This is a genomic window from Cellulomonas sp. APG4, from assembly GCF_009996735.1.
Classification (GTDB): domain Bacteria; phylum Actinomycetota; class Actinomycetes; order Actinomycetales; family Cellulomonadaceae; genus Actinotalea.
Genome location: NZ_JAACYI010000003.1, coordinates 1 through 56,075, shown reverse-complemented (window position 1 = coordinate 56,075; position 56,075 = coordinate 1). Strand labels below are relative to the sequence as shown.

Annotated in this window: 51 protein-coding genes (1 of these 51 running past the window's edge); 34 read left to right on the top strand and 17 right to left on the bottom strand. The window is 73.5% G+C overall.

Features of this window, described 5'->3' with window-relative positions; translation table 11 throughout:
* Positions 1 to 1,378 carry the 5' portion of a DEDD exonuclease domain-containing protein gene (locus GXB85_RS03530; RefSeq protein WP_161916270.1) on the bottom strand. The gene continues 500 nt to the left of window position 1, outside the view, so the window shows 1,378 of its 1,878 coding nt (coding positions 1–1,378); it begins with the start codon at positions 1,376 to 1,378; its stop codon lies beyond the left edge, outside the window.
* 143 nt (positions 1,379 to 1,521) lie between these two features.
* Between GXB85_RS03530 and GXB85_RS03525 the strand changes: the two genes are divergently transcribed.
* Complete coding sequence (locus GXB85_RS03525; protein WP_161916269.1) at positions 1,522 to 1,764, top strand: hypothetical protein; 243 nt, start codon at positions 1,522 to 1,524, stop codon at positions 1,762 to 1,764.
* Positions 1,765 to 1,878: 114 nt separating this feature from the next.
* Here GXB85_RS03525 and GXB85_RS03520 read toward each other — a convergent pair whose 3' ends face one another.
* Entirely contained in the window at positions 1,879 to 3,693 is a 1,815-nt protein-coding gene (locus tag GXB85_RS03520) for a long-chain fatty acid--CoA ligase (RefSeq protein WP_161916268.1), read from the bottom strand.
* A 136-nt stretch (positions 3,694 to 3,829) separates the two neighbouring features.
* Here GXB85_RS03520 and GXB85_RS03515 point away from each other — a divergent pair, with 136 nt between their 5' ends.
* Complete coding sequence (locus tag GXB85_RS03515) at positions 3,830 to 4,777, top strand: ROK family glucokinase (RefSeq protein WP_161916267.1); 948 nt, start codon at positions 3,830 to 3,832, stop codon at positions 4,775 to 4,777.
* A gap of 36 nt (positions 4,778 to 4,813) precedes the next feature.
* On the opposite strand, the gene GXB85_RS03510 is transcribed toward GXB85_RS03515, so the two are convergent.
* A complete protein-coding gene (locus GXB85_RS03510; protein WP_161916266.1) occupies positions 4,814 to 5,482 on the bottom strand; it encodes a hypothetical protein in 669 nt (222 codons plus the stop codon).
* Between the two features lie 68 nt (positions 5,483 to 5,550).
* On the opposite strand from GXB85_RS03510, the gene GXB85_RS03505 reads away from it, so the two are divergent.
* Genes GXB85_RS03505 through GXB85_RS03495 form a run of 3 tightly spaced genes read left to right on the top strand, consistent with a single transcriptional unit; the run spans position 5,551 to position 8,969 of the window.
* On the top strand, positions 5,551 to 6,351 hold the full coding sequence (locus GXB85_RS03505) for a 1-acyl-sn-glycerol-3-phosphate acyltransferase (protein WP_237727953.1): 801 nt from the start codon (positions 5,551 to 5,553) through the stop codon (positions 6,349 to 6,351).
* A 48-nt stretch (positions 6,352 to 6,399) separates the two neighbouring features.
* On the top strand, positions 6,400 to 7,620 hold the full coding sequence (locus GXB85_RS03500; protein ID WP_161916265.1) for a pyrophosphate--fructose-6-phosphate 1-phosphotransferase: 1,221 nt from the start codon (positions 6,400 to 6,402) through the stop codon (positions 7,618 to 7,620).
* On the top strand, positions 7,617 to 8,969 hold the full coding sequence (locus GXB85_RS03495) for a class II 3-deoxy-7-phosphoheptulonate synthase (RefSeq protein ID WP_161916264.1): 1,353 nt from the start codon (positions 7,617 to 7,619) through the stop codon (positions 8,967 to 8,969). Before GXB85_RS03500 ends, GXB85_RS03495 begins: the two co-directional genes overlap by 4 nt.
* A gap of 127 nt (positions 8,970 to 9,096) precedes the next feature.
* Here GXB85_RS03495 and pknB read toward each other — a convergent pair whose 3' ends face one another.
* Together pknB and GXB85_RS03485 are read right to left on the bottom strand one after the other, a co-directional pair.
* On the bottom strand, positions 9,097 to 11,232 hold the full coding sequence (pknB, locus tag GXB85_RS03490) for a Stk1 family PASTA domain-containing Ser/Thr kinase (RefSeq protein WP_161916263.1): 2,136 nt from the start codon (positions 11,230 to 11,232) through the stop codon (positions 9,097 to 9,099).
* 36 nt (positions 11,233 to 11,268) lie between these two features.
* Entirely contained in the window at positions 11,269 to 12,450 is a 1,182-nt protein-coding gene (locus GXB85_RS03485) for a lytic transglycosylase domain-containing protein (RefSeq protein ID WP_161916262.1), read from the bottom strand.
* 205 nt (positions 12,451 to 12,655) lie between these two features.
* Here GXB85_RS03485 and GXB85_RS03480 point away from each other — a divergent pair, with 205 nt between their 5' ends.
* Complete coding sequence (locus GXB85_RS03480; RefSeq protein WP_161916261.1) at positions 12,656 to 13,045, top strand: Rv2175c family DNA-binding protein; 390 nt, start codon at positions 12,656 to 12,658, stop codon at positions 13,043 to 13,045.
* A 45-nt stretch (positions 13,046 to 13,090) separates the two neighbouring features.
* Here the strand turns inward: GXB85_RS03480 and GXB85_RS03475 are convergent, their stop codons facing one another.
* Positions 13,091 to 14,212 carry a polyprenyl synthetase family protein gene (locus tag GXB85_RS03475; protein WP_161916260.1) on the bottom strand — a complete coding sequence of 374 codons (1,122 nt, stop codon included), beginning with the start codon at positions 14,210 to 14,212 and terminating at the stop codon, positions 13,091 to 13,093.
* 41 nt (positions 14,213 to 14,253) lie between these two features.
* Entirely contained in the window at positions 14,254 to 14,886 is a 633-nt protein-coding gene (locus GXB85_RS03470; protein WP_161916259.1) for a hypothetical protein, read from the bottom strand.
* A gap of 175 nt (positions 14,887 to 15,061) precedes the next feature.
* Between GXB85_RS03470 and GXB85_RS03465 the strand changes: the two genes are divergently transcribed.
* The 3 genes from GXB85_RS03465 (at position 15,062) to GXB85_RS03455 (ending at position 18,381) form a co-directional block, all read left to right on the top strand.
* Complete coding sequence (locus GXB85_RS03465) at positions 15,062 to 16,231, top strand: DUF4192 family protein (protein ID WP_161916258.1); 1,170 nt, start codon at positions 15,062 to 15,064, stop codon at positions 16,229 to 16,231.
* A gap of 82 nt (positions 16,232 to 16,313) precedes the next feature.
* Positions 16,314 to 16,715, top strand: a complete 402-nt coding sequence (locus GXB85_RS03460) for a universal stress protein (protein ID WP_161916257.1) — start codon at positions 16,314 to 16,316, stop codon at positions 16,713 to 16,715.
* Between the two features lie 133 nt (positions 16,716 to 16,848).
* The gene (locus tag GXB85_RS03455) at positions 16,849 to 18,381 is read left to right on the top strand and encodes an RNA polymerase sigma factor (RefSeq protein ID WP_161916256.1); all 1,533 of its coding nucleotides are present in this window, start codon (positions 16,849 to 16,851) and stop codon (positions 18,379 to 18,381) included.
* 110 nt (positions 18,382 to 18,491) lie between these two features.
* On the opposite strand, the gene GXB85_RS03450 is transcribed toward GXB85_RS03455, so the two are convergent.
* Positions 18,492 to 18,983, bottom strand: a complete 492-nt coding sequence (locus GXB85_RS03450) for a DUF456 domain-containing protein (protein ID WP_161916255.1) — start codon at positions 18,981 to 18,983, stop codon at positions 18,492 to 18,494.
* A 144-nt stretch (positions 18,984 to 19,127) separates the two neighbouring features.
* The gene (locus GXB85_RS03445) at positions 19,128 to 19,346 is read right to left on the bottom strand and encodes a hypothetical protein (protein ID WP_161916254.1); all 219 of its coding nucleotides are present in this window, start codon (positions 19,344 to 19,346) and stop codon (positions 19,128 to 19,130) included.
* 131 nt (positions 19,347 to 19,477) lie between these two features.
* On the opposite strand from GXB85_RS03445, the gene GXB85_RS03440 reads away from it, so the two are divergent.
* The gene (locus tag GXB85_RS03440) at positions 19,478 to 21,607 is read left to right on the top strand and encodes a DNA topoisomerase IV subunit B (RefSeq protein WP_161916253.1); all 2,130 of its coding nucleotides are present in this window, start codon (positions 19,478 to 19,480) and stop codon (positions 21,605 to 21,607) included.
* A gap of 56 nt (positions 21,608 to 21,663) precedes the next feature.
* On the top strand, positions 21,664 to 22,677 hold the full coding sequence (locus tag GXB85_RS03435) for a GNAT family N-acetyltransferase (RefSeq protein WP_161916443.1): 1,014 nt from the start codon (positions 21,664 to 21,666) through the stop codon (positions 22,675 to 22,677).
* Between the two features lie 48 nt (positions 22,678 to 22,725).
* Here GXB85_RS03435 and GXB85_RS03430 read toward each other — a convergent pair whose 3' ends face one another.
* Complete coding sequence (locus tag GXB85_RS03430; RefSeq protein ID WP_161916252.1) at positions 22,726 to 25,209, bottom strand: DNA topoisomerase (ATP-hydrolyzing) subunit A; 2,484 nt, start codon at positions 25,207 to 25,209, stop codon at positions 22,726 to 22,728.
* Between the two features lie 153 nt (positions 25,210 to 25,362).
* Between GXB85_RS03430 and GXB85_RS03425 the strand changes: the two genes are divergently transcribed.
* The 4 genes from GXB85_RS03425 to GXB85_RS03410 all read left to right on the top strand — a co-directional run bounded on the left by GXB85_RS03425 (position 25,363) and on the right by GXB85_RS03410 (position 30,559).
* Positions 25,363 to 28,071 carry a GNAT family N-acetyltransferase gene (locus GXB85_RS03425; RefSeq protein ID WP_161916251.1) on the top strand — a complete coding sequence of 903 codons (2,709 nt, stop codon included), beginning with the start codon at positions 25,363 to 25,365 and terminating at the stop codon, positions 28,069 to 28,071.
* 85 nt (positions 28,072 to 28,156) lie between these two features.
* Positions 28,157 to 28,729, top strand: a complete 573-nt coding sequence (locus GXB85_RS03420; RefSeq protein WP_161916250.1) for a DUF5998 family protein — start codon at positions 28,157 to 28,159, stop codon at positions 28,727 to 28,729.
* A complete protein-coding gene (locus GXB85_RS03415) occupies positions 28,726 to 29,886 on the top strand; it encodes an alkaline phosphatase family protein (RefSeq protein WP_161916249.1) in 1,161 nt (386 codons plus the stop codon). The genes GXB85_RS03420 and GXB85_RS03415 overlap by 4 nt, the downstream gene beginning before the upstream one ends.
* Positions 29,887 to 29,899: 13 nt before the next feature.
* Positions 29,900 to 30,559, top strand: a complete 660-nt coding sequence (locus GXB85_RS03410) for a thymidine kinase (RefSeq protein WP_161916248.1) — start codon at positions 29,900 to 29,902, stop codon at positions 30,557 to 30,559.
* A 6-nt stretch (positions 30,560 to 30,565) separates the two neighbouring features.
* Here GXB85_RS03410 and sepH read toward each other — a convergent pair whose 3' ends face one another.
* Positions 30,566 to 31,705 carry a septation protein SepH gene (sepH, locus tag GXB85_RS03405; protein WP_161916247.1) on the bottom strand — a complete coding sequence of 380 codons (1,140 nt, stop codon included), beginning with the start codon at positions 31,703 to 31,705 and terminating at the stop codon, positions 30,566 to 30,568.
* A gap of 113 nt (positions 31,706 to 31,818) precedes the next feature.
* Between sepH and GXB85_RS03400 the strand changes: the two genes are divergently transcribed.
* On the top strand, positions 31,819 to 32,667 hold the full coding sequence (locus GXB85_RS03400) for an inositol monophosphatase family protein (RefSeq protein ID WP_161916246.1): 849 nt from the start codon (positions 31,819 to 31,821) through the stop codon (positions 32,665 to 32,667).
* Between the two features lie 188 nt (positions 32,668 to 32,855).
* A complete protein-coding gene (locus tag GXB85_RS03395) occupies positions 32,856 to 33,152 on the top strand; it encodes a DUF4193 domain-containing protein (protein WP_161916245.1) in 297 nt (98 codons plus the stop codon).
* A gap of 151 nt (positions 33,153 to 33,303) precedes the next feature.
* On the opposite strand, the gene GXB85_RS03390 is transcribed toward GXB85_RS03395, so the two are convergent.
* Entirely contained in the window at positions 33,304 to 33,777 is a 474-nt protein-coding gene (locus tag GXB85_RS03390; RefSeq protein ID WP_370523981.1) for a DUF3093 domain-containing protein, read from the bottom strand.
* A 105-nt stretch (positions 33,778 to 33,882) separates the two neighbouring features.
* On the opposite strand from GXB85_RS03390, the gene dut reads away from it, so the two are divergent.
* Genes dut through GXB85_RS03370 form a run of 4 tightly spaced genes read left to right on the top strand, consistent with a single transcriptional unit; the run spans position 33,883 to position 36,210 of the window.
* A complete protein-coding gene (gene dut, locus GXB85_RS03385; protein ID WP_161916243.1) occupies positions 33,883 to 34,359 on the top strand; it encodes a dUTP diphosphatase in 477 nt (158 codons plus the stop codon).
* 54 nt (positions 34,360 to 34,413) lie between these two features.
* Positions 34,414 to 35,115, top strand: coding sequence for a DUF3710 domain-containing protein (locus GXB85_RS03380; RefSeq protein WP_161916242.1), 702 nt, complete (start codon positions 34,414 to 34,416; stop codon positions 35,113 to 35,115).
* The gene (locus GXB85_RS03375) at positions 35,115 to 35,504 is read left to right on the top strand and encodes an OB-fold nucleic acid binding domain-containing protein (protein ID WP_161916241.1); all 390 of its coding nucleotides are present in this window, start codon (positions 35,115 to 35,117) and stop codon (positions 35,502 to 35,504) included. Before GXB85_RS03380 ends, GXB85_RS03375 begins: the two co-directional genes overlap by 1 nt.
* Complete coding sequence (locus GXB85_RS03370) at positions 35,497 to 36,210, top strand: DUF3159 domain-containing protein (protein ID WP_161916240.1); 714 nt, start codon at positions 35,497 to 35,499, stop codon at positions 36,208 to 36,210. The genes GXB85_RS03375 and GXB85_RS03370 overlap by 8 nt, the downstream gene beginning before the upstream one ends.
* Here GXB85_RS03370 and GXB85_RS03365 read toward each other — a convergent pair.
* Both GXB85_RS03365 and GXB85_RS03360 read right to left on the bottom strand, forming a co-directional pair.
* Positions 36,137 to 36,811 carry a TrkA family potassium uptake protein gene (locus GXB85_RS03365; protein ID WP_161916239.1) on the bottom strand — a complete coding sequence of 225 codons (675 nt, stop codon included), beginning with the start codon at positions 36,809 to 36,811 and terminating at the stop codon, positions 36,137 to 36,139. The genes GXB85_RS03370 and GXB85_RS03365 overlap by 74 nt on opposite strands.
* The gene (locus GXB85_RS03360; RefSeq protein WP_161916442.1) at positions 36,808 to 37,461 is read right to left on the bottom strand and encodes a TrkA family potassium uptake protein; all 654 of its coding nucleotides are present in this window, start codon (positions 37,459 to 37,461) and stop codon (positions 36,808 to 36,810) included. Before GXB85_RS03360 ends, GXB85_RS03365 begins: the two co-directional genes overlap by 4 nt.
* Positions 37,462 to 37,530: 69 nt before the next feature.
* On the opposite strand from GXB85_RS03360, the gene GXB85_RS03355 reads away from it, so the two are divergent.
* The 6 genes from GXB85_RS03355 (at position 37,531) to GXB85_RS03330 (ending at position 45,782) form a co-directional block, all read left to right on the top strand.
* Positions 37,531 to 39,549: an APC family permease gene (locus GXB85_RS03355; RefSeq protein ID WP_161916238.1), complete on the top strand. Its 2,019-nt coding sequence runs from the start codon at positions 37,531 to 37,533 to the stop codon at positions 39,547 to 39,549.
* The gene (locus tag GXB85_RS03350) at positions 39,546 to 40,757 is read left to right on the top strand and encodes a class I SAM-dependent RNA methyltransferase (RefSeq protein ID WP_370523980.1); all 1,212 of its coding nucleotides are present in this window, start codon (positions 39,546 to 39,548) and stop codon (positions 40,755 to 40,757) included. Before GXB85_RS03355 ends, GXB85_RS03350 begins: the two co-directional genes overlap by 4 nt.
* 54 nt (positions 40,758 to 40,811) lie before the next feature.
* Positions 40,812 to 41,831, top strand: a complete 1,020-nt coding sequence (locus GXB85_RS03345) for an NAD(P)-dependent oxidoreductase (protein WP_370523979.1) — start codon at positions 40,812 to 40,814, stop codon at positions 41,829 to 41,831.
* A 12-nt stretch (positions 41,832 to 41,843) separates the two neighbouring features.
* The gene (locus GXB85_RS03340; protein WP_202627538.1) at positions 41,844 to 43,079 is read left to right on the top strand and encodes a Xaa-Pro peptidase family protein; all 1,236 of its coding nucleotides are present in this window, start codon (positions 41,844 to 41,846) and stop codon (positions 43,077 to 43,079) included.
* Positions 43,080 to 43,208: 129 nt separating this feature from the next.
* The gene (locus GXB85_RS03335; protein WP_161916234.1) at positions 43,209 to 44,663 is read left to right on the top strand and encodes an NAD-dependent succinate-semialdehyde dehydrogenase; all 1,455 of its coding nucleotides are present in this window, start codon (positions 43,209 to 43,211) and stop codon (positions 44,661 to 44,663) included.
* A gap of 99 nt (positions 44,664 to 44,762) precedes the next feature.
* Positions 44,763 to 45,782, top strand: coding sequence for a LacI family DNA-binding transcriptional regulator (locus GXB85_RS03330; RefSeq protein WP_161916233.1), 1,020 nt, complete (start codon positions 44,763 to 44,765; stop codon positions 45,780 to 45,782).
* A 22-nt stretch (positions 45,783 to 45,804) separates the two neighbouring features.
* Here the strand turns inward: GXB85_RS03330 and GXB85_RS03325 are convergent, their stop codons facing one another.
* Positions 45,805 to 46,974 carry an MFS transporter gene (locus tag GXB85_RS03325; RefSeq protein ID WP_161916232.1) on the bottom strand — a complete coding sequence of 390 codons (1,170 nt, stop codon included), beginning with the start codon at positions 46,972 to 46,974 and terminating at the stop codon, positions 45,805 to 45,807.
* A gap of 332 nt (positions 46,975 to 47,306) precedes the next feature.
* Between GXB85_RS03325 and GXB85_RS03320 the strand changes: the two genes are divergently transcribed.
* Genes GXB85_RS03320 through GXB85_RS03300 form a run of 5 tightly spaced genes read left to right on the top strand, consistent with a single transcriptional unit; the run spans position 47,307 to position 52,056 of the window.
* A complete protein-coding gene (locus GXB85_RS03320) occupies positions 47,307 to 48,551 on the top strand; it encodes an amino acid ABC transporter substrate-binding protein (protein ID WP_161916231.1) in 1,245 nt (414 codons plus the stop codon).
* Positions 48,552 to 48,560: 9 nt separating this feature from the next.
* Positions 48,561 to 49,445: a branched-chain amino acid ABC transporter permease gene (locus GXB85_RS03315; RefSeq protein WP_161916230.1), complete on the top strand. Its 885-nt coding sequence runs from the start codon at positions 48,561 to 48,563 to the stop codon at positions 49,443 to 49,445.
* Entirely contained in the window at positions 49,429 to 50,580 is a 1,152-nt protein-coding gene (locus GXB85_RS03310; RefSeq protein ID WP_237727951.1) for a branched-chain amino acid ABC transporter permease, read from the top strand. The genes GXB85_RS03315 and GXB85_RS03310 overlap by 17 nt, the downstream gene beginning before the upstream one ends.
* On the top strand, positions 50,577 to 51,329 hold the full coding sequence (locus GXB85_RS03305; RefSeq protein WP_161916229.1) for an ABC transporter ATP-binding protein: 753 nt from the start codon (positions 50,577 to 50,579) through the stop codon (positions 51,327 to 51,329). Before GXB85_RS03310 ends, GXB85_RS03305 begins: the two co-directional genes overlap by 4 nt.
* Entirely contained in the window at positions 51,322 to 52,056 is a 735-nt protein-coding gene (locus tag GXB85_RS03300; protein WP_370523978.1) for an ABC transporter ATP-binding protein, read from the top strand. The genes GXB85_RS03305 and GXB85_RS03300 overlap by 8 nt, the downstream gene beginning before the upstream one ends.
* A gap of 20 nt (positions 52,057 to 52,076) precedes the next feature.
* Here GXB85_RS03300 and GXB85_RS03295 read toward each other — a convergent pair whose 3' ends face one another.
* On the bottom strand, positions 52,077 to 52,733 hold the full coding sequence (locus GXB85_RS03295; protein WP_161916227.1) for a GntR family transcriptional regulator: 657 nt from the start codon (positions 52,731 to 52,733) through the stop codon (positions 52,077 to 52,079).
* Positions 52,734 to 52,762: 29 nt separating this feature from the next.
* Positions 52,763 to 53,296 (bottom strand): VOC family protein, encoded by a 534-nt coding sequence (locus GXB85_RS03290; protein ID WP_161916226.1) that lies wholly within the window; start codon positions 53,294 to 53,296, stop codon positions 52,763 to 52,765.
* A gap of 149 nt (positions 53,297 to 53,445) precedes the next feature.
* Between GXB85_RS03290 and GXB85_RS03285 the strand changes: the two genes are divergently transcribed.
* Positions 53,446 to 55,626 carry a thiamine pyrophosphate-dependent enzyme gene (locus GXB85_RS03285; RefSeq protein WP_370523977.1) on the top strand — a complete coding sequence of 727 codons (2,181 nt, stop codon included), beginning with the start codon at positions 53,446 to 53,448 and terminating at the stop codon, positions 55,624 to 55,626.
* 1 nt (position 55,627) lies between these two features.
* Positions 55,628 to 56,075: lipoyl domain-containing protein (locus GXB85_RS03280; RefSeq protein WP_202627537.1), on the top strand; the 448-nt coding region annotated here is incomplete at its 3' end.

Genomic DNA, 56,075 nt, shown 5'->3' with positions numbered 1-56,075 from the left:
GCTGCGCCCGCGCCGCCCCCCGGAGGAAGACCTGGAGACGGTCGCGCCACGCCGCAGCCTCCTCGAAGCGCTCCTCGGCGGTGAGGGCCGCGATACGCGCGGCGTGCACGCGGACCACCGGCGCCGGGTCGACGAGCATCGCGGCCCGGACGGCGTCCACGACCGCGGTGTACCCGTCGACGTCCTGGCCGCCGGTGCACGGTGCCCCGCAGCGGCCCATGCCGGCGAGGGCGCAGGCCGAGGCGGTGGGTGACGGCACCCGGGGGAGGCGTCCGGTGCACTGCCGCAGCGGGAAGGTCGCGTGCAGGGCGTCGACGGCCTGGAGCGCGGCGGCGCGGCTCGGGAAGGGGCCGATGTAGGCGGGCGGCCCGGCGGAGAGGTCGTCGTGACGCACCTGCCGGGTGACGGTCAGGCGGGGGAACGGCTCCGTGGTGAGGCGGACCCACGGCATCCGCTCGGGGGAGCGGGACCGGCGGTTGTACCGCGGGGCGTGCTCGGCGATCAGACGGAGCTCTCGCACGCGGGCCTCGAGCACGGTGCCGCACACGATGGGCACGACCTGCTCGGCGAGGCCGACCATCTCGTTCATGCGTCGCCGGTGCTCGGCGGCCGTGAAGTAGCTGCGCACCCGGGTGCGGATCGACGTCGAGACGCCCACGTAGAGCACCTCGCCGCGCGCGTCGCGGAACTGGTAGACGCCGGGCGCGTCAGGTAGTCCGTCGGCGAGGTGACGCTTGCGGCGCCGTGCGGCCGGGACCGGGTCCGTGGCCGTCGCGAGGTCCTCGAGGTGCGTGATCCCGAGCGGCGCGAGCCGCGCGAGGAGCGCGTGCAGGACGTCGACCGTGGCGCGCGCATCCGAGAGCGCGCGGTGGTCGGGTGTCACCGTGGCGCGGAAGTAGGCTGCGAGCGTCCCCAGCTTGTGGTTGGGGACCTCGTCACGCGTGACCGCGCGACGCGCGAGCGCGACGGTGTCGACCACCTGGACATCGGGCCAGCCGTAGCCGTGCTCGGCGGCGGCCGCACGCAGGAAGCCCACGTCGAAGCTCGCGTTGTGCGCCACGAGCACCGAGCCCTGCAGGAACTCGAGCAGGCTCGGGAGCACCTGCTCGATGCGCGGTGCGCCGCGCACCATCGACGTGGTGATGCCCGTGAGGGACGCGATGAAGGCCGGTACCGGTCCGCCAGGGTCGACGAGCGTCTGGAGCTCGCCGAGCACCTCGCCGCCCCGGACCTTGACCGCCCCGACCTCGGTGATCCCGGCCGTCGCGGGCGTGCCGCCCGTGGTCTCGAGGTCGAGCACCACGAACGTCACCCGCGACAGGGGCGTCCCCACGTCCTCGAGCGTGGGTTGCACGTGGGTGACGGGCGGGTGGAGCATGCCGCGGACGCTAGCCGGGGGCACCGACACGCGTCGGCACCGCGGGCGGGACGCGCCGCACGAGGCGGCCCGCCGGCCGCTCCCGGCCCTGGAGGACCGGGCCGTGCACGAGGCGTGTCGGAGGCTCTGCGTACGGTCGCCGCATGATCATCGACTGCGGAGGCTGCTCGGTGCGGGGCGAGGCCTGCACCGACTGCGTCGTCACGTTCCTCACCGTCCCCGTGCGTGAAGGTGTCGGACCGTCGGGTCCACGGCGCGGCTCACCGACGGCGACCGAGCACGCGACGGGGCGCACCGTGGAGCTGGACGACGCCGAACGGGGTGCGATCGAGGTGCTCGCACGCTCGGGCCTCGTGCCCCCGCTCAGGCTCGTGCGCACCGGCTGATGCCCCGGGAGGTGGCTCGTGGTCGCCGCCGGGGCGCGCGGCCGTGGCCGACCGGTCACGACCCGGGGCGGCCGCCCGCGCCGCGGCCGGCCGCCCCGAGCGGGAGAGTCGCGCTCAGGCCGAGGTGCGCGACCCGTCGTAGAGCGCCTCGATCTCGTCCGTGAATGCCGTGAGCACGCGCTCGCGCTTCACCTTGAGCGACGGCGTCAGGAATGCGTTCTCGACGGTGAAGTCGGTCGTGAGGACGGTGTAGCGACGGATCGACTCAGCCCGCGACACCGCCTTGTTGGTCCGTTCGACGGCCCGGTCGAGCGCCGCACGGACCTCGGGGTTCTGCGCGGCCGTCGCGACGTCCATCTCGGGCAGGTCGTGCGTCGCGAGCCACCCGGGCAGGGCCTCGGCATCGAGCGTGATGAGCGCCCCGATGAACGGCTTCGCGTCCCCGACCACCACCACCTGGCTCACCAGGGGGTGGCCGCGCAGGCGATCCTCGAGCACCGCCGGCGCGACGTTCTTGCCACCGGCCGTGACGATGATCTCCTTCTTGCGGCCGGTGATGCGCACGTAGCCGTCGGCATCCATCGAGCCGAGGTCGCCGGTGTGGAACCAGCCGTCGACGATCGCCGCCGCGGTGGCCTCGGTGTTGCCGTGGTAGCGGGCGAAGACGTGCGGCCCCTTGACGAGCACCTCGCCGTCGGCGGCGATCCGGATCGAGCAGCCCGGCAGCGGGGGACCGACCGTGCCGATCTTGATCCCGTCGGGCACGTTCACGCTCGTCGGCGCCGTGGTCTCGGTCAGGCCGTAGCCCTCGAGCACCCGCAGGCCCACGCCTCGGTAGAAGTGGCCGAGGCGCTCGCCCAGCGGCGCACCGCCCGAGATCGCCCACTGGGCCTGGCCACCGAGCGCCTTGCGGAGCTTGGAGAGCACGAGGACGTCGGCGACCTTGTGCTGCAGGCGCAGCCACGGGCTCGGGCCCTTGGGCTCGTCGAGAGCCCTCGAGTACACGATCGCGGTCTTGGCCGCGCGCTGGAAGATGCCGCGCTTGCCCCCTGCGGCGGCCTTCTGCTCGGAGGAGTTGTAGACCTTCTCGAACACACGAGGCACGGAGAGGATGAACGTGGGCCGGAAGGTGCCCAGGTCGGCGACGAGGTTCTTGGTGTCGGGGGTGTGGCCGAGGACCGCGCCCGCCGGGAGCACGAGGACCTCGATGAAGCGTGCGAAGACGTGCGCGAGCGGCATGAACAGCAGCGTGCGCGACCCCGGCGGGCAGACGTCCGAGCCCAACCTCGCGACCGCGTTCCGGGTCAGCACGACGAAGTTGCCGTGGGTCAGCTCGGCGCCCTTCGGGCGGCCCGTCGTCCCGGAGGTGTAGATGATCGTCGCGACGTCGTCGAGGTTCGCGAGCGCGCGCCGCCGGGCGATCTCGTCGTCGGGCACGTCCGTGCCGGCGGCGGCGAGGGTGTCGATCGCGCCGTCGTCGATCACGAGGACCTCGCGCAGCGTCGTCGCGGCGGAGCGCACCTCGTCGACGACGGCGGCGTGCTGAGCCGTCTCGACCACCAGGAGGCTGACGTCGGCGTCGGTGAGGATCCACTCCACCTGCTCGGCCGACGAGGTCTCGTACAGCGGCACGGGGACCGCGCCGGCGGCCCAGATCGCGAAGTCGAGGAGCGTCCACTCGTACCGCGTCCGGCTCATGATGCCGACGGTGTCCCCGGGCTCCACGCCGCGTGCCACGAGCCCCTTGGCGACCTGGACGACGCGTGCGTCGAACTCGCGTGCCGTGAGCGAGCTCCAGGTGTCGGTGCCCTCAGGCTTGTGCTCGATCAGCGGCTGGTCACCGCTCGCGGCCAGGCGCGCCGCGAGCAGCGAGCTGATGTTGTCCTCGGGCGCGGACTCGGTGAGGAGGGGGGAGTGGAACTCGTCCATGCTGACTCCATTGACAGACGGAAGGGTGCCCTGACCCTACCCAGTCCGATCGTCCTGACGCGTCAGGCCCGGACCTGGGTAGCCTGCCCTGGCGTCGGCACCCGCCGGCGATCCCTCATCCGGAGCAAGGACGGACATGTACGCGATCGGTGTGGACATCGGCGGGACGAAGATCGCCGCGGGTCTGGTCGACGAGGACGGCACGATCCTCGCCAAGGCCAAGCGGAGCACCGTCGCGGGCGACGCCGCCGAGATCGACCGCGCCGTGGCTGACCTGTTCGTCGAGCTCTCGCAGGGACGTGAGGTCGGGGCCCTCGGGGTCGCGGCGGCAGGCTTCATCAGCTCCGACCGCGCGACGGCGCTCTTCGGCGCGAACATCGCATGGCGCGACTATCCGCTGCGGGACCGGATCGGCGCGCTCATCGGTCGCCCCGACCTGCGGATCGTGGTCGAGAACGACGCGAACGCCGCAGGCTGGGCCGAGTTCCGGTTCGGCGTGGGGCGCGACGTCGACGACATGCTGCTCCTGACGGTCGGCACCGGGCTGGGGGGCGCGCTCGTCGTCGGCGGCCGCCTCGTCCGCGGGGCGTGGGGAGTCGCGGCGGAGGTCGGTCACCTGCGTGTCGTCCCGGACGGCCACCTGTGCGGCTGCGGCCTGAGGGGCTGCTGGGAGCAGTACGCGTCGGGGAGCGCGCTCGTCCGGGAGGCGCGGCTCGCGGCCGCGGCGCGGCCCGGACGTGCCCGGCGTCTGCTCGAGCTCGCGGGGGGCGACGCCGAGGCTGTGGCGGGCCCCTCGGTCACGCTCGCGGCGCAGGAGGGCGACCCGCTCGCGATCGAGCTGCTCGCCGAGCTGGGCCGTTGGATCGGTGCGGGATCGGCGTCGGTCGCGGCGCTGCTCGACCCCGCTCTCGTCGTGGTGGGAGGCGGCGTCGGCGCCGCGGGCGACCTGTTGCTCGCGCCCGCGCAGGAGGCGTACCTCGCGCACCTGTCGGGCCGTGGCTTCCGCCCCGAGGCCCACATCGCGCTGGCGGCGCTGGGCAACGAGGCCGGCATCGTGGGCGCGGCCGACCTCGCTCGGCTCTGACGAGCCGGAGCGCGGTACCCCCGTCGCCGACCTGTGTCAGACGACGGCACCCGGCCCGTGGTCGTCGTCGTCCCTCCGTGCGGGCATGCGCCACACGAGCAGACCGAGCGCGAGCACGAAGGCGGCCCCGGCGAGCTGGAGCACGAGGGCGGGCACGTCGCGCCAGGCGAGCACGGTCACGAGGAGCAGGGCCGGGACGGCGACCACGGCGACCCACGCCAGTGTCAGCAGGGGGTCACCGCCGAGCACGGGCCCGGGGTCGGGTGGCACGAAGTGGTCCTCGGCCTCCTCGACCGCTGGGTCGGGGGACCAGGCCCGCGGTCCGACGGCAGGCCCGGGGAGCCCCTGCTCGTCGCCGTCCGGTCGCGTGCCGCCGGTCGTGCGGCCGTCGTGCCCCTGGCCCGCCGCACGGGGCGGCCCGGCGTCCCCCGTCGCGCGACGTCCGCCGTCGCGCTCGGGTCGTGCGGCGCCCGGAAGGCGTGGGCGGCGTGGCGGGGCTGGGTCCTGCGGTAGGTCGTCCGCGGCGCCGAGGTCGCCCAGCTGCGCCACGATCTCGGCCCAGCGTCGGTCCACGTCGTCGGGATCTGCTGTACCGTCGCGGGGCTCGTCAGGGTGCTCGGCGGGCGTGACCTCGCCGTCGTCGTCGCGGGGCGACCGGTCGGGCTCGTCGGGCGGATCGGCGGCGTCGTGCGGACGTGCGGCCATGCAGAGCACTCTAGAGTCGGACAGACGCTGCGCGCGGATCGCGTGGGCGCCGCGGCGGAGGTGACGGTTTGTTCTACTGGTTGATGAAGCGGGTCCTCGCGGGACCGCTGCTGCGCGGGATGTTCCGCCCGTGGGTGCGCGGGCTCGAGAACGTCCCCGCGTCGGGCGGCGCGATCCTCGCGAGCAACCACCTCGCGGTGATCGACTCGTTCGTCCTCCCGCTCGTGCTCTCGCGCAAGATCCGCTTCATCGGCAAGGCCGAGTACTTCACCGGCAAGGGTGTCACCGGTCGGCTCAAGGCGGGGTTCTTCCGCGGCGTCGGGACGATCCCGGTGGACCGCGGGGGCGGCAAGGCGAGCGAGGCGGCCCTGCGCACCGGCCTGCAGGTGCTCGAGGAGGGCGGACTCTTCGGCATCTACCCCGAGGGGACCCGCAGCCCTGACGGCCGCCTCTACCGCGGCAAGACCGGCGTCGCGCGCCTCGCGCTCGAGTCCGGGGCCCCGGTGGTCCCGGTCGCGATGATCGGGACGAACGTCGCGCAGCCCATCGGCCGCGTCATCCCCAAGCCCATGCGACTGGGCATCGTGGTCGGCGAGCCTCTCGACTTCAGCCGGTACAAGGGCATGGAGAACGACAGGTTCATCCTGCGCTCGGTCACCGACGAGATCATGTACGCCCTGATGAGCCTGTCGGGGCAGGAGTACGTCGACGTCTACGCCGCGACCGCGAAGGCGCGGATCGCCGCGGGCCACCGGCCCGACGAGGTCGCGCCCGCCGAGTCCGGGCAGGCGGCCCCCGGGGGGCGTCCGGCGCCCGACGTCCAGGTGCCGGTCCCGCCCGAGGACGAGGGTTCCGCACCACTAGGATGAGGCCCGCCCCGGATCGGGGTGAGCTGTCGTCCCTACGGAAGGTGCACCATGTCGGTTCGTCGTGTCGCTCTGCTCACGGCCGGTGGCTTCGCCCCCTGCCTGTCGTCCGCCGTCGGCGGGCTGATCGAGCGCTACACGGAGATCGCGCCCGAGGTCGAGATCATCGCCTACGAGCACGGCTACCACGGGCTGCTGACGGGCACCAAGATCGTGGTCGACGACGAGGCGCGCGCCAAGGCGGGCCTGCTGCACCGCTTCGGTGGCAGCCCGATCGGCAACTCGCGCGTCAAGCTCACCAACGCGAAGGACTGCGTCAAGCGCGGCCTCGTGCGTGAGGGCGAGGACCCGCTGCAGGTCGCCGCCGAGCAGCTCAAGGCCGACGGCGTGGACGTGCTCCACACCATCGGCGGCGACGACACGAACACCACCGCGGCCGACCTCGCGGCCTACCTGCACGAGAACGGCTACGAGCTCACCGTCGTCGGGCTCCCCAAGACGATCGACAACGACGTCGTGCCGATCAAGCAGTCGCTCGGTGCCTGGACCGCGGCCGAGGAGGCCGCGGGATTCGCCCGGAACATCATCGGTGAGCACCGCTCTGGCAACCGCATGCTCATCGTCCACGAGGTCATGGGCCGCCACTGCGGCTGGCTGACGGCCGCGGCAGCCGCCGAGTACCGCAAGTGGCTCGACACCCAGGAGTGGGTCCCCAGCATCGGTCTGAGCCGTGAGCGCTGGGACGTGCACGCCGTGTTCCTGCCCGAGCTCGCGATCGACATCGACGCCGAGGCCGCGCGCCTGCGCACCGTCATGGACGAGGTCGGCAACGTCAACATCTTCCTGTCCGAGGGCGCGGGCATGCACGAGATCGTCGAGCAGCTCGAGGCCGCGGGGGAGACCGTCGAGCGCGACCCGTTCGGGCACGTGAAGCTCGACACGATCAACCCTGGCCAGTGGTTCGCGAAGCAGTTCGCCGAGCGCCTGGGCGCCGAGAAGGTCATGGTCCAGAAGAGCGGCTACTACTCGCGCGCCGCCGCGGCCAACGCGGAGGACCTGCGCCTCATCAAGTCGATGACGGACCTCGCGGTCGAGTGCGCCCTCAAGGGCGAGTCCGGCGTGATCGGGCACGACGAGGAGAACGGCAACCGGCTCACGGCGATCGCGTTCCCGCGCATCGCGGGCGGCAAGGCGTTCGACGTGTCGCAGCCGTGGTTCGGCACGCTCCTCGAGGGCATCGGCCAGCCGCTCGTCCCGGCACGCACGTCATGAGCGTCGCGCCCGACCCCGCGCTGGTCGCGGGGCTCGACGCGTGGCGTGACCTCGCGGCCCGCCAGCAGCCGTCGTGGCCGGACCCGACGGCCGTGGTGACGGTCTCGGAGGAGCTCGGCTCGCTCCCGCCGCTCGTGTTCGCGGGTGAGGCGGACGTGCTCACCGCACGGCTCGCCGCCGCGGGCCGTGGCGAGGCCTTCCTCCTCCAGGGCGGTGACTGCGCCGAGACCTTCGCCGAGGCGACGGCCGACAACATCCGGAACAAGATCAAGACCATCCTCCAGATGGCCGTGGTGCTCACGTACGGCGCGAGCCTGCCGGTCATCAAGATGGGACGGATGGCGGGCCAGTACGCCAAGCCGCGCAGCTCCGACGACGAGACGCGTGACGGCGTGACGCTCCCGGCGTACCGCGGCGACGCGGTCAACGCGCACGCGTTCACGCCCGAGTCGCGTACCCCGGACCCGCGGCGCCTGCTCGACGCCTACCACCGCTCGTCCGCGACGCTGAACCTCATCCGGGCGTTCACCACGGGCGGCTTCGCCGACCTGCGTCGGGTGCACGAGTGGAACCGTGGCTTCCTCGCGAACAAGGCGTACGCGCGCTACGAGGAGACCGCGAACGAGATCGACCGCGCGATCAGGTTCATGGCCGCGGCCGGTGCCGACTTCGACGCGCTGCGGACGGTCGAGTTCTTCTCGAGCCACGAGGCCCTGCTGCTGGACTACGAGCGTGCGCTCACGCGCATCGACTCCAGGACCGGCACCGCGTACGACTGCTCGGCGCACTTCCTGTGGATCGGGGAGCGCACCCGGCAGCTCGACGGCGCGCACGTCGACTTCCTGTCTCGCGTGCGCAACCCGATCGGCGTCAAGCTCGGCCCGACGACCACGGCTGACGACGCCCTCGCGCTGATGGACAAGCTCAACCCCACGGACATCCCGGGGCGGCTGACGTTCATCACGCGCATGGGTGCGGGCCGCATCCGGGACGTGCTGCCCGCGCTGGTCGAGAAGGTCACGGCGTCGGGTCGTCCCGTGACGTGGGTGACCGACCCGATGCACGGCAACACCATCACCTCGGCCAGCGGCTACAAGACCCGCCGGCTCGAGGACGTGCTCGACGAGGTCCGCGGGTTCTTCGAGGTGCACCGGGCCGTGGGCTCGGTGCCCGGCGGCCTGCACATCGAGCTCACCGGGGACGACGTGACCGAGGTGCTGGGCGGGAGCGAGGAGATCGACGACGCCGGGCTCGCCCGGCGCTATGAGACCCTCGTGGACCCGAGGCTCAACCACCAGCAGTCGCTCGAGATGGCGTTCCAGGTCGCGGAGATGATCCGGTCGGTGTGACCTCTCGACGGGTCGACGGGTCGATGGGCGGTCGGTGTCGCCGGTCCGGGGGCGCGTGCTGGGCCTACCCGACGCGCTGCGCGCGTCCGCCAGGCCCACCACGGCCGGCGCACGCGCCCCCGGCCGACTACGTGATGGTCAGCGTGATGGCTGAGCCCTTCGGGGCCTGAGCGCCGCCGTTCACGCTCTGGCCGACGACGAAGCCGAGCCCGAAGTAGGCGTCCGCTCGCTGCGTCTCCACGACGAAGCCCGCGGCTTCGAGCGTGTTCGTCGCGGCCTCGACGCCCTGCCGCAGGACGTTCGGCACCTCGACGAGGGGGGCTCCGAGGGACACGGTGAGAGTCACGGTGTCGGTGCGGAACGCGTCGGCCTCGGGCTCGGGCGTCTGCGCCATGACCACACCCGCGGGGTACGTCTCGTAGTCCTCGGTGTACTCCTCGACGATCTCGACCACGAGCCCGTCCGCCTCCAGCACGGCGGTCGCCTGCTCGCGCTCGGCCCCGATGACGCTCTTGACGACGACGGGCTCGGGGCCGCGCGAGGTCGTGACGACGACCTCGGTGCCGACAGGCAGGCTCGCGCCGTCCTCGACGGACAGCGCCACCACGTCGCCCTCGGCGACGGTGTCGCTGTACTGCGGCGTCGGCTCCGGCACCTCGAAGCCCGCCTCGGTGAGCGCCGCCACGGCTGCGTCGGTCGGCGTGCCGACCAGCCCCTCCGGAACCACGCGGAGATCGGGGCCCTTGGAGACGGCGATCTCGACCGTGCCGTCCTTGAGGATCCGGTCGCCCTCACCCGGGTCGACCGCGACGACGTCGCCGGCGGGTGCCGTCGGGTGGAAGACCTCCTCGGACGTGTGCGCGAGGCGCTGCGCGGTGAGCGCCTCCTGCGCCTCCGCGAGGCTCGCGCCCACGAGTCCGGCAGGGACCGTCGCGTAGGCGCCCGGGCCCCAGGCCGCGTACCAGACGGCGAGGATGCCGCCGACGGCGACCACCGCGATGGCGATCAGCAGTGCGCGCACGCGCGTACGCCAGGTCCGCAGCGCGGCGGGCTCGCTGCGCTCGTCCCCGGAGGTCGCCGTGTCGTCGTCGTGCAGGCCCGTGCCGATCTGGAGAGCGACGGTGCGGCCCGGACCCTCGTCGTCGTCCTCGGGCGCGGGGGACCGGCCGGGCACGTCGAGGACCGTGGTCGCGTCGTGGTCGGTCGCCGTCATCGAGGTGGCGGAGGCCACGGCGGACGTGGCCCGCTCGTCCTCGGCGGGTGCGTCCTGCCCCGGAGCGGCGGAGTCGCCTGCGTCCGTGCCGTCGGCGCCGTCGACACCGGCCGGCGCCTCGCCGGGGACGCCGTCGGTGGCCGGGGGGAGCGTGAGCGACGGCTGGACGTCCGCCCGTCTGTCGAGCGTCGCCTCGTCGAGGGCGGCGCGGGTCTGCCGCACGAGCGCCAGCGCGGCACCCGCGTGCACCGGGCGCTCGGCGGGGTCGCGCGCCGCGAGGGCCTCGACGAGCTCGTCGATCTCGACGGGGAGCCAGCGGACGGCGTCGGACGGGCTCGGGATGTCGCTGTTGACGTGCTGGTACGCGACCTGGATCGGAGTGGCGCCGGTGAACGGCTGGGAGCCGGTGAGCATCTCGTAGAGCAGGATCCCGACCGCGTACACGTCGGTGCGCGGGTCGCTCGCACCGTGCGCGACGAGCTCGGGCGCGAGGTAGGCGACCGTGCCGAGCACCGTGCCGGTGGCGGTCGCGGTCACCTCGGTCACCGCCCGGGCCAGCCCGAAGTCGGCGACCTTGACACGGCCGTCCGTCGCGAGCAGCACGTTCTCCGGCTTGACGTCGCGGTGCACGAGCCCCGCCCGGTGGGCGGCGGCGAGCGCGTCGAGCACCGACTCGGTCGTGGCGAGTGCCTCACGCACCGGGAGGGATCCCTGTTCGCCGAGGTGACGTCGCAGGTTCGTGCCCTCGACGTACTCCATCGTCAGGTAGCTCGTGTCGCCGTCGACGCCCTGGTCGAAGACCCCCACCAGGCCCGGGTGCGTGAGCCGCGCCGCAGCGCGGGCCTCTCGGCGGAACCGTGCGACGAACTCGGAACCGGCGCCCCCCTCGGCCAGGTGGGGGTGCATCACCTTGAGCGCGACCTCGCGGTCGAGCCGACGGTCGGTGGCCAGGTAGACCGTGGCCATGCCGCCGCGGGCGATCCTGGACAGCACCTCGTACCGGCCGTCGACCAGATGGCCGAGGAGCGGGTCGGTGAGAGTGGCTGCCACGGGCCGCAGTCTACGTTCCGGGAGCGCGAGAACCCGTCAGGCGAAGCGCGACATGAGCGTGCGGACGTTGGCGACGTACCGGCGCGTGTCCGGGTACATGCCGTGCTTCCGCACGCCGGCCTGGCCCTGGTAGTACGAGGCGATCGCCGTCGAGAGGTCAGGGCTCGTGGCGACGAGGCTGCGCAGGATCGCGACGCCGGCCACCACGTTGTCCTGCGGGTCGAGCAGGTTGAGGTCGCGACCCACGAGGTCGGAGGCCCACTCGCCCGAGCTCGGGATCACCTGCATGGTGCCGATGGCGTTGGCGGGGGAGACGGCGGTCTGGTCGAAGCCCGACTCCTGGTGGGCGATCGCCTGTGCGAGGGCCGGGTCGACGCCCATCTCGAGGGCGGTGGAGCGCACGAGCGCCTGCATCTCGTCTCGGCTGGGGACGCCGAGCTCGAGCAGCGTCGCCTTGTTCTGGTTCGCGGACGCGACCGTGGCCTGCGGGTAGGTGCGACCCGCGAAGGTGCTGCCGACGAGGCCTGACGTGGGGCGCGTGGTCGCGGGGGCCGACGACGTGCCGCCGCCGGCAGGCACCTGGAGCTTCTGCCCGGCGCGGATGAAGGCGCGGCTGTCGAGACCGTTGGCCTGCACGACGGCGGTCACGGTGGTGCCGTAGCGCGCGGCGATCCCCGAGACGGTCTCACCGCGCGCGACCGTGTGCGTTCGCGCACCGGTCGAGCTCGCGGGCGCAGATGCGGCGACCGGCGCGGCACCGCCCGCGCCGGTGGGGATCGTCAGGGTCTGCCCGGCGCGGATGAAGGCGCGGCTGTCGAGACCGTTGGCCTGCACGACGGCGGCCACGGTGGTGCCGTAGCGCGCGGCGATCGCTGACACCGTGTCCCCGCTGACGACGGCGTGCGTCCGTGCGGCCGGTGCCGCCGCGGGTGCGGCCGGGGCCTGCGCAGGCTGAGGGATGACGAGCCGCTGACCGGCGCGGATGGTCGCGCGCCGGTCGAGCCCGTTCGCCGCCACGATCTGGCCGACCGACGTCGACGTGCGCTGGGCGATGTGGGACACGGTGTCGCCCGGGCGGACCGTGTAGTCCTCGGCGGCCTGTGCGGGCGTGGCCCCCGTCGCGACGGACACCACGGCGAGCGCGAGGCCCACCCCTGTCCCGCTGGCCAGGCGGCGGCCCGGTGATGCGGTTGTGGCGGTGAGCAGGGCCTCGGCCATGGTCGTGTTCCCCTCATGGGCCGCGCCCGTCGGGGCGGCTGGTGGCGCTGACGGCGGGTGCGGTCGGGCACGTCGCGCGTCGTGGTGATCGTGTGACAGTTGTGCTTCTTGAGACTGGTGTGACAAGAGTGAACGGTAACGGAGCTCGACGCCACGGGGAAGAGCGGGCGCGCGGGCATTCGGGTGATGCGCCTAGGCTTCGGCCGTGGACCTGGATGAGCTCGTGCCCGAGTGGTTGCCCCTTCCCGACGCCGCCGAGCGGCTCGGTACCGACGTCGGCAGGGTGCGCCGCATGCTCCAGGAGCAGCGCCTCGTAGCGGTGCGCCGGGGTGAGCGACGCATCCTGAGCGTCCCCGCCGCGTTCCTCGTGCAGGTGGAGGAGGGGTGGCAGGTCGTGCCGTCGCTCCAGGGCACGCTCGTGCTCCTCGCCGATGCCGGGATGAGCGACGACGAGGCCGTGCGGTGGCTCTTCACCCCCGACCCCTCGCTCGAGTCGCTCGGCACCGGTCCGGTGCGTCCGCGCACGCCGGTCGAGGCGCTCGCGCTCGGGCACAAGACGGAGATCCGACGCCGCGCGCAGGCTGAGGCGCTCTGAGCCGCTGGTGCGTCAGGAGAGGTCCGGGCCAGGGCCTCTGGCGGGTCAGGCCGAGCGCTCGACCAGCGCGCGCCCGAGGTCGAGCAGCATGGCCCGGCCGTCCTCGGCGAGCGGGGCGGCGGCCAGTGCGTCGAGCGCAGGCCGCGCGAGGTCGTCGATGAGCTCCTCGAGGCCCGCGACCGCTCCCGTGTCACGCAGCCGGTCGCGCAGGTCGGCGACGTCGCCGTCCGTCAGGTCGCGCCGGCCGAGGTCGCGCAGGAGAAGCTCGCGGAGGTTGTCGTCGGCAGCTGCCATCGCGCGTGCGACGAGCACGGTGCGCTTGCCCTCGCGCAGGTCGTCGCCGGCGGGCTTGCCCGTCGTGGACGGGTCGCCGTAGACGCCGAGGAGGTCGTCCCGGAGCTGGAACGCCTCCCCGAGCGGGAGGCCGACCTCACGGCACCGTGCCAGGGCGTCGTCGTCCGCCCCCGCGAGAGCCGCGCCGAGGCTCAGCGGGTGCTCGACGCTGTACCGCGCGCTCTTGGCGCGCAGCACCACGCGCGCTCGGCGCTCGTCCACGGCCGGGTCGACGCCCCACGGGAGGGCCTGGGCGAGCACGTCGAGGTACTGGCCCACCGTGACCTCGGTGCGCATGCGGTCGAACACGGCGCGTGCGCGGGCGAGCGTGGGCTCGGCGGCGCCCACGAGCGCCTCGGACACCTCACGCTCGCTCGCGATCAGCGCGAGGTCTCCCAGCAGGATGGCGGCCGACTCGCCGAAGCGGGCCGGGTCCCCTGCCCAGTCCCGTTCGCGGTGGCGCTCCTCGAACACCCGGTGCGCGGCGGGACGCCCGCGGCGCAGGTCGGAGGCGTCCATCACGTCGTCGTGGAAGAGCGCGGCCGCCTGGAAGAGCTCGAGCGAGGCTCCGACCCGCATCACGTGGGTCGCATCGACACCGGTCGCGCAGCCGTGGTCCGGCGTTCCGCCGTGCGCCCGCCACGACCAGTAGCAGAGGGCCGCGCGGAGCCGCTTGCCGCCGGAGAGCATCGTGGCGAGCGCATCGAGGAGCGGGCCCACCTCGGGGCCGAGGCCCGCGAGCTCGTCACGCAGACCATCGACGTGGGCGGCGAGCAGGGAGTCGACGGTGGAGCGGACACCCTCGACGTCGACGAGTCCTGAGGCGTGGGTCACGTGCCCACCCTAGGTGGAGCGCGTGCTCCGCGAGGTCGTGATCACTCCTGCGTGCGCAGGCGCCCGCCGATGGTCACCGAGCGCAGCCCGTCGTCGTCCAGCACGCCGACCGACACGAGCTCGTCGCCGCCCGACCGGATGAAGGTCGCCTCCGCCGCGAGCTCGTCGTGCGGTGCGTCGGTGGGGAGCTCGGTGAAACCGGCCGACGTGAGCGAGGCGCGGTACAGCTCGAGCACCTCGGCCGGCGTCGCGCGGGTGCGGAGGTTGAGCGAGACCTCCTGGGCTTCGGAGTCGCCGACGGGGACCGCCGAGGTCACGAGGATCATCGCGTCCTCGGGGAGCGGGAGGAGGTCGACCGGGAACCCCTCGACCACCGAGCGCACCGCCGAGCGCTCGGTGGGTACCGTCGTGTCGCCGGCCTCCGCCGCAGGTCCTTCGTCGTCGCTCGCGGGCGCGGGCCCCGCGGTGCCGGTGTCCGCGGTGACGGTGGCGTCGTCCTCGACTCCCGTGACGGTCGCGACCGCGGCGGACGGACCGTCGGTCGGGTCGGGTGCGGTCCCGCACGCCCCGGCACCGAGGACGACGAACGCGCAGAGGACACCGAGTGACGAGCGCGCACGACGCCGTGCACGACGACGTCCCGTCGTCGACTCGGCGCTCCCCGCCTCGGCCATGCCTCGAGGGTATCGCCGCCGGGCGCACGCACCGACCGTGCGCGCCGGGTGAAAGCGATCGTTTGGGGTCGCTCTCGCCGCGTCGCCCACAGCCCCGCCCCTGGCCGCGCGTCCACAGGCGCCGGGGCCCCGTCGCAGCGACGGGTCGCCTGGGGTGTCGGATCGGGACATGCCCATGACGATCACGACGCGCGACGTGCGCGAGCTGCTGTCCCTGATCCCCTTCCAGCTCGGGTTCCGTCCCGAGGAGAGCGTCGCCCTGCTGAGCCTGCGCGGCAGCCGGGGGAGCACCGGGCTCGTCGCGCGGGTCGACCTCGCCGACCTCGCGGATGCCGACGACGGCGCCCGGGTGGCCCGTCAGCTCGTCCACCACCTGGTCGAGGACGGTGCCCGGCGGCTCCTCGTGGCGGTGTACTCCGAGCGGGCCACCGGGCCCGTCCCGGATCCGGACGTGGCGCGCGCGGTCGACGTGGTGCGTGAGGCGGCCGACCACTTCGTCGACGACGTCGGCGTGTGGGCCGTCGGGACGCAGGTCTTCCACGAGCACGGGTGCACCGAGCCCGGGTGCCGGGACGCCTTGCCGCGGTCCGTGCACGAGCTCGAGTCCACCGAGGTGAGCGCGCGCATGGTCGCGCTCGGCGCGAGTGTCGCGACGTCGCGGGACTCGCTGCGCGTCGCGGACACCGCGACGGCCACGGCGAGGAGGTCGGCCCGCCGCGCCCGCTCGCGCTGGGCCGCGCGCGGGCTCGGCGCGCGCAGCGAGGACGACGTGCGCCGGTGGCGACGCGACGGCCTCGAGGTGTGGGCGCACGAGCTCGACCGCGCGACGGCCGAGGTCGGCGGCGCCGTGGCACGCGGGGTGGCGACGGGAGAAGGGTCCGGACGTGGTCCGCACGGGTGGGCGCCGCCGGCAGCCGTGGTGCTCGGGCGGCTGCAGGCCGCACTCGACGACGTGCTGGTCCGGGACGCGGTGCTGCTGCGTCTGGTCCCGGGCACGGAGCGGCTGGGCGAGCGTGTCGTCGCCGGGGACGCGGGGCCCGAGGTGGGCGCGGCGCTCCAGGTGATCGTGGACCCCGTGCGTGGTCGACGTCCCGAGGAGGCACGCGTCGCGGGCGCCCGCGCGCTGCTGGGGGCCGTGAGCGCGCACGCCGCCCGTGGGACGCACGTCCCGAGCGTGACGCTCCTCGGCGTCCTCGCGTGGTGGGAGGGGGACGGCGCACGTGCCGCGGTGCTGCTGGAGCAGGCGCTCGCGGAGGACCCGGGTCACCGGCTCGCGCGGCTCGTGCAGGAGGCGATCGACCACGGCATGCCCCCGGGGTGGCTGCGACGCGGCGTCCCCGCCTGAGCCGCGACCGGTGCGGGGACCGTGGGGTGCAGGGGGCCGTGATCCGGTAGCGTCGAGCGGACATCGAGGCCCGGGAGGACCCATGAGCGTGGTGGTCGGCTACGTCGCGACACCGGAGGGCTCGGCCGCGCTCGAGGCCGCGGCAGCGGAGGCCGCCCGGCGGCACGTGCGTCTCGTCGTGGTGCTGAGCGAGCGCGGGCACCGCTTCGGCAGCGAGCAGGGCCCGCGCCTCGACGAGCAGGCGGACGAGGTCGAACGCCGCCTCGACGAGCTCGACGTCGTCCACGAGGTGCGTCAGACGACGCGTGGCCGCGACGCGGCCGACGACATCATCGCGGCCGCCGAGGGCGAGGGGGCCCAGCTCATCGTCATCGGGCTCCGCCGACGCAGCCCCGTGGGCAAGCTGCTGCTGGGCTCCAACGCGCAGCGCATCCTGCTCGACGCGCCGTGCCCCGTGCTCGCTGTCAAACCCGCAGCAGGCTGATCCCGGTGCGTCAGGGACGCCCCAGGAGCTCCCCGGATGAGCTCCTGGGGCACATCTGAGCGCCCTCGGACGTTACAATGTCTGTCTACCCCCGGACCTTCTCTCCGAGCCTGGCGCTGCCGAAAGGTTCTCTGTGTCATCCCTTCCTTCCCGTCCTGCACTCCCGCGCGAGTTCGAGCACCCCGCTCTCCAGGAGCTGGTGCTGCGCGGTCGCACCCACGGCACCGTCGACGGTGATGCCGTCCGGGTCGCGTGCGAGACCGCGCAGGTCCCTGCCAAGCGGTTGCGCGCCGTCGTCCGCGGTCTGAGCGAGGCCGGCGTCACCGTCACCGAGCCCGCGGCGCGTCCCGCCGTGGCCGCCGCTGCTGCGCGCCGAACGAGCACCACCACCGCCAAGGCGCCCGCCGAGGGCGAGGCCGCCTCGGGCACCGCGACGCGTGCCGCCTCGGCCAAGGCGGCAGCGGGCACCAAGAGCACGTCGTCGACCGCCAAGGGTGCCGGCACCAGGACGGCGACCAAGGGCGCGAGCGCGAAGACGGCGGGTCCTGTGAAGGCGACGACCCGCGGCAAGGCTGCCCCCGAGACCGCAGCCGATGCCGACGCTCCCGAGGTCGAGCCCGGTGACGACGACGTCGTCGCCGAGGGCGACGTGGTCGACGTGGTGACGCCGGCCGAGGAGGAGACCGAGGACAAGGGCTTCACGTACTCGGACGCGGACGACGACGACGCCCCCGCGCAGCAGGTCGTCACCGCGGGCGCGACCGCCGACCCGGTCAAGGACTACCTCAAGCAGATCGGCAAGGTCGCGCTCCTGAACGCGGAGCAGGAGGTCGAGCTCGCCAAGCGGATCGAGGCCGGCCTGTTCGCCGAGGAGAAGCTCGCGAGCGCCGGCAAGCTCGAGCCCAAGCTGCGGCGCGAGCTCGAGTGGATCGCGTCCGACGGCCGTCGGGCGAAGAACCACCTGCTCGAGGCGAACCTGCGCCTCGTCGTCTCTCTCGCCAAGCGGTACACGGGTCGAGGCATGCTGTTCCTGGACCTGATCCAGGAGGGCAACCTGGGCCTCATCCGTGCGGTCGAGAAGTTCGACTACACCAAGGGCTACAAGTTCTCGACGTACGCGACCTGGTGGATCCGCCAGGCGATCACGCGCGCCATGGCCGACCAGGCCCGCACCATCCGCATCCCCGTGCACATGGTCGAGGTCATCAACAAGCTCGCGCGCGTCCAGCGGCAGATGCTCCAGGACCTGGGCCGTGAGCCCACGCCCGAGGAGCTCGCCAAGGAGCTCGACATGACCCCCGAGAAGGTCGTCGAGGTCCAGAAGTACGGACGCGAGCCCATCTCGCTGCACACGCCGCTCGGTGAGGACGGCGACAGCGAGTTCGGTGACCTCATCGAGGACTCCGAGGCCGTGGTCCCGGCTGACGCCGTGAGCTTCACGCTGCTGCAGGAGCAGCTGCACCAGGTGCTCGACACGCTGTCCGAGCGCGAGGCAGGCGTGGTCTCGATGCGCTTCGGCCTCACGGACGGTCAGCCCAAGACCCTCGACGAGATCGGCAAGGTCTACGGCGTGACGCGGGAGCGGATCCGTCAGATCGAGTCCAAGACCATGTCGAAGCTGCGTCACCCGAGCCGCTCGCAGGTGCTGCGCGACTACCTCGACTGAGGGCGCGCAGCCAGGCCGCGACCGACCCGCGCCAGGGCCCTGTCACTCCGTGTGACGGGGCCCTCGGCATGTCCGGACGGCGGCACGCGCGGCCCGCCGCGCGCAGGCGCTCAGCCGCCGACGCCGACGCCGAGCGCCGCGATCGCCCACGTCGCGGCGGCCACAAGCGCGAGGCCGAGCTCGACGACCATCCCGAGCGCCGTGGCCTTGAGCGCGAGGACCGCTGTGCGGCGGGCGGCGAGGGGATCGCCCAGCCGTCGACGCTCGGCGAGGTAGAGCCCGCCCGCGAAGAACAGGAACAGCCCGACCACAGGGATCACGAAGAACCCGAGGATGCCTGCGAGCCCACCCGCGATGATCGACGACCTCGGCACGCCGGCGTTCTGGACCCGCCGTCCGGTGAGGACGTACGTCGCCGACCAGCCCGCCACCAGGAGGAGCACCACCACGGCCAGGACGCCCCAGGCGGCCCCGGCCTCGGCGTCGATCGCCCACACGAGCACCGCGAGCCCGATGATGAGGGAGCCCGGGAGGACCGGGAGCACGATGCCCGCCAGGCCGACGAGGATCGCCAGCCCCACGAACAGGTTCACCAGGTCCACGGCGCCTCCACGAATCGCTCCTGCGGTCGGGAGGACGGTAGCGGCACGGGTGATCGCCGCGCGCGACGTGGGAGCGCGGCGGCGCCTGCAGGACGACGAGAGGCCCGGTCCGTCGACGGACCGGGCCTCCAGGCGTGAGTGTGCTCAGCGAGCCGCGGCTCCGGCGCCGTGCTCCTCGAGCAGGCGGTCGGTCTCGTCCTGGACGTGCACGGCCAGGTCCGAGAAGGCCGGGGCGTGGCGGCGTGCGTGGTGGGCGCAGAACAGCAGCTCACCTGTCGGCAGGACCACACGCACGTACGCCTGGGCGCCGCACCGGTCGCACCGGTCGGCCGCGGTCAACGGGGAGGTCGTCGTCGTCGTCACACGACCATCGTGCCATCGGCTCCGCGGATCGCACGCCGCGGGAGGCGCCGGTTCGCTCACCGCGTAGCCCGTCGCCGCGGCGCGGCGAGGCATCCCGGCGCGCCGGGCGACAGCGTCTAGGCTCGGGCACCGTGACCAGCACGCTGTCCGAGACGAGCTACACCGCCCGCCACCTGTCCGTCCTCGAGGGGCTCGAGGCGGTCCGCAAGCGACCCGGCATGTACATCGGGACCACCGACTCGCGCGGTCTCATGCACTGCCTGTGGGAGATCATCGACAACTCCGTCGACGAGGCCCTGGGCGGTCACTGCGACCGGATCGAGATCGTGCTGCACCGGGACTCGTCGGTCGAGGTGCGCGACAACGGGCGGGGCATCCCCGTGGACGTCGAGCCCAAGACCGGTCTCACGGGCGTCGAGGTCGTGTTCACCAAGCTGCACGCGGGTGGGAAGTTCGGCGGAGGCTCCTACGCGGCGTCGGGCGGTCTGCACGGCGTGGGTGCGAGCGTCGTCAACGCGCTGTCGGCACGGCTCGACGTCGAGGTCGACCGCGGCGGTCGCACGCACCGGATGACCTTCCACCGCGGCGAGCCCGGCGTGTTCGCCGACGGCAGGTCCGGACCCGACCCCGAGTCGCCCTTCACCCCGTTCGTCGAGGCCTCGGAGCTGGCGGTCGTCGGCAAGGTCGCACGTGCCCGGACGGGGACGCGCGTGCGCTACTGGGCCGACCGGCAGGTCTTCCCGAAGAGTGCGGTCTTCAGCTACGACGAGCTCGTCTCGCGGGTGCGCCAGACGACGTTCCTCGTCCCCGGCCTGACGGTCGTGCTGCGCGACGAGCGTGGCCTGGCGGGGACGCCCGGGGCGGACGGCCCGCAAGAGGAGACGTTCGTCCACCACGGCGGGGCCGTCGACTTCGTCGACTTCCTCGCGCCGGACGCGCCGATCACCGAGACGTGGCGCCTCACGGGCGCGGGCACGTTCACCGAGACCGTCCCGGTGCTCGACGGACGCGGTCACCTCACGTCGCAGGAGGTCACGCGCGAGTGCGAGGTGGACGTCGCGCTGCGGTGGGGGACGGGCTACGACACCGAGGTGCGCACCTTCGTCAACATCATCGCCACGCCCAAGGGCGGGACGCACCTCGCCGGCTTCGAGCAGGCGCTGGTCAAGACGCTGCGCAAGCAGATCGAGGCCAACGCGCGTCGGCTCAAGGTCTCGACCAAGGACTCGAGCGAGCGCATCGAGAAGGACGACGTGCTCGCGGGCCTCACGGCGGTCCTCACGGTGCGCCTGGCCGAGCCGCAGTTCGAGGGACAGACCAAGGAGGTGCTCGGCACCGGGCCGGTGCGTGGCATCGTCGCGAAGGTCGTCGAGAGCGAGCTCACGGCCCTGCTCACGTCCACCAAGCGCGACCTGAAGTCCCAGTCCTCGCTCGTGCTCGAGAAGATCGTCGCCGAGATGCGCGCGCGCCTGTCCGCGCGCAAGCAGAAGGAGATCTCGCGCCGGAAGAACGCGCTCGAGACCTCGGCGCTGCCGTCCAAGCTCGCGGACTGCCGCAGCGACGACGTCGAGCGCAGCGAGCTGTTCATCGTCGAGGGTGACAGCGCGCTCGGGACCGCGAAGCTCGCACGCAGCTCGGACTTCCAGGCGTTGCTGCCCATCCGCGGCAAGATCCTGAACGTCCAGAAGGCGTCCATCTCGGACATGCTCAAGAACGCCGAGTGCGCCGCGATCATCCAGGTGCTGGGTGCGGGCTCAGGTCGCAGCTTCGACCTCGAGGCGGCGCGCTACGGCAAGGTCGTGCTGATGACGGACGCCGACGTCGACGGCGCGCACATCCGCACCCTTCTGCTCACGCTCTTCTTCCGCTACATGCGCCCGCTCGTCGACGCGGGCCGCGTGTTCGCCGCGGTGCCGCCGCTGCACCGGGTCGAGGTGCTCGGCCAGGGCTCGCGCAAGGGCGAGTACCTCTACACGTACTCGGAGACCGAGCTCGCGGCGACCCTGCGCCGTCTCGAGAAGTCCGGTCGGCGCTACAAGGAGGACATCCAGCGCTACAAGGGCCTGGGGGAGATGGACGCCGACCAGCTCGCCGAGACCACGATGGACCCCCGGCACCGCACGCTGCGTCGCGTGACCGCGGCCGACGCCGCGGCCGCCGAGCGCGTGTTCGAGCTGCTGATGGGCTCCGAGGTCGCCCCCCGCCGGGACTTCATCGTGGCCGGTGCGGCACAGCTCGACCGTGCACGCATCGACGCATGAGCGGGACGCACCCGCGGCGCGCGGCCCGCGGTGGCTAGGTTGGGGGTGTGAGGACGATGGACCCGATCGCCGACCGCGCCGACGCCCCCGAGGTGCTCGAGCTGCCGCCGCTCCACCTCGAGCTCACGTGGCGCGCGCTCGGCCACGACGACGCCGAGGCGCTGCACGGCCTGCTGCGTGCCTCGGAGGAGCACGACCGGTCGCCCCGCGTGAGCTCGCTTCCCGAGGTGCGCGAGCTGTTCGAGGGCTCGTGGCGCACCCCCCGGACCGACACCCTGGGCGGGTTCGACCACGACGGCGTGCTGCGCGCGTTCGCGATGGCTGAGGTGCGTCCCGACGACGAGCGCACCGTGCGGGCGTTCCTGCGGGGGACGGTGCACCCGCAGTGGCGCGGGCGCGGCATCGGACGCGCGGTGCTCGCGTGGATGGAGGGCCGCGGCCGGCAGCTCCTCGCCGCGACCGGCAAGACCGCGCCCGCGCGGCTGGCCGTCTACGTCGACGAGGACGCACGCGACCAGCGACGCCTGTACGCGGCCGCCGGCTTCAGCCCCGTCCGCTGGTACACCACGATGCGCCGCGACCTGCGTGCGCCCCTTCCCGAGGTCGCCGCTCCGGACGGGGTGCGGGTGCTCCCGTGGTCCGACGAGCTCGACGACGCGGCCCTCCCGGTGCACAACGAGGTGTTCGCCGACCACTGGGGCTCCGAGCCGCAGTCGCCCGAGACCTGGCGTCAGCACCGCACCCACTTCGCCCCGGGCTGGAGCTTCGTGGCGGTCGACCGCGACGGCGCCGTCGTGGGCTACACGCTCGCGGGACGCTACGAGCAGGACTGGCCCGTCCTCGGCTACACGTGCGGCTACACCGACCTGCTCGGCGTGCGACGGGCGTGGCGCGGACGGCGTGTGGCAGTGGCCCTGCTCACGCGCGCGATGGAGGCGTTCCGGGCCGACGGCATGGAGTACGCGGTGCTCACCGTCGACAACGACAACCCCACCGGCGCGCACGGCCTCTACGCGCGCCTCGGCTACGAGGCCGTGCACGGCGAGGTGCTCTACAGCGTCGAGATCTGACGTCGTCGCTCCCCGGCTCGACCCCGGGACGACGGCGCGGCGCGGCCCTCAGCCCACCGCGTGGAGCGGGGCCGCGAGCGGCGTCCCCGAGCCGTCCCGCCGCTGGTCGACCTCGGGCAGCTCGACCGACTGGCCGCCCGAGCCCGTGCCCCGGGCGGGGGACGGGCCGACCCAGGCGAGCAGCAGCGCGTCCTCGCCCCGCAGGAACCGGTGCGCCCGGACGCCTCCGGTCGCGCGTCCCTTGGCGGGGTACAGCGCGAACGACGTGACCTTCGCCGAACCCGCCTGCGTGCCCGGCAGCGCACCCGCCGCGCCCGCGACCGTCACGACGACCGGCGGCGCCTGCGGGTCGGCGAGGCTCGCTGCGGGCAGCACCCCGAAGTGCACCACCCGGCGGCCCTCACCGAGCTTGATGCCGGTCATGCCCCCGGCCGCCCGACCCTGCGGCCGTACCGAGGCGGCACCGAAGTGGAGCAGCTGCGCGTCGTCGGTCACGAGCACCAGCTCGTCGTCGTCGGCGGCGACCGCCGCCCCGACCACCTCGTCACCGTCACGCAGGGTGATGACGTCCCAGACGTCACGCGCAGGTGCGGCCTCGCCGACCACGCGCTTGACCACGCCTCCCGCGGTCCCCAGCGCGAGCGGGGTGCCCGCGTCGAGCGAGACGAGCGCGAGCACGCGCTCACCCGGCTCGAGCTCGAGCACCTCGCTCAGCGGCAGCCCGCCGGAGAGCGACGGCGGGCCGTCGGTCGGGGGCAGGGCCGGCAGGTCGAGCACGGACAGCCGTCGTACGCGCCCACGTGACGTCAGGGCGCCGATCTCGGCGCGGGCGCTCGTCGGCAGCGCCGAGAGCACGACGTCGTGCGAGGACCTGCGTCCTGCGCGCACGGGCTCGGACTCGTCGGCCGTGCGCGCGAGCAGGCCCGTCGCCGAGAGCAGGGCCCAGCAGGGGGTGTCCGCGATCTCGAGGGGTGTCGCGGAGCGGCCGCGGGCGGGTGCCGCGGCACCGACGACGCCGGTGCCGCCCGCGGACTCGAGCAGGATCGTGCGCCGCGGCGTGCCGTAGGTCTGGGCGACCTGCGCCATCTCGTCGCTCACGACCGAGCGCAGCAACGCGTCGTCGGCCAGGATCGCCTCGAGCTCGGCGATCTCCCGCCGCAGCTGCTCGGCCTCCTTCTCGAGCTCGAGGCGCGAGAACTTGGTCAGCCGACGCAGCCGCAGCTCGAGGATGTACTCCGCCTGCGGGTGTGACAGGTCGAAGACGCCCATGAGGCGCTCACGCGCGGCGTCGGCGGTGTCCGACGTGCGGATCACCTGGATGACCTCGTCGATGTCGAGGATCGCCACGAGCAGGCCCTCGACGAGGTGCAGCCGCTCGCGGCGCTTCGCCAGGCGATGGGTCGAGCGGCGGCGGACCACCTCGAGGCGGTGGCCCACCCACACCTCGAGCATCTCGCGCAGGCCGAGCGTGCGCGGCTGGCCGTCCACGAGCGCCACGTTGTTGAGGCCGAACGAGTCCTCCATCGGCGTGTAGCGGTAGAGCTGCTCGAGCACGGCCTCGGGGTTGAACCCCGTCTTGACCTCGATCACCAGGCGGAGCCCGTGCTGCCGGTCGGTCAGGTCGACCACCGAGGTGATGCCGGAGAGCTTCTTGGCCTGGACGCCCTCCTTGATCTTCTCGATCACCTTCTCCGGGCCCACGAGGTACGGCAGCTCTGTGACGACGATGCCCTTGCGGCGCGGCGTGACGTTCTCGATCCGCGTGGTCGCCCGGATCCGGAAGCTGCCCCGACCCGCCGCGTACGCGTCGCGGATGCCGTCGAGGCCCACGATCTTGCCGCCCGTCGGCAGGTCCGGCCCCGGCACGAACCGCATGAGGTCCTCGAGCGACGCGTCCGGGTGGGCGACGAGGTGGCGTGCCGCGGCGACGACCTCGACGAGGTTGTGCGGCGCCATGTTGGTGGCCATGCCGACGGCGATGCCCGAGGCGCCGTTGACGAGCAGGTTGGGGATCGCCGCCGGCAGCACGCCCGGCTGGGTGAGCTTGTTGTCGTAGTTCGGGACGAAGTCGACGACGTCCTCGTCGAGGTCGGCGACCATCGCCATCGCGGCGGGGGCCAGGCGCGCCTCGGTGTAGCGGGGGGCGGCGGGGCCGTCGTCGAGCGAGCCGAAGTTGCCGTGCCCGTCCACGAGCGGCAGGCGCAGCGAGAACGGCTGCGCCATGCGTACCAGCGCGTCGTAGATCGCGGTGTCGCCGTGCGGGTGGAGCTTGCCCATCACCTCGCCGACCACGCGGGCCGACTTGACGTGCGCGCGATCGGGGCGCAGCCCCATGTCGGCCATCTGGAACAGGATGCGGCGCTGCACCGGCTTGAGACCGTCACGCGCGTCGGGCAGCGCGCGGGCGTAGATGACCGAGTACGCGTACTCGAGGAACGAGCCCTCCATCTCCGCGGCGACGTCGATGTCGACGATCGTCTCCTCGACGGGGGCGTCGGCCGGGTCGGTCGTTCCGGTGCGGCGGCGGGCCATCGCTCGGGGGGCTCCTCGGGGTGCGGTCGTGCGGGCGGCACAGGGCCGGGACGGACCATTGTCCACCGTACGGGGCCGTGCGCCGACCCGACGCGCGGACGGAGGGGCCGTCGGACCCGTGACGTCGACGGGGGACCCCCTAGCCTGACTGCCATGGCCGACGACGACCGTCCCGCGTCCCCGCCCCCCGCGTACCCCACGCGGTGGGAGGCCGACGTCGTGCTCCGTGACGGCGGCACCGCGCACGTGCGCCCCATCCGGCCGGAGGACGCGGACGCGCTCCAGGCGTTCCACGTCGCGCAGTCCGAGAGGTCGACCTACTTCCGGTTCTTCGCGCCGCTCGAGCGGCTCGGCCCACGCGACCTCGAGCGCTTCACGGTGGTGGACCACGTGGACCGGGTCGCGATCGTCGCGCTCGCGACGATCGACGAGACCGAGCACATCATCGGCGTCGCGCGGTTCGACCGGATCGAGCCCACGGTCGCGGAGGTCGCGTTCAACGTGTCCGACCACCACCACGGACGCGGCGTGGGGTCGGTGCTGCTCGAGCACCTCGCCGCTGCCGCCCGCGAACGCGGTGTGCGCCGGTTCACGGCCGAGGTGCTGCCCACCAACGGGGCGATGCTGGGCGTGTTCCGGGAAGCGGGCTACGAGCTGCGGCAGAGCCTCGACGACGGGATCGTCTCGGTCAGCTTCGCGATCGACCCGACCGAGCGCTCGATCGCGGTCATGGCCGACCGCGAGCACCGCGCCGAGGCGAGATCGGTGCGCGGGCTCCTGACCCCACGGTCGGTGCTCGTCGTGGCCGACGACGCGAACGCCGCCGCTGCTCGCACCGTCCTGACCCATCTCGTGGCGGGGGGAGGGCTCGAGGTGCACGCGGTGGGCCTCGAGGTGCCCGGCGTGCGCCGCTGCGCCGACCTCGCCGACGTGGAGGGGAGCGTGGACCTGCTCGTGCTCGCCGTCGCCGCGGCCCAGGCGGCCCACGTGGTCCGACGCGCCTCGCGGCTGCGGCCGCACGCCGTCGTCGTGCTGGGCGCGGGGTTCGCCGAGACCGGACCCGAGGGGCTCGAGCTCCAGCGCGACCTCGTGCGGACCGCGCACGCCGCCGGGATGCGGGTCCTCGGGCCCGCGTCCTACGGCTTCTTCCGGCAGCCGACCGCCGAGCACCCCGGCGTCAACGCCTCGCTCGCGGCCGAGCTGCCCGGACCGGGTGGGCTCGCGCTGTTCTGCCAGTCGGCGCCGCTCGCGGTGGGGATGCTCGCCTCGGCCCGCCGCCGCGGCCTCGGGCTGTCGACCTTCGTGTCGTCGGGCAACCGGGCCGACGTCTCGGGCAACGACGCGATGCAGTTCTGGACCGAGGACGAGAGCACCGACGTCGTGGGCCTGTACCTCGAGTCGATCGGCAACCCGCGCAAGTTCGCGCGGGTCGCCCGACGGCTCGCGGCGACCAAGCCGGTGGTCGTGCTGCCCGCGGGACGCTCGGGTCACGTGGTCCCGCCCGGGCACGTGGTGCGGCGCACGCGTGCGCCCAGGCGCGTGCTCGAGGAGATGCTGCGCCAGGCCGGCGTCGTGCGGGTCGAGAACACCCACCAGCTGCTGGACGTGTGCCAGCTCCTCGTGCACCAGCCGCTGCCGGCAGGCCGCCGTGTCGCCGTCGTCGCGGGTTCGGCGCCCCTCGCGGCCCTCGTCGCCGAGGCGGCCGCCTCCGCCGGCCTCACGGTCGTGGAGCAGCGTGCGGTCCGACCGACGGCCGCGGGCGACGCCGACGAGGTGCGTCGCCTCGAGGCGGAGATCGAGGCGGTGTACGCGGACCCGGGCAACGACGCCGTCGTCGTGGTGCACGTGCCGACGACGGGTGAGGTCGACCCGGAGCTCACCCGCCTCGTGGCCGAGGCCGCGGCACGCTCGGGCCGCACCACCGTCGCGACGATCCTCGGGCACACGGGCCTGACGCCCGAGCTCACCGCGACCGACGCGCAGGGGCGCGCGCGCACCGTGCCCGCCTACGCAGCACCCGAGGACGGCGTGCTCGCGCTCGCGGCCGCGGCACGCTACGGCGCCTGGCGCGCGGCCGACCGTGGCACGCCGCTGGACCCGCCCGGCCTCGACCGCGCCGCGGCCCGCGCGCTCGTCGACGAGGCCCTCGCGAGCGTGCCGCCCGGCGCCGAGCTCACGCTGCCACCCGAGCGGGCCGCACGGCTCGTCGGGTGCTACGGCATCGACGTCTGGCCGACCCGCGTCGTGGCCGACGTCGACGACGCGGTCGCGGCGGCCGAGGACCTGGGCTGGCCGGTCGCGCTCAAGAGCACGGCGCAGCACCTGCGCCACCGGATCGACCTGGGCGGCGTGCGGCTCGACGTCTCGGGACCTCAGGCGCTGCGCGACGCGATGGCGCAGATGCGTGCGCACCTGTCGGCCGCCGGCGAGGCGGCCGCGACCGTCGAGGTCCAGCGGATGGCCCCGGCGGGTGCCGCATGCGTGATCCGCAGCGCGGAGGACCCACGGTTCGGCCCGGTGGTCTCGTTCGGCCTCGCGGGCGACGCGGTCGACCTGCTCGGTGACGTGAGCTACGGGGTCGCGCCCCTCACCGAGGTGGACGTCGCCGAGATGGTCCGGTCGGTGCGCGCCGCGCCCCGGCTCTTCGGCTACCGCGGTGTCGCACCCCTCGACGTGCCCGCGCTCGAGGACGTGCTGGCCCGGGTCGCGGTGCTCGCCGACGACCTTCCCGAGCTGCACGGCCTCGAGCTGCACCCCGTCGTGGTGGGCGAGCAGGGCGCTTCCGTGCTCGCGGCGCGCGTCACCCTGGCGAGCGAGCCGGGCGGCCGCGCTGACGGCGGCCGACGCGCCCTGCCCGAGTGAGGAGCGCGCCGCGGAGCGTCGGAGCAGCGCGCGGCACGGTGGACGGGGGCGGTGGCCACACCGCCGGGGATGGAAGGATGGGCCGGTGCCTGACACCACCGACCTGCGCCGCAGCCTGCACCTCGCGGGCTACTACCCCGAGCTCGTGGGCGACGTCATGGACGTCGCGCTCGCGGGCGAGGAGGTGGTCGCCCACCTGGTGCACCCCGAGACGACGTTCGACTCCGCCGAGGTGCGCCGCCACGTCACGGTGCTCGCCCTGACCTCCTCGCGCCTGGTGCTCGCGCATGTCGACGACCACCCTGCCGACAGCGAGCACCCGTCCGCGAGCGCCTCCGCGACCACGGAGTCGGTCCCGTTGCGCAACCTGCGCACGGTCTCCCTGACCCACGTGGTCCCGGACCCGGCGCGGCACCGGCCGGGTGCCCTGCCGGCCGAGGTGACGCTCGCGCTGGGGTGGGGCGGGGTGCAGCGGCTCGACCTCGAGCCCGCGACGTGCGGGGACCCCGCCTGCGAGGCCGATCACGGCTTCACCGGGACGAGCGCGCCCGACGACGTCGTCGTGCGGGTGTCGGCCCACGCGGAGGGCGAGGAGGCGGTCCGGGGCGCGCTCGCCTTCGCCCGCGCGCTGTCGGCCGTCGACGTCGCGTCCCGATGACGGCAGCGCTCGACGCGGCTTTCGCGGCGGCCGGCTTCGTCGCACCCGGGTACGCCGGACCGAGCCTGACGGACGTGCTCCCGGCGTGCGCGCACGCGCTCGGCGCCACCGGGGTCGGGGCGCCCGCGCGCGCGGCGCGGCTCGGCCTCCCCGCGGCGGAACGCGTGTGCGTGGTGCTCGTCGACGGCCTGGGCCACCGGATGCTGACCGAGCGCAGCGGGCACGCCCCGTTCCTGCGCTCCGCCCTCGGGGACGCGCGCGAGCTGACGGCGGCCTTCCCGTCGACCACGGCCGCCTCGATGGGTGTGTTCGGCACCGGCCTGCCCGCGGGACGCACGGGGATGGTCGGCTACACGGTGCGGAACCCCGACACCGGGTCGCTCGCGAACCTCGTCTCGTGGGAGGGCGCGGGGGACCCTCACGGCTGGCAGCGTGAGGCCACCGTGTTCGAGCGTCTGCGTGACGGGGGCCGCGAGGTGACGTCGGTGGGCCCGCCGCGGTTCGAGGGGTCGGGGCTCACCGAGGCTGCGCTGCGCGGTGCGCGGTACGTGGGCGCGGAGGGCCTCGCCGACCGCGTCGACGCGGCCCTGCTCGAGCTCATGGCACCGGGGCTCGTCTACCTCTACTGGGGCGACGTCGACAAGGCGGGCCACCAGTACGGCTGGCGCTCGCGCGAGTGGGCCGACCAGCTCACCGCGCTCGACCGCGAGCTGGCCCGGCTGGCGCGGTCCATGCCACGCGGCACCGTCCTCGTGGTCACGGCCGACCACGGCATGGTCGACGTGCCGCAGGGCGGCGTCGTGGACGTCGCGAGCACGCCCGCGCTCAGCAAGGACGTGCCCCTGATCGCGGGTGAGCCGCGCGCGAGCCACCTGCACGTCGCAGCGGGTCAGGTGGACGACGTGCTCACCCGCTGGCAGGAGGTGCTCGGGGACGCGGTGGTGCTCGCGCGCCGTGACGAGGCCGTCGCGGCGGGGTGGTTCGGCGAGGTCTCCGAGCACGTACGCCCGCTCCTGGGCGACGTCGTCGTCGCGGCCACCGGCGACGGCGGCGTCGGTGACTCGCGCACCCAGACCGCGCGCTCGCTCGAGCTGCGCGGCATGCACGGCTCGTTCACACCCGGGGAGATGCTCGTCCCCCTCGTGGTCGTGACCTGACGGGGGAGGACGCATGGCGGAGCTGGTCTTCTTCAGCGGGACGATGGACTGCGGCAAGTCCACGCTCGCGCTGCAGCTCGACCACAACCACGCGGCACGCGGCCGCGGCGGCGTCATCTTCACGCGCAACGACCGGGGCGGCCCCGACGTCCTCTCGTCGCGGCTCGGCCTGCGTCACCCGGCCGTCGAGGTGACCGACGCCACGGACTTCTGGGACGACGTCGTCCAGCGCCGGACGCGCGGTGAACGGGTCGACTACCTGGTGTGCGACGAGGCCCAGTTCTACTCGCCCACCCAGGTCGAGCAGCTCGCGGCCCTCGTGGACGAGATGGGCGTCGACGTCTACGCGTTCGGCATCACCGCCGACTTCCGGACCCGGCTGTTCCCGGGCTCGGCCCGCCTCATCGAGCTCGCCGACCGCGTCGAGGTGCTCCAGGTCATGTCGCTGTGCTGGTGCGGCGCGCGGGCCACGCACAACGCGCGCACGGTGGGCGGTGTGATGGTCGTCGAGGGCGAGCAGGTGGTCGTGGGGGACACCGATGCGGCCGCCACCGTGGGGTACGAGGTCCTTTGCCGCCGTCACCACATGCGGCAGATGACCGTCGCCGTCGCGCGCGCGCTCGCGCCGCCCGCCGACACGCTGCCGTTCGACCTCGAGCGTGCAGGCGGCTGACGTCGCTCAGTCGGTACGGGCCCCGAAGACGATCTCGTCCCAGCTGGGCACGCTCGCCCGACCCTTGCGGGACCTGCGCGCCGGGGCCGGGGCCTCGTCGGCCGCGGCCTCGTCGCGGGCAGCCTCGGGCGCGGGCTCACCGCCGGGCCCCACGTCGGCGAGCGGCAGCGTCTCCTCCTGGGGCGGCCGCGTCGCGTGGTCGGCCTCCGGGCCGCGCCGAGCGGGCATGTCGAGGACGCGCGCGTCGACGGCCTCCTCGGGCCGCGAGTGGGGTGGGTGCGCCGCGGGCACGGGACCCAGGTCCTCCGCGAAGTCGAAGGTGTGCTGCGGGCCGAAGCCCTCGAAGTCCTCGTCGTCGTCGCCCTCGAGCGAGAGCTCCTGCCGCACCCCGCGGCGGTCGGTGAGGTCGTCGAGCAGCGCGTGGGTGCTGGCCTGCGGGTCCGGCTCGGGCTCGGGCTCGGCCTGGGGTGCGGGTGCCAGGTCGACCGAGGCGAGCACGGGGCGCAGGGCCTCGTCGACCTCGACGTCGAACACCTGGTCACGCACGGCGGCGAGGTGGCGACGCGGGATCGGCTCGTCCGCGAGCTCGGTCTCGGAGAGCCACCGTGCCTCGTCGTCGACGGCGCGTACCGTGCGGGCGCCCGCGTCGTAGACCCACCGGGCGCTGCGCTCGCCGTCGCCGGCGGTGAACGTGACCTGGACCGTCCACGGTCCCGAGCCCTGACGCGCGGCGTCCCACGCGATGGTGGCCGCCTCGACCCCGCGGGTCGCGAGGCGGTCGGTCACCAGGTCACCCAGCACGGGGGCGCTCGCGTCGTGCCCGATGCGCGTGGCGCGCGCCTGGCTCGCGACGAAGTCGCGCTCGGCGAGCACCGGGCCCTCGTACCGGCGGACCACCGCGAGGCTCATGCCGGACTCCTCGGCGACCTCCTCGGCGCTCGCACCCGCACGGATGCGGCTCTGGATCTCGCGCGGCGGGAGGGCGCCCGCGGCCTCGACGCGTGCCTGCTCGAGCTGCGGCCGGTCGCGGCGGACGGCCGCGCGGAGCGCCTCGTCGATGGGCAGGCGGAAGCGCTGACCGTCCGGTCCCTGGAGGACGATGTGCTCACCGTCCTCGTGCAGACCGACCAGCTCGAGCTCGCTCATGGTCACCTCCGACGTCAGGTACGAGAGTGCCACCTGGGCGCGCGCGGCGCGGGGAGGCGGGCCGGTGTGCCGCGGCCGGGCGGGAGCCGTGGGTGGTCGGGCAGGATGGAGGCATGAGCTCTCCCGCGTCCTCGCCCCTGCCCGCCGCCGAGGTCTCCGAGCTGGTCGCGACGGCCGAGCGCCTCGCCCGCGCCGCGGGACGGCTGGTGCTCGAGGGTCGGCCGGACCGCGTGGACGTCGCCGCCACCAAGTCGAGCCCGATCGACGTGGTGACCGCGATGGACCTCGCGTCCGAGGAGCTGCTGCGCAGCGGCCTCGCGGCCGAGCGGCCCGACGACGGCGTGCTGGGTGAGGAGGAGGGGCTGGTCGCGGGCTCGAGCGGGGTGACCTGGGTGCTGGACCCGGTCGACGGCACGGTCAACTACCTCTACGGGATCCCGGCCTACGCGATCTCGGTGGCCGCCGTCGTGGGCGAGCCGGACCCTGCGACGTGGACGGTCGTCGCGGGCTGCGTGCACGCGGTCGCGGACGGCCGCACGTGGACGGCGGGGGCCGCGCTCGGCGCGCGGCTCGACGGCAGGCCCGTGCACGTCAACGAGCCCGCACCCCTCGACCGCAGCCTCGTCGCGACCGGGTTCGGCTACCGGGCCGATCGCAAGCGCGTGCAGGCGCGTGTGGTGGCCGAGGTGCTGCCGCGCGTGCGTGACGTGCGGCGCATCGGCTCGTCGGCGATCGACATGTGCATGGTCGCGACGGGCAACCTGGACGCGTACTGGGAGCGGGGCCTGGGCGCGTGGGACCTGGCGGCCGCGAGCCTCGTGGTCGCGGAGGCAGGGGGAGTGGTGCGAGGCCTGCGCGGGGCCCCCGCCACCACCGAGATGACGGTCGCGGGACCCGCGCCCACGGTCGAGGCGCTCGTCTCGCTGCTCGAGGAGCTGGACGCCGACTCCGACGAGGCCTGACCGTCCGGGCTTCCGTGCGGGGCCCGTCGGCGCGCGTGTTGGTCCTCGCACCCCGGCATGGTGCACAATCCCCTCGCCGATCGCAGCGGGAACAACGGACGCCGGTCGTGCATTGAGTACGTACCGACGTCGGACGGCGACCCGCCGTGACGTCACGGACCTGGACGACACGGAGTGTGAAACGCCTGATGGCCACCGACTACGACGCCCCGCGCAAGACCGAGGAGGACCTCTCGGAGGACTCCCTCCAGGAGCTCCAGGCGCGCCGATCCGACAAGAACTCGGGCGTGGTCGACGAGGACGAGACGGAGGCCGCCGAGGGCTTCGAGCTCCCGGGTGCGGACCTCTCGGGTGAGGAGCTCTCGGTGCGGGTCCTCCCGCGTCAGGCCGACGAGTTCACCTGCTCGAAGTGCTTCCTCGTGCACCACCGCAGCCAGCTCGCGAGCGAGAGGAACGGCGAGCTCATCTGCTCCGAGTGCGCCTGACGCACGCGGCGCAGGTGTCGTGCGGCACCACCACCGACGGGCCCGGGGACGTTCCCCGGGCCTTCGTCGTCCCCGGGGACCGCAGGCAGGAGCCGGTCGGTCGCGCCGCGTCGCCGCCTCGCCGCCTCGCCCGCGCCGCAGCGCCGTCCGTTCAGTCGCGCGCGGCCTCGAGGGCCGAGCGCAGGGCCTCGGGACGCCGGCTCGAGACCAGCCACGCGGGTGTCGGGTCGGCCTGGTCGGCCACCTCGACGTGCACGGCCCCCGGCACCCAGGCGCGCAGCACCGCGAACGTGCGGGCGTCCGATCCGGGACCGAGGGCGGCTCGGACGCCGTCCTTGTCGAGCACGCGGGCGGGCCCGAGCAGCGCCACCGGGATGTGCGCCGGCCCCGCGCGCAGCTCACCGTCGCGCACCTCCACGACCGCGGCTGTGCGCACGGCCACGGCGGCACCTGCCGCCAGGCTCGCTGCGCCGACGACGTACGCGACCGCGGGGCGCACGGGGTGCAGCGAGATCGTCACGAGGACGGCGAATCCGAGGACCAGCGACCAGCCGAGCGGACCGGGCCAGAGGCGCTCGCGGTGCAACGGGCTCGTGGTGCGCGGGGACGGGCTCGTGGTGCTCACGTGCCCAGCATCCCATCCCCGGCCGACGGCGCGGCGGTCACCGATGGCGCCGCGCACCCACGGACGTCCCGGTGCCGACAGCGCCTGCGCACTAGGCTCCCCGGCGTGGACCAGCCCAGCGCCGCACCCGTCGAGGTGCTGCTCGTGCTCCTCGACGACGAGCTGCCCGAACCTGCCTACGCCCATCCCGGTGACGCCGGGGCCGACCTGGTGACCAGGGTCGACGTCGTGCTCGCCCCCGGCGCGCGCAGCACGGTGCCGACCGGGGTGAGCATCGCCCTGCCGGACGGGTACGCGGGCTTCGTGCACCCCCGCTCGGGCCTCGCGGCCCGGCACGGGATCACCGTGGTGAACGCGCCGGGGACCGTCGACGCCGGCTACCGCGGCGAGATCCAGGTCACGCTGCTGAACACGGGTGACGAGGAGGTCGTGCTTCGCCGGGGGGACCGCGTGGCCCAGCTCGTGGTCCAGCGGGTCGAGCACGCCCGGTTCGTGCGTGCCGAGCGGCTGCCCGGCTCGCACCGCGGCGCCAACGGCTTCGGGTCGAGCGGCGGCTGGGGCCCGGGTGGGGCGTCCGAGTAGGGTCCGGATGCCCAGGGCGTCTATCGTCGTGGTGTCCGTTCTTCAGGAGGCAGTGTGAGCGTCTTCCGGCGTGCCAAGCAGCCGGCGCAGGACCAGGAGCCGACGACGTCGGCCGACGGGCCCGCCTCGTCCTCGTCCGACGCGACGGCCCGAGAACGTGGCCCGTGGGACGTCAGCGAGGTCCCCGAGCGCGGTCGCCGGCTCGACCTGGGCGCCCTGTGGCTGCCCGGCCGCGACGGCATGGAGCTGCGCATGGAGGTCGAGAAGAGCTCCAAGACCGTGACGGCGGCCGCGGTGTCGCTCGGCGGCTCGGCGCTCCAGCTCCAGGTCTTCGCCGCGCCGCGCACCGAGGGCATCTGGGACGAGATCCGGGCGGAGATCGCGGAGTCGGTGGTCAAGCAGGGCGGGTCGGTCGACGACCTGCCGGGCCCGTTCGGGCGCGAGCTGCTCGCGCGTCTGCCGGTGCGCACGCAGGAAGGACGCACCGGGCACCGACCCGCGCGGTTCCTGGGCTACGACGGACCGCGCTGGTTCCTGCGCGGCGTGCTGACGGGTCGGGCCGCTGTCGAGCCGGCCGAGGCGACCGTGCTCGAGGGCGTGTTCGCCGACGCCGTGGTGGTCCGGGGCAGCGAGCCGCGGGTGCCGCGCGAGCTGCTCGCCCTCCACCTCCCGGGCCAGCGGCCGGCCGCTGTGCCCCCGCCGCAGCCCGCGGCCGACCCGCTCGAGCGGGGCCCCGAGATCACCGAGACCCGCTGATGGCGACGACGGCGCAGCGGGTCGGGCGCCTCCGGGGCGCGCTGCACGCCCTCGTGGCGTCGCAGGCCGAGCTCGAGGCCACCGAGGAACGCCAGGAGAGCGCGCGGCGCGGCTGCGCGGCGATTGCCGACCTGCGCGACCGGCAGCCCGCCGAGGTCGCGGGCGTGCTGCGCAGCGTCACGCTCCGGGCGCGCGAGAACGTGCCGGCGCTCGAGGCCGAGCTCTACGACGGCAGCGGCGCCCTGCGCGTGGTGTGGACCGGTCAGCGCAGGATCGCGGGCATCGAGCCCGGCAGGCGCGCACGGCTGCGCGGCTTCGTCTGCACGCAGGACGGTCGGCGCACCATGTTCAACCCCCGCTACGAGCTGAGCGCGCGGCCCCATGGTTGAGCAGGCCGACGGCGACCCTCGGGCTCCGCGCACCGGTCGTGGCGTGCAGGCGCTCGCGGGCGACGAGTTCAGCTTCGCCGACGCCGTCGGAGGTGTCCGGGGAGCGGTCGAGTCGATCGCACCGGGCCTGCTGTTCGTCGTCGTGTTCGTCGCGACGCGCGACCTGGCACCCGCCCTCGTCGCCTCGCTCGCCGCGGCCGCCCTCGCCGTCGTGCTGCGACTCGTGCAACGGACGCCGGCCACCCAGGCGTTCTCCGGGGTGGCCGGCGTCGGCATCGGCGCGATCTGGGCCTGGCGCACGGGCGAGGCCCAGGACTACTTCACGTACGGGCTGTGGGTGAACGTCGCGTGGGCGCTGGGGGCCCTGGTGTCGATCCTGGTGCGCTGGCCCGTCGTGGGCGTGCTCGTGAGCCTCCTGCGTGGGCGTGACATGTCGTGGCGCACCGCACCGGGAGTCGCGGCCGCGCACCTGCGTCGTCGCTACGCGTGGGCCACGTGGCTGTGGGTCGGCCTGTTCTCGGCCCGGCTCGCGGTACAGGTCCCACTGTGGCTGCAGGGCGAGGAGGCCGTGGGCTGGCTCGGCACGGCGAAGCTCGCGATGGGCCTGCCGCTGTTCGCGCTCGGCCTGTGGCTCACGTGGCTGCTGGTGGCTTCACCAGCAGCTCGTGCAGAGCAGGAAGATCGGCCTGGGACCCCGCCACGATGAGCAGCTCGTCGCCGGCTTCGAGGGTGTCGTCGGGGCTCGGCGCGATGGGGCGCGGGCCACGCACGATCGCGGCGAGCACCGTGTCCGGGGGCCAGACCACCTGACCCACCCGCACGCCCACGAGCGGGGCGTCCTCGGGCAGCGTCAGCTCGAGGATCTCGGCACCCGACTGGTGGAACGTGAAGATCTTGACGAGGTCGCCGACCGCGACGGCCTCCTCGACCATCGCCGTCATGATCCGCGGCGTGGAGACCGCGACGTCGACGCCCCAGGCCTCGTCGAACATCCACTCGTTCTTGGGGTTGTTGACCCGGGCGACCGTGCGCGGGACGCCGTACTCGGTCTTCGCCAGCAGCGAGACCACGAGGTTGACCTTGTCGTCGCCAGTCGCCGCGACGATCACGTCGCACTCGTCGACCTTGGCCTGGGTGAGCGTCGAGAGCTCGCACGCGTCGGCCAGGAGCCACTCCGCGTCGGCCACGGAGGCGACACGCATCGCGCTCGGCTGCTTGTCCACGAGGGTGACCTCGTGGTCGTTGGCGAGCAGCTCCGTGGCGATCGACCGACCGACCGAGCCCGCTCCCGCGATGACGACCTTCATCCCTCGACCTCCGGCGGCACGTGCGTCAGGACGCGTTCGACCCGCGGGACCTCGGTCGCGAGAACCATGAGGTGGACCAGGTCGTTCTCCTGGAGCACCGTGTCGGGGCCGGGCAGCACCCCGTCGCCGTAGCGGGTCACGTAGGCGACCCGGGTCCCGGTCACCTGCTCGATGTGGGTGAGCGGGAGCCCGATCCAGCCCGGGTGGATGTCCATCTGGGCCATGACCACCTGCCCGGACGCGTCCCGGTACTCGTCCGTCGCGCCCATCGGGAGCATGCGGCGCAGCACCTGGTCGGCCGTCCAGCGCACCGTCGCGACCGTCGGGATGCCGAGCCGCTGGTAGATCTCGGCGCGGTGCGGGTCGTAGATCCGTGCGACGACGTTGGAGACGCCGTAGGTCTCGCGGACCACGCGCGCGGCGAGGATGTTCGAGTTGTCGCCGTCGGAGACCGCAGCGAACGCGTAGGCGTCCTCGACGCCGGCCTGGACGAGCGTCTGGCGGTCGAAGCCGAGACCCGTGACACGACGCCCGGTGAACTCGGCCTCGAGGCGACGGAAGGCATCGGGGTTCTGGTCGATCACCGCGACCGAGTGGCCACGCGACTCGAGCGACTGGGCGAGCGTGGCTCCCACGCGGCCGCAGCCCATGATGACGAAGTGCACAGACGGTGACGCTATACCGTCCGGCGGGCCCGCGCGGGCCTAGCATGGGCTCTCGTGTCTGATGTCGCCGACGCCGCCAAGCGGCTCGTGCTCGGTCGCCCCTTCCGTACGGAGCGCCTGGGCCACACGTTGCTGCGCAAGCGCATCGCGCTGCCTGTCTTCGCCTCGGACGCGCTGTCGTCGGTCGCGTACGCCCCGGACGAGATCCTGCTCACGCTCTCGATCGCCGGCCTGGGTGCCGCCCTCATCTCACCGTGGGTGGGCCTGGCCGTCGCCGTCGTGCTGGTCGCCGTGGTCGCGTCCTACCGGCAGAACGTACACGCCTACCCCTCGGGCGGGGGTGACTACGAGGTCGCCACCGTCAACCTGGGACCGCGCGCGGGCGTCTCGGTCGCGAGCGCGCTGCTCGTCGACTACGTCCTGACCGTCGCCGTGTCGATCTCCTCGGGGGCGCAGTACGCGGCGGCCGCGGTCCCGGCCCTGCGCGGCCACGAGACGCCCTTCGCGATCGGCGTCGTGCTCCTGCTCATGGTGCTCAACCTGCGCGGGGTCAAGGAGTCCGGACGTCTCTTCGCCCTGCCCACGTACCTCTTCATGGCCGCCGTGGGCACGGTCGCGGTCGTCGGCTTCGTCCGCTGGGCGACCGGCACGCTGCCGATGGCCGAGAGCGCCGAGCTCGAGATCGTCCCGCAGTCCGGGTTCGACCAGGGGCTCGTGGGCCTCGCCGGGGCGTTCCTGGTGCTGCGCGCCTTCGCCTCGGGATCCGCCGCGCTGACCGGTGTCGAGGCGATCAGCAACGGCGTCCCCGCCTTCCGCAAGCCGAAGAGCCGCAACGCGGCGACGACCCTCCTGCTGCTGGGCACGCTCTCGACGACCTTCATCATGTCGATCCTGCTGCTGGCGCAGGCGACGCACGCCCACATCGTGGAGGACCCGGCGACGCAGCTCCTCCGCGACGGTGAGCCGGTCGGTGAGGAGTACGTCCAGGACCCGCTCATCGCACAGCTCTCGGAGGCCGTGTTCTCAGGCTTCGGCCCTGCGATCGCGCTCATCGCCGTGGTCACCGGGCTGATCCTCGTGCTCGCCGCGAACACGGCGTTCAACGGCTTCCCGGTGCTCGGGTCGATCCTCGCGCGCGACGGCTACCTGCCGCGCCAGCTCCACACGCGCGGCGACCGGCTCGCGTTCTCGAACGGCATCATCTCGCTCGCCCTGGGTGCGGTCGTGCTCATCTGGGCGTTCGACGCCCAGGTCACGCGGCTCATCCACCTCTACATCGTCGGCGTGTTCGTGTCGTTCACGCTCAGCCAGCTCGGGATGGTCCGCCACTGGAACCGTGAGCTGCGCACCGAGCCGGACACGCAGGCGCGGGCGCGCATGAAGCGCTCGCGCGCGATCAACGCCGTGGGGCTCGGCCTCACCGGCACCGTGCTCGTTGTCGTGCTGATCACCAAGTTCACGCGCGGCGCGTGGATCGCGCTGCTCGCGATGGCGTGCATCTTCGTGGTCATGCAGGCGATCCGTCGCCACTACGCGCGGGTGAGCGAGGAGCTCGCCCTGGGCGACGACCCTGCCGCGGCGCGCGCGCTGCCGAGCCGTGTGCACGCGATCGTGCTGGTCTCGCGGCTGCACAAGCCCACGATGCGCGCGCTGGCGTACGCACGGGCGACCCGGCCGTCCGTGCTCGAGGCCGTCACGGTCAGCGTCGACCCCGACGACGTCGCGCGCCTGCGCGAGGAGTGGGAGGCGCTCGACCTGCCGGTCGCGCTCAAGATCCTCGACTCCCCGTTCCGCGAGATCACGCGGCCGGTGCTGGGTTACGTGCGGTCGATCCGGCGCGCGAGCCCGCGCGACCTCGTCGTGGTGTATGTGCCCGAGTACGTCGTGGGGCACTGGTGGGAGCACCTGCTCCACAACCAGAGCGCGCTGCGGCTCAAGAGCCGGCTCCTGTTCACCCCCGGTGTGGTCGTGGCCTCCGTGCCGTGGCAGCTGCGCTCGGTCGACCCCGCGACGAGCGGCCGCGGGGTGCCCGCACCGCCCGGGGGGCCGGGACAGACGGAGGGCGGCGCGTGATCGAGCTGGAGGTGGGCCCCGTCGCCCACGGCGGGCACTGCGTCGCGCGGCACGAGGGCCGTGTGGTCTTCGTCCGGCACACCTTGCCCGGGGAGCGCGTGCGTGCCGTCCTGACGGACGCGGGGGAGAGCGCCCGGTTCTGGCGTGCCGACGCGGTCGAGGTGCTCGAGGCCAGCCCCGACCGCGTCCCCTCGGCCTGGCCCGCGGCGGGCCCCGGAGGCGTCGGCGGTGGGGAGCTCGCGCACGTCTCCCTCGACGGGCAGCACCGCTGGAAGGCCGCCGTGGTGCGCGAGCAGCTCGAGCGCCTGGCGCGGCTCGAGCGCGACGTCGTGGTCGAGAGCGCCCCGGGGGACGACGAGCGCGCCGGTCTCGGCTGGCGCACGCGCATCGAGCTCGTCGCGGACGCCTCGGGCCGCGCGGGCATGCACCGCCACCGCTCGCACGACGTCGTCCCGCTCGAGGACATGCCGCTCGCGGTGCCCGAGCTGCGTGACGCGGGCCTGTTCACCCGGCACTGGGCCCCCGGCGCACGCCTCACGGCCGTCGCACCCGTGGGTGGTGACCGGCCGCTCGTGCTCGTGGACGGCGTTCCGCTCCACCGTGGTGCCGCGGACACCCGGCCCAACGCGCGTACCTCGGTACGTGAGGTGCTCGAGCTCGACGACGGCACGCGCTACGTGTGGAGGGTGGCGGGGGCCGGCTTCTGGCAGGTCCATCGGGAGGCGCCACGCGTGCTCGTCGAGGCGGTCCGCGCTGCCGTCGGCCCCAGGCCCGGCGCGACGGTGCTGGACCTGTACGCCGGCGCGGGACTGCTGAGCGCGCCGCTCGCGGACGCCGTCGGCGAGGCGGGACGCGTGGTCGCGGTCGAGGGGGACCCGGGGGCCGTGCGCGACGCGCGGCGCAACCTGCACGCGCGGCCGCAGGTGGATCTGCGCCTCGGAGCGGTCGCGGACGTGCTGGACGGGGTGGGCGCGGCCGACGTCGTGGTGCTCGACCCGCCGAGGGTGGGTGCGGGCCAGCGCGTGGTCGAGCGGGTGGCCGCGACCGGGGCCGGGCGCGTCGTGTACGTCGCGTGCGACCCTGCCGCTCTCGCGCGTGACGTGGCTCACTTCGAGGAGCTGGGGTACGGGCTGCGCGAGCTTCGCGCGTTCGACCTGTTCCCCATGACGCACCACGTCGAGTGCGTCGCGGTGCTCGACCGGGGCTGAGCCGGACCACGTCCGGGCCTCGACGGGAACGAGCGCGTCTCGGACCGCAAAGGATTGCATTGCAGCGCGTTGCTTGCCAGACTGGCCCGCACGAACTGTCGCCGCAATCGCTTGCAATGGAGCCGCATGATGACCGACGAGAGCACGCCCCGGATCGGCTGGATCGGCGCGGGCCGCATGGGCGCCGCGATGGCGGCGCGCCTGCTGGCCGCGGGCTACGACGTGGCGGTCTACAACCGCACCCGGGCCAAGGCTGAGGCGCTCGAGCCGCTCGGTGCTTCCGTGGTCGACAGCCCGGTCGAGCTCGCGGACCGCGACGTCGTCCACACGATGGTCTCCACGGCGGCGGACCTGCGCGCCGTCCTCACCGGTCCCGGGGGTCTGCTGACCGGGGACGTGGTGCCACCGGTGGTGGTGGACTCGACCACCGCCGACGTCACGCAGGGGGACGAGCTGCGCGCCCTCGCCGCCGAGCGCGGGGTCCGGCTGCTCGCCGCACCCGTGTCGGGCAACGCGAAGGTCATCGACGCCGGGCGGCTCACCATGGTCACGTCGGGGCCGCGCGAGGTCCACGACGCCGTGCTCCCGCAGCTCGAGGCGATCGCGCGTGCGGTCACCTACGTGGGTGACGGTGAGCGGGCGCGGCTGGTCAAGATCTGCCACAACCTGTTCCTCGGCGTGGTGACCCAGTCGATGGCCGAGATCACCGTGCTCGCGGAGAAGGGCGGCATCGCGCGCCACGACTTCCTCGCGTTCCTCAACGACTCCGTGATGGGCTCGACGTTCACGCGCTACAAGACGCCGGCCTTCGTCAACCTCGACCTCACGCCCACGTTCACCGCGGTGCTGCTGCGCAAGGATTTCGACCTCGGGCTCGCCGCGGGCCGCCGGCTCGACGCCCCGATGCCGGTCGCGGCGCTCGTGCACCAGCTGGTGGGCGCCGCGGTCGCCGAGGGGCGGACCACGGAGGACTTCGCCGTCCTCCTCGAGCTGCAGGCGCGCGCGGCGGGCCTCGAGCTCGTGCCCGAGGACGCGCAGGTGACCGAGGGCCTCGTGCCCGCCCAGGAGGGCTGACCGATGGTGCACATGAGCCTGACCCCGTCCCCGGGCCGCATGGCGGTCGACTTCGAGGAGCGCGTGAGCTTCGACCGCCTCCGCGAGTACCGCCTCGCACGCGCGCGCGCCGCGCTCGAGGCGTCCGAGCTCGGGGCGCTCCTGCTGTTCGACATCAACAACATCCGCTACACGACGTCGACGATGATCGGCGAGTGGGCGCGCGACAAGGTCGCCCGGTACACGCTGCTGATGCGCGGCCAGGAGCCCATCGTCTGGGACTTCGGCTCGGCCGCGAAGCACCACGAGATCTACGCGCCGTGGCTGCGTCCCGGCAACTCACGCGCCGGGATGCTTGGCCTGCGCGGGGCCGTGCACCCCGACGCCGGCCTCGTGCGCTCGGCCGTGGCCGAGCTGGTCGACGAGCTCACGCGCGCCGGCGTGCGAGACATGCCGCTCGGCGTGGACATCGCCGAGCTCCCCATGGTGCTCGAGCTGCAGCGTGTGGGCCTCGACGTGCGCGACGGTCAGCAGGTGATGCTCGACGCCCGCAAGATCAAGTCGCGCGACGAGATCGCGCTCCTCACGACGGCCGCGGCGATGGTCGACGGCGTCTACCAGACCCTCACCGAGGCGCTCAAGCCCGGCATCCGCGAGAACGAGCTCGTCGCGATAGCGAACAAGCAGCTCTACGACATGGGCTCGGACGACGTCGAGGCCATCAACGCGGTCTCGGGCGAGCGCTGCAACCCGCACCCCCACAACTTCACCGACAGGCTCATCCGTCCCGGGGACCAGGCGTTCTTCGACATCATCCAGTCGTACATGGGCTACCGGACCTGCTACTACCGCACGTTCGTCGTCGGGCGCTCGACGCCGTCGCAGGTGGACGCGTACGTCAAGGCGCGCGAGTGGATCGACGCGGCGATCGACGTGATCCGCCCGGGCGTGACGACGGACCAGGTGGCCCGGCTGTGGCCGCGCGCCGAGGAGTTCGGCTTCGCGTCCGAGATGGCCGCGTTCGGCCTGCAGTTCGGGCACGGCCTCGGCCTCGGTCTGCACGAGCGGCCCATCATCTCGCGCCTCGTCTCGCTCGAGAACCCGATGGAGATCAAGGAGGGCATGGTCTTCGCGCTCGAGACCTACTGCCCGGCCTCGGACGGGTTCTCGGCCGCACGGATCGAGGAGGAGGTGGTCGTGACCGCCGACGGGTGCGAGGTGATCACGCTCTTCCCCGCCCAGGAGCTCTTCGTCACGAACCCGTACTGACCGCCGCACGGCGCCCGGGTGGCTGACAGGCGCCGTCCGGGCGGGCCACGATGGACCTGCTCGCACCGACGCGTCGTCGACGCGTGGGCGGGCTGGACAGGGCGCTCGCCGCCCCAGCGAGGAGGAACGATGATCGACGACCTGGTGACGGGCCTGCGTGTGCCGACCGACCTGTACGTGGGCGGCGCCTGGGTCGGGGCGGGCGACGGCGGGCGGTTCGACGTCATCGACCCGGCGACGGGCCTGCCCATCGCCGACGTCGCGAACGGCACGGTGGAGGACGCCCTGCGCTGCGTCGACGCGGCCGACGGGGCCGCCGCCGCGTGGGCGCGCACCGCACCGCGCGAACGTGGCGAGATCCTCCGGCGTGCCTTCGAGCTCATGACCGAGCGCACCGAGCAGCTCGCCGAGCTCATGGTGCGCGAGAACGGCAAGGCCCTCGCGGACGCGCGCGGCGAGGTGCGCTACGCCGCCGAGTTCTTCCGCTGGTACGCCGAGGAGGCCGTGCGGCTCTCGGGCGAGCTGCGCACGGCGCCCGCGGGCACGAACCGGATCATGGTGCTGCGGCAGCCGATCGGCATCGCGCTGCTCATCACCCCCTGGAACTTCCCGGCGGCGATGGCGACCCGCAAGATCGGCCCGGCCCTCGCGGCCGGGTGCACGGTGGTGCTCAAGCCCGCGTCCGAGACCCCGCTCACGGCGCTGGCGCTCGGGGCGCTGCTCTCCGAGGCCGGGGTGCCCGACGGCGTCGTGAACGTGCTCCCCTCGCGGAGGTCGGGAGACGTCGCCTCGGCCGTGCTCGCGGACCCGCGTGTGCGCAAGCTGTCGTTCACCGGCTCGACCGAGGTGGGCCGCTCGCTGCTCGGCCTCGCCGCGCAGCAGGTGGTCTCGTGCTCGATGGAGCTGGGCGGCAACGCCCCGCTCGTCGTGCTCGAGGACGCCGACCTCGACGTCGCGGTCGAGGGCGCGATGCTCGCCAAGATGCGCAACGGCGGCGAGGCCTGCACGGCCGCCAACCGCATGTACGTCCACCGCGCGGTCGCGGACGAGTTCACCCGCCGTCTCGGCGAGGCCATGGCCGGGCTGAGCGTCGGGCCGGGCCTCGAGGACGCCGCCGTCGGGCCGCTCGTCAACCAGGCCGCCGTCGACAAGGTGAGCGAGCTCGTGGCCGCGGCGGTCGACGACGGCGCCCGCGTGGTCACGGGTGGTGAGGCGGTCGAGGGCCGGGGGTTCTTCTACCCGCCGACGGTGCTCAGCGACGTCCCGCCGACCTCTCGCATCCTCGAGGAGGAGATCTTCGGGCCGGTCGCACCCGTCGTCCGGTTCGACTCCGACGAGGAGGCCGTGCGGCTCGCCAACCGCACCGAGTACGGCCTCGTCGCCTACGTGTTCACGCGGGACCTCGCGCGCGGGCTGCGCATGAGCGAGGCCCTCGAGGCCGGCATGGTGGGCCTCAACCGCGGTGTGGTCTCCGACCCCGCGGCCCCGTTCGGCGGGGTCAAGCAGTCGGGGCTGGGACGCGAGGGCGGCCACGAGGGCATGCTCGAGTACACCGAGTCCAAGTACGTCGCCGTGGAGTGGTGACGTCGTGGGCGGGCCTCGCTCGTCTACGCTGACGGGCGTCCCGGGCCGGCCGGGGAGCCCGCGGAGCGGGCCGCGACGCAGGGGGAGGCGCGACGGGACGTGACCGCCACGCTCAAGCAGGTGGCCGAGCGCGCGGGCGTGCACCCGGGCACGGCGTCGCGTGCGCTCAACCCCGCGACGCAGGCCCTGGTGAGCGAGCAGACCGTGCGGCGCGTGCAGGCGGCCGCCAAGGCGCTCGCGTACCGGCCCAACTCGATGGCCCGCGGCCTCAAGACGAACCGCACCACGATGGTCGGCATCGTCGTGCCGGACCTGTCGAACCCCCTCTTCCCGCCGATCGTCCGCGGCGCGGAGGAGGTGCTCTCGCGCTCGGGCTACACGTGCCTGATCGCGGACACCGACAACGACGCGGAGCGCGAGCGTGAGAGCTTCGAGACGCTGCGCGCGCGCCAGGTGGACGGCCTGATCATCGCGTCGGCGCTGCGCGACGACGCGGCGGTGCGCGAGGCCGCGGCCCAGGGCCTGCCGATGGTGCTCATCAACCGACGGGACGACCAGGCGCGGCTCCCGGCCGTGACCGGTGACGACAGGGACGGCATCGAGCAGGCCGTACGTCACCTCGTGGGCCTGGGCCACCGGCGCATCGCGCACCTCGCGGGGCCGTCCTCGCTCTCGACCGGTGCGGACCGGGCGCGTGCGTTCCGGCACCTCGTGGCCGAGCTGTGCGGACCGGACGCGACCGACATGGTCGAGGAGTGCCGCGCGTACGCCGTCGACGAGGGTGCCCGCGCGGCGCGGGCGCTGCTCGACCGTGCAGGACCGCCGCCCACCGCCGTGGTCGCGGGCAACGACCAGATCGCGATCGGTGTGCTCGACGTGCTGCGTGAGCGCGGGCTGCGCTGCCCGCAGGACATGAGCGTCGTCGGCTACAACGACATGCCGTTCGTCGACAAGCTCTCTCCACCCCTCACCACGGTGCGGGTGCCCCACGCGCAGATCGGGGCCGAGGCGGCGCGCCTGCTCATCCGCTGGGTCGGGGGCGACTCGTCCGCACCGACCACCACGACCCTGCCCGTGGACCTCGTGGTGCGAGGGTCGACCGCGGCACCGGCGAGCTGAGCCGCCAGGGCCCGACGGGCGCTCACCCGGGCAAGCGGTGCCGGGTCCAGGTCGCGACGGCGGTGAGCACGAGTGCGGTGAGCAGTCCCGCGAGGAGGTACGGCACGAGGTCGCCGCGCGCGACGAACGGCACCCCGAGCGCCGTCCACGCGGCGCTGCCGAGGAAGAGCGCCGAGGCGAACAGGCTCACGACCGTCGCCCGCAGGGTCGGCACCACCTGGGTCGCCCAGTTCTGCATCGTCGAGTGCATGAACGCCCACGCGCCCGCGAGCAGGACCGATGCCGTGACCACGCCCGGCAGGCCGCGGTCGACCAGCAGCGCGCCGTAGGACCCGAGGCCCATCGCACCTCCGACGGCGATCAGCCGGGCGGGGGAGACCCGCGCGGACAGAGCCTTCACCAGGCGCGCGAAGGCGACGATCGCGAGGCCGTACACGGCGGTCGCGGCACCCGACGCCGCGGTGCCGGTGCCGCCGGCCTGGAGCACCGTCGGCAGGTAGGTGATGACGCCGAGCAGCACCATGCCCTCGCCGCCCGCGAGCACCAGCACGAGCAGCGCGCGCCGGTGCGTGAGCACCTCGCGCACGCGGTGCGCCTGGACCCGCAGCCCCGGTGGGCTCGCCGGCCGTGACGCGTCGGGACCGGACGGCTCGGGCACGCCGCGCAGCACGAGCGAGACGGCGAGGACGGCGACCGCGGGCACCCCGAACGCGACCCTCCAGCTCAGCAGGTCACCCAGGAGCGCCCCGACGAGGGTCGCCGCCGCCATGCCGAGCGCCGTCGCCGTCATGAGGTCGGTGAGAGGCGCGTGCCGACGGACGGCCGGGACCGTGTCGCCGATGTACGTGATCGCGCCGGGCACCGCGGCGGCGTACGCCCCGCCTGCGACGAGGCGTGCCACGACCAGTGCGGCCAGGCCCGGTGAGAGTGCGGTCGCGACGCCAGCGACCCCCGCGACGACCATCGCGAGGCGCATCGTGCGCACGCGTCCGAGCCGGTCCGACACGAGCCCCCAGACCACCTGCATGAGGCCGTACCCGACGAGGTAGACCGTGGCCATGAGCGCGACCTCGGCGACCTCGGCGTCGAGGTCGCGCGCGATCGGCAGCAGGAGGGGTGCGACGAGGAGCCGGTCGAACGAGCTCAGGAAGGTCGCGGCGTGCAGCACGCGCAGGGGCCGGGCCTCAGCCACGACGACGCCGTGCACGTGACCTGGGCATCGCGCTCCTGACGACGTCTGCTGCAAGCGATTGCACGACCCTAGAGACGGGCCGGGTGTGCGGTCAAGGGGCGACACGGGGCGCCCGAGGGCAGATCGGACAGCGCTATCCCAGCCTTGTGAGCGCGCGCGACGCCCCAGATCACGCTGGGGTCACGGGGTGGGCGGAGGCGTTGACGGGGCCGGGTTGCTCCTATAGCGTCGCGGCATCGAGGGCAAACGATTGCGGTCCGTTCATCCCCCTGGAAGTGCTCCTCGCCCTCTATGGCACCGTGAACCCGTCAATGACGACGTAGGAGGGTCCCATGTCCGCACGACGACTCACCCGGAGCCGCGCCCGTGGCGCGGCCGTGGTCGCAGGAGCCGCGCTCCTGCTCACCGCGTGCTCCTCGGGCGGCGGTGGAGGCGCCGAGGAGGAGGGCGACGACGACGGCCCGATCCGCATCGGCATCTCGCTGCCGTTGACCGGCGACTTCTCCGAGCCCGGCAAGGGCGTGCAGAACGGCTACGAGATCTGGCGCGACGAGATCAACGAGGCCGGCGGCCTGCTCGGGCGCCAGGTCGAGCTCGTCATCCTCGACGACCAGTCGAACGCCGACCGCGTGGTGGCCGACTACGAGGCGCTCATCACCCAGGAGGAGGTCGACCTCATCTTCGGCCCCTTCTCGAGCCGGCTCGTGCTGCCCTCGGCGCGCGTCGCGGAGGAGTACGGGATGCTCTTCGTCGAACCCGCGGGTGCGGCCGAGGACATCTTCGCCGCGGGCTACCGCAACCTCTTCTACGCCGCCCCCGCCGTGGCGGACACGCACTACGACTACCTCTTCGACCACCTGATGTCGCTGCCCGACGGCGAGCGTCCCGAGACGGCCTCGTTCGCCTCGATGGACGACCCGCTCGCGATGGGTGCGGCCAACGGTCTCAAGGCCAAGCTCGAGGAAGCGGGGGTCGAGATCCTCGTCGACGAGATCTACCCGCCGAACACGACCGACTTCAGCGGCATCGCGGCGCAGCTCGCCGAGGCCGACGCCGACCTGCTCGTGGGCGGCACGCAGTACCAGGACGGCGTCAACATGATCCTCGCGGTGCGTCAGCTCGGCTACCAGCCGCGCATGGCGGCGTTCACCACCGCCCCGACGCTGCCTGAGTTCGTCGAGGCCATCGGTGCGGACAAGGTGGACGGGATCATGACGCCGAACGGCTACTCGCCCGCGGCCGAGTACGAGGGCAACGCGAACTTCGTCGAGATGGTCATGGAGAAGGAGGGCCGCGAGCCCACCGAGGACGAGGCCAACGCGTACACGGTGGGTCAGGTCGTCACCGCGGCCGTCGAGGCCGTGGGCTGCGCCGAGCAGGGTGACTGCCAGACCGAGCTCGTCGACTGGCTCCACGAGAACGAGGTCGCGACCATCGTCGGTGACCTGCGCTGGGACGAGGCGGGCCGGCCGAACGGCGCGCACTTCATCCAGCAGTACGTGGACGGCTCGCCCGAGATCGTGCTCCCCGAGGACCAGGCGACAGCCGAGTTCATCGCCGTCAAGCCGGAGTGGTGAGCTGAGCCCATGTCCTCCGCACTGCTGCTGCAGAGCCTGATCCTGGGCATCCTGCTGGGTGGTCTGTACGCCCTGCTGGCCTCGGGTCTGACGCTCTACTTCGGAGTCATGCGCGTGGTGATGATCGCCCACTCGGCGTTCCTCATCCTCGCGGGCTACCTGGCCTGGTTCTTCACCGTGCAGACGGGGCTGGACCCGATGATCTCGCTCCTCATCACCGTGCCGCTGTTCTTCGGCATCGGCGTGCTGATGCAGCGGCTGCTCATCACCCGGCTCAAGCCCGCGTCGCTGACGATGATGTCGGTGCTGCTGACCTTCGCGATCGCGCTCGTGATCGAGGGGATGCTCGGCTTCACCTTCACCGGGGTGCAGCGCAGGATCCGGCTGGACTACGGGGCCTCGAGCATCGAGGTCCTGGGGGCGCAGGTCGCCGTCGTGAAGCTCGTCGCGTTCGGCCTCGCCGCGCTCGCGCTCGGCAGCCTCTGGTTCGTGCTCAAGAAGACCTCCTTCGGGCAGGCGCTGCGCGCCACGATCCAGCACAAGGAGGCCGCCGAGCTCGTCGGCATCGACACCGCCAAGGTGGCCAGCTACGGCTTCGGCCTGGGGCTGGCCACCGCGGCGGTCGGTGGCACCGCCCTGGCGCTCGATGCGACGATCTACCCGTCGCTCCACTGGCACTGGATCGGCCCACTCATGGCGATCATCGTCGTCGGCGGCCTCGGGTCGATCCCGGGTGCGGCCGTCGCGGCGATGCTGCTGGGCGTCACGCAGTCGCTCCTCCAGGTGCCGCTCGGGACCACCTGGGCCCAGACCGTCTTCTACGTGGCCCTCTTCGTCACCCTGATGGTGCGGCCGCAGGGATTCTTCGGAGGTCGCCTTGCGCAACGCTTCTGAGACCACGCGGGCGGCCGCGCCCGCGGCCGAGCGCACCGCGGGGAACCGGGCCGCGCGCCCGCCGCTGCTCCGCGACCCGCGCCGACTCGTCGGCGTCGGCCTGCTCGTGGCCCTCGCCGTCGTGGTGCTGGTCTTCCCGATGACGACGTCGGTCGGGTACCTGCTCTCGACCGGCGTCGTGATCCTCAACTACGCCCTCATGGCGACCGGCTGGAACTTCATGGGCGGGTTCACGGGGTACATCTCGCTCGGGCACGCGGCCTACTTCGGGCTCGGCGCCTACGCAGTCGCGATCCTCATCGACCGCACGGGCATGTCGCCCTTCCTGGCCCTCGCGCTCGCCCCGCTGGTCGTCGTCGTCATCGCGATCCCGGTGGGCGTCGCGGCGCTGCGCGTGCGCGGCGCCTCGTTCGTGATCGTGACCATCGCGTTCGTGCTCATCCTGCTGCTCGTCGCGCAGAGCTGGGCCTCGCTCACGGGCGGTTCCACCGGCCTCATGGTCCCGCGGGCGTTCCAGGGGCTCATGCGGACCGAGCACCACCAGGTCTTCTACTACATCTACGTCGCGGCCCTCGTGCTCGCGCTGCTCGTGTGGTGGCGCATCGACAGGTCGCGCTTCGGCATGGGGCTCAAGGCGGTGCGCGAGGACGAGGACAAGGCGCGTGCGCTCGGCGTCCCGACGTTCCGCGCCAAGCTCATCGCGTTCGCCTGGTCGGCGTTCTTCACCGGCCTCGCGGGCGCCCTGTACGCGCTGTGGTTCGGCGACCTCGACCCGGTGTTCCAGTTCTCCATCCTCATGGGCGCGTACATGGTGCTCATGGCGCTCCTGGGCGGGGTCCGCGAGCTCTTCGGGCCGTTGCTCGGGGCGATCGTGGTCGGCCTCGCGATCGAGTTCTTCAAGGCGGAGTTCGGCGACACGCAGTTCCACCTGGTCGCGACCGGGCTGCTGCTCGCACTCGTCGTGCTGTTCATGCCCGAGGGCGTGATCCCCGCGGTCAAGGGCCTGTTCGCGCGGTTCGGGCCGCAGGCGTCCTCGATCCGCGAGGTCAGTGCGCAGCAGCTCCTGGACGGGACGCAGGACGCGCCCGACGACGACGCGCCGGTGGCACCCGGCGGGGTGGGGAGGGTCCGATGACCGCGACGGGGACCGTGACCGGCGGTGCGCTGACCGTCCGGGGGCTGTCGAAGGCGTTCGGCGGGGTGCGTGCGGTCGACGACGCGAGCGTCGAGTTCAAGCCCGGGCGGATCAACGCGATCATCGGCCCCAACGGCTCGGGCAAGACGACGTTCTTCAACTGCGTCACCGGGATGATCCGCGCCGACCGCGGCACGGTGACGCTCGACGGCCGGGACGTGAGCCGCGCGACACCTGACCGGATCGCGCGCCTCGGCCTGGGCCGCAGCTTCCAGGTGTGCCGCGTCTTCCCACGCATGACGGTGATGGAGAACATGCTCGTGGGCGTGCGCTCGACCGCTGCCGACCTCTGGCGCCGGGCCGACGACGAGGAGTCGCTCGAGCGCGCGCGCGGGTGGCTGCGGCGCGTCGGCATCGACCACCTCGAGCACAGCGAGGCGCGCAACATCTCCTACGGCCAGCAGAAGCTGCTCGAGCTCGCGGGCGTGCTCATGGCCGAGCCGCGCATCGTCATGCTCGACGAGCCCGCGGGCGGCGTGAACCCGGCGCTGATCGGGCGCATCTCGGCCCTCGTGCGCGAGCTCAACGCCGAGGGCCGGACGTTCATCGTCGTCGAGCACAACATGGACCTCGTGATGAGCCTGTCGGACCACGTCGTCGTCTTCGACCGGGGCCGACCCATCGCCGAGGGTGCGCCCGCCGAGGTGCAGACCGACCCACGCGTCCTGGAGGCCTACCTTGGTGTCTGAACCGCTCCTCGCACTCGACGGCATCGAGGCCGGCTACGGACGCGCGGCCCTCGTGCTGCGCGGGCTCTCGGTGCACGTGCCGCCGTCGACGATCGTGTGCCTCGTCGGACCCAACGGCGCGGGGAAGTCCACGGTGCTCAAGGTCGCGAGCGGCATGCTGCAGCCGCGGGCGGGCGCCATCCGGGTGGCCGGCGACGACGTGACCGGCCGGACCCCGCAGCAGATGCTCGCGGCGGGCCTCGCGCACGTGCTCCAGGGCCACAGCGTCTTCCCCGAGATGACCGTCGAGGAGAACGTGCGGCTGGGCGCCTACACCGTGCGGGACCAGGCGGTGGTCGAGGAGCGGGTCGCTCGCGTCCAGGAGATCTTCCCGATCGTGGGGGACCGGTGGCGGCAGCTCGCGGGGCTGCTGTCCGGTGGTCAGCAGAAGCAGGTCGAGTTCGCCCGCTCGCTGATGATGGAGCCCAAGGTCGTGCTGCTGGACGAGCCGTCGATGGGCCTGGACCCCAAGACGACCGCGACGGTGTTCGAGCAGATCGTGCGCATGCGCGACCACGGCACGGCGGTGCTGCTGGTCGAGCAGAACGCGCGGCGCGCGCTCGAGGCGGCGGACGTGGGCTGCGTGCTCGACCTGGGCCGCGTGCACATCTCCGGACCCGCTCCCGAGCTGCTCGCCGACCCCGAGCTGTCCCGCCTGTACCTCGGTGGCCGTCCCGCGGGCGTCTGACCCGGGCGGGGCCGTGCCCGTCAGGCGCCGTCGAAGAGCTCGGGGTGGCGTGCGAGCTCGACGCGCGTGCGGCGGATGTGGACGGCGAGGAGCTCCTCGGCGTCACGCACCTGGCCCCGTCGCAGCGCGTCGACGAGCAGGTGGTGCTCGGCGTGCGTCGCGGTGCTGTCGGCGATGCCCACGAGCAGCCCGAAGGCGCGCCGGTAGTGCTGCGTCGAGTTCCACAGGCGCAGCACGAGGTCGCCGAGCGCGTAGGTGCGCGCCGCGCTGAACGAGAGCAGGTGGAACTCCCTGTCCAGGCGCAGGAAGGTCTCGAGGTCGGCCCCCTGCATGCGGTGCGCGAGGTCGTCGAGGCGGTCGAGCGCCTCGGGGTCGAGGTGGGGGGCGGACAGGCCGAGGAGCAGCGGCTCGAGCCGCTCGCGCACCAGGTAGGCCTCGGTGCACTCGGCGAGGCTCAGGCGCTCGACCCACGCCCCGGTGCTCGCCACGAGCCGCACGAGGCCCTCGGCCTCGAGCCGTCGCAGCGCATCGCGCACCGGGAGGCGGCTCGCCCCGAACTCCCGTGCGAGGTCCTCCTGCCGGATGCGGGACCCGGGAGCGCGCTCGCCACCGAGGATCTGCCGGCGCAGGCCGTCGGCGATGCGCGCCGACGCGGGGCCGGCCGCGGTCTCGGTCATGGCTGCTCCGTGCTCTGCTGCGACACCGCTCAGGCGGTCGGGTCGCCAGGATGCCAGAGCCGCCCCGCGATCGAGGGGTCCCGCTCGTAGGCCTTGCCGTCGGGGTAGCTCACGAGCTCGAGCTGCATGCCCCACGGCGTTAGGAAGTACACCCACCGCTGGCCCTCGTTGTGGCTGCGGCTCGCCGTGGGCTCGCCGAGCACCCGGACGCCCCGGGAGCGCAGGTAGGCGACGGCGGCGTCGATGTCCTCGACGTAGAACGCGAGGTGGTGGCCGCCGATGTCGCTGTTGCGTGGCTGAGGTGCGGGCGGCTCGGGGGTCTCGTAGCGGAAGATCTCGAAGTTCGGGCCCGTGCGGCAGCGCAGGAACCTGTTCTCGCGCATCACGGTGCGCGGGTCGACGTTCAGGTGATCGGCCATCCAGCCGTCGTCGGAGGCGAACGGGCCGAGCGAGAACAGCCGCTCGCACCCGACGACGTCGACGAAGAAGCGTTCGGCCTCGTCGAGGTCCGGCACGGTGAAGCCGATGTGCTCGGTGCCGACGAGCCCGGGGATGCCTGCCATGAGTCGCCTCCATGTATCCGATAGACCGTGTCAACCTCGTCAAGCATGCATGCAGGCCGAACAAGAGGCTTGTCACTGTATCCAATCGGCGCGTAGGCTCCAAGGGTCCGCGACGGCGAGGGTGCCGTCGCCGAGCTCCAGGAGGATGCGTGCGCACCACGCCGCTCGAGCCGGCCGTCCCGTGGGTCGAGGTCTCCACCACGCCGGAGGACTGGGACGCCGCCGATCCCGCCCTCCTCGCGACGATGCTCGGCCAGCTGCACCTGGTCCGGGCCTTCGAGGAGACGGTCCTCGAGCTCGCCGGCCAGGGCCTGGTCCACGGTCCGGCGCACTCGAGCATCGGCCAGGAGGGCGGCGCCGTCGGCTCCGTGCTCGCGCTGCGCTCGTCCGACGGCGTCAACGGCTCGCACCGCGGGCACCACCAGTTCCTCGCGAAGGCGATCGCGCACGTCGCACCCCGGCTCGACCTGACGGCGCTCGTCACCGACGAGGTCGCCGTCGTGCTGCGCCGCACGCTCGCCGAGATCCTCGGCCTCGCCGAGGGCTTCTGCCGCGGGCGCGGAGGGTCGATGCACCTCCAGTGGCGCGAGGCGGGCGCGCTCGGCACCAACGCCATCGTCGGCGGGGGCGTGCCCCTCGCGGCCGGCAACGCGTGGGCCCAGCGGCACGCCGGGACCGACGACGTGACCGTGACCTACTTCGGCGACGGCGCCGTGAACATCGGGTCGGTGCTCGAGAGCATGAACCTCACGGCGGCGTGGGACGTACCGCTGTGCTTCTTCATCGAGAACAACCTGTACGCGGTCTCGACCCGGGTCGACGAGGCCACCGGTGAGCCGCGGCTCTCGGGGCGCGGTCCAGGCTTCGGGATCCCGGCGTGGCGCGTGGACGGGATGGACCCGCTCGCGGTGCACCTCGCGACGCAGGCAGCCGTCGAGCACATGCGCTCGGGTGAGGGCCCGACGGTGGTCGAGGCAGAGGTGTACCGGTTCTTCCACCAGAACGGTCCCTACCCGGGCAGCGCGTTCGGCTACCGGCCCAAGGACGAGGAGGCCGGGTGGCGCGCGCGCGACCCGCTCGACCGGGTCGCGGGGGAGATGGCCGCGCGCGGCCTGCTCGACGAGCCCACAGCCGCGGGCGCCCGCCGCCAGGCCCAAGAGGCCATGACCGCCGTCGTCGATGCGCTCCTCGAGCCCGAGCCCGGCGCCAAGGCGGGTGTGCGCCGCATCCGGCCCGAGCTGTGGCCGTCGACCGACTTCGTGGACGTGGGCGTGCGCGGGGACCTGAGCGAGGTCGCGGGTGCACGCACCGAGGAGGAGACGACGTTCGGCGGAGAGCTCGCGCCGACCCGCTTCATCGAAGCCGTCGCGCGGGTGATGGGACGGCGCATGGCCGCCGACGAGCGCGTCGTGGTGCTCGGCGAGGACGTGCACCGGCTGGGTGGCGGGACGAACGGCGCGACGAGGGGTCTGCCCGATGCCTTCCCCGGTCGCGTGCTCGGGACGCCGATCAGCGAGAACGCGTTCTTCGGCCTGGGCGGCGGGATGGCGCTCGACGGGAGATTCCGGCCGGTGGTCGAGTTCATGTACCCCGACTTCCTCTGGGTCGCGGCCGACCAGGTCTTCAACCAGGTGGGCAAGGCGCGGCACATGTTCGGCGGGGACAACGCCGTCCCGCTCGTGCTGCGGACCAAGGTCGCGGCCGGGACGGGCTACGGCTCGCAGCACTCGATGGATCCCGCGGGCATCTTCGCGACGGCACCGGGCTGGCGGATCGTCGCGCCGTCGACGCCGTTCGACTACGTGGGCCTGCTCAACGCGGCGCTCGCGCTCGACGACCCGGTGCTCGTGCTCGAGCACGTGGACCTCTACGGCACCACGGGCCCCGCGCCGGTCGACGACCTCGACTACCAGCTGCCCGTGGGTCGCGCTCTCGTGCGACGCCCCGGGACCGACGTGACCGTGCTGACCTACCTGAGCATGGTGGGTCACAGCCTCGAGGCCGTCGAGGCGAGCGGTGTCGACGCCGAGGTGGTCGACCTGCGCTGGCTCGACCGCGCGAGCCTGGACTGGCAGACGGTGGGGGAGTCGATCCGCAAGACGGGCAACGTCCTCGTGGTCGAGCAGGGGGCTGTGGGCACGTCGTACGGCGGCTGGCTCTCGGACGAGATCCAACGACGATTCTTCGACTGGCTCGACCAGCCCGTGCAGCGGGTCACCGGCCGCGAGGCGTCGCCGAGCATCTCCAAGGTGCTCGAGCGGGCCGCGATCGCGAAGACCGACGAGGTGGTGGCGGGCCTGCGCCGCGTCGTCGAGGGGTTCGGTGGCTGAGATGGCGAGCATCGTGCGCATGCCCGAGGTCCTCGCGAACGCGACCGACGCGGTGATCGCCTCGTGGGCCGTGGCCGAGGGCGCGACCGTCGCTGTCGGCGACCTGCTGGCCGAGATCGAGACCGACAAGGCCGTGGTCGAGCTCACCGCGGAGGAGGACGGCGTGCTCGCCCGGCAGCTCGCGGCCGCAGGCGACCGCGTGGACGTGGGGGCGCCCGTCGCTCTGCTCCTGGCGAGCGCCGACGAGCAGGTGGACGTCGCGGCGCTGCTCGGCCGGGACGCCGACCTCGCGAGCCAGGCGGAGAACCCCACCGACGACGACGGCGCCGTCGCATGTGCGGCCGCAGCCGGGAGTGCCCCCGCTGCCGACGCCACCGCCCCCGCCGACGCCACCGCCCCCGCCGCCGCCACCCCCCCCCCCGCCGACGCCACCGCCCCCCCCCCCGCCA

What these genes read in the sequence shown, in the direction of transcription:
- GXB85_RS03375 (WP_161916241.1), top strand. Translation starts at nt 35,115, where the DNA reads ATGGCGACGACGGCGCAGCGGGTCGGGCGCCTCCGGGGCGCGCTGCAC.
- GXB85_RS03510 (WP_161916266.1), bottom strand. Translation starts at nt 5,482, where the DNA reads ATGGCCGCACGTCCGCACGACGCCGCCGATCCGCCCGACGAGCCCGAC.
- GXB85_RS03435 (WP_161916443.1), top strand. Translation starts at nt 21,664, where the DNA reads ATGGACCCGATCGCCGACCGCGCCGACGCCCCCGAGGTGCTCGAGCTG.
- GXB85_RS03460 (WP_161916257.1), top strand. Translation starts at nt 16,314, where the DNA reads ATGAGCGTGGTGGTCGGCTACGTCGCGACACCGGAGGGCTCGGCCGCG.
- GXB85_RS03315 (WP_161916230.1), top strand. Translation starts at nt 48,561, where the DNA reads ATGTCCTCCGCACTGCTGCTGCAGAGCCTGATCCTGGGCATCCTGCTG.
- GXB85_RS03515 (WP_161916267.1), top strand. Translation starts at nt 3,830, where the DNA reads ATGTACGCGATCGGTGTGGACATCGGCGGGACGAAGATCGCCGCGGGT.
- GXB85_RS03485 (WP_161916262.1), bottom strand. Translation starts at nt 12,450, where the DNA reads ATGGCCGAGGCCCTGCTCACCGCCACAACCGCATCACCGGGCCGCCGC.
- GXB85_RS03500 (WP_161916265.1), top strand. Translation starts at nt 6,400, where the DNA reads ATGTCGGTTCGTCGTGTCGCTCTGCTCACGGCCGGTGGCTTCGCCCCC.
- GXB85_RS03400 (WP_161916246.1), top strand. Translation starts at nt 31,819, where the DNA reads ATGAGCTCTCCCGCGTCCTCGCCCCTGCCCGCCGCCGAGGTCTCCGAG.
- GXB85_RS03465 (WP_161916258.1), top strand. Translation starts at nt 15,062, where the DNA reads ATGACGATCACGACGCGCGACGTGCGCGAGCTGCTGTCCCTGATCCCC.
- GXB85_RS03360 (WP_161916442.1), bottom strand. Translation starts at nt 37,461, where the DNA reads ATGGGCTGCGGCCGCGTGGGAGCCACGCTCGCCCAGTCGCTCGAGTCG.
- GXB85_RS03470 (WP_161916259.1), bottom strand. Translation starts at nt 14,886, where the DNA reads ATGGCCGAGGCGGGGAGCGCCGAGTCGACGACGGGACGTCGTCGTGCA.
- GXB85_RS03335 (WP_161916234.1), top strand. Translation starts at nt 43,209, where the DNA reads ATGATCGACGACCTGGTGACGGGCCTGCGTGTGCCGACCGACCTGTAC.
- sepH (WP_161916247.1), bottom strand. Translation starts at nt 31,705, where the DNA reads ATGAGCGAGCTCGAGCTGGTCGGTCTGCACGAGGACGGTGAGCACATC.
- GXB85_RS03365 (WP_161916239.1), bottom strand. Translation starts at nt 36,811, where the DNA reads ATGAAGGTCGTCATCGCGGGAGCGGGCTCGGTCGGTCGGTCGATCGCC.
- GXB85_RS03430 (WP_161916252.1), bottom strand. Translation starts at nt 25,209, where the DNA reads ATGGCCCGCCGCCGCACCGGAACGACCGACCCGGCCGACGCCCCCGTC.
- GXB85_RS03425 (WP_161916251.1), top strand. Translation starts at nt 25,363, where the DNA reads ATGGCCGACGACGACCGTCCCGCGTCCCCGCCCCCCGCGTACCCCACG.
- GXB85_RS03395 (WP_161916245.1), top strand. Translation starts at nt 32,856, where the DNA reads ATGGCCACCGACTACGACGCCCCGCGCAAGACCGAGGAGGACCTCTCG.
- GXB85_RS03415 (WP_161916249.1), top strand. Translation starts at nt 28,726, where the DNA reads ATGACGGCAGCGCTCGACGCGGCTTTCGCGGCGGCCGGCTTCGTCGCA.
- GXB85_RS03495 (WP_161916264.1), top strand. Translation starts at nt 7,617, where the DNA reads ATGAGCGTCGCGCCCGACCCCGCGCTGGTCGCGGGGCTCGACGCGTGG.
- GXB85_RS03305 (WP_161916229.1), top strand. Translation starts at nt 50,577, where the DNA reads ATGACCGCGACGGGGACCGTGACCGGCGGTGCGCTGACCGTCCGGGGG.
- GXB85_RS03290 (WP_161916226.1), bottom strand. Translation starts at nt 53,296, where the DNA reads ATGGCAGGCATCCCCGGGCTCGTCGGCACCGAGCACATCGGCTTCACC.
- GXB85_RS03370 (WP_161916240.1), top strand. Translation starts at nt 35,497, where the DNA reads ATGGTTGAGCAGGCCGACGGCGACCCTCGGGCTCCGCGCACCGGTCGT.
- GXB85_RS03295 (WP_161916227.1), bottom strand. Translation starts at nt 52,733, where the DNA reads ATGACCGAGACCGCGGCCGGCCCCGCGTCGGCGCGCATCGCCGACGGC.
- GXB85_RS03320 (WP_161916231.1), top strand. Translation starts at nt 47,307, where the DNA reads ATGTCCGCACGACGACTCACCCGGAGCCGCGCCCGTGGCGCGGCCGTG.
- GXB85_RS03340 (WP_202627538.1), top strand. Translation starts at nt 41,844, where the DNA reads ATGAGCCTGACCCCGTCCCCGGGCCGCATGGCGGTCGACTTCGAGGAG.
- GXB85_RS03520 (WP_161916268.1), bottom strand. Translation starts at nt 3,693, where the DNA reads ATGGACGAGTTCCACTCCCCCCTCCTCACCGAGTCCGCGCCCGAGGAC.
- GXB85_RS03410 (WP_161916248.1), top strand. Translation starts at nt 29,900, where the DNA reads ATGGCGGAGCTGGTCTTCTTCAGCGGGACGATGGACTGCGGCAAGTCC.
- GXB85_RS03525 (WP_161916269.1), top strand. Translation starts at nt 1,522, where the DNA reads ATGATCATCGACTGCGGAGGCTGCTCGGTGCGGGGCGAGGCCTGCACC.